This window comes from Arthrobacter rhamnosi (assembly GCF_054510975.1).
In genome coordinates this window covers 55,851-101,628 of sequence record NZ_JBTNDN010000008.1, presented here as the reverse complement: position 1 = coordinate 101,628, position 45,778 = coordinate 55,851, and the positions used below count along the sequence as shown (strand labels likewise).

The window sequence follows — 45,778 nt, the reverse complement described above, 5'->3', positions numbered from 1 at the left end:
CACTTCATGTGTTTTTTGGGGGGGGAGGGAAAGGAAAAAGGGGGGGGGGGGTGGTATGTTACAAAGGGGGGGGGTTGCCTCCGAGCGGGGGCACCCCCCACCCCTCTGCGTCTCAGTGTCATTCTGCGTTTCAGTTGTTTGTTGCATCATTGGTGTTCTTGGTTGCTGTAATCAAATCACTGGAAGCTCCGTCGGAGGCGCTTCCACTGCGTCGCGATTTACGCTTGGCTACTCCACCGGCCTCGAGGCCGAGCTTCTTCAGTTCGTCTTCGCTCCATCCGTCCTTGGTTGCTAGGACGTAGGCCCTTTTGTCCACACGTTCTGCCTCGGCGAGATGCTCGCGCAGTTCGTCTACGCGCTTGCGTGTAATCACCAGATCGGTGACAGTTTCGATGCGTGGGTCGAGCAGCTTACGAGCCTGGTTCTTGGTGGTTTCGAGGGCGATGGTAGCGACGCTCATCAGCCTAACGTCGTGCACGAACGGTCACCACGGGGCACGGCGTTCATCGGCTGGCAGGGTAATCGTGGAGGTACCCGTTAGCAGGGTCTTTGAACCAGTCTTCGATGTCGCCGGAGTCGTACCGGACTGTGTTTCGTCCGAGCATGGAGTAGGGCGGTCCGAGGTTGGCTCGGTGCCACTGAGCAGGCTCTTGGCTTGTCACGCCGTACAACTCAGCTACGTCCTTCGGTGCCATTATCGTGCCCACCGTGAGTCCCTCTTTCATCTTTGCCCCCCCCCCGTTCCTTTGGCAACGCCGTTTTCACTTACACGCAATGTCAACTGGCAAGGTGGAGAGGTCGGACCGTGGAATACCGCAAGCGGAGCGAGGACATGCCGCGAAAGCCGGGCTTGGAGCCTTGCCAAGAGAAGGGCGGACAGTGCTGTCACCAGCCGAAACGGAACGGCGTAGCCGGTCGGTCAATCCGACGCGAAGCGTCGTACCGCTTGCTTGAACACCCTGCTCGGCAGACACCGCCGTGCGACAGCTAGGCGGAACTCCGATGGAGGAAGGCCGACGGAATAAGCTATATGTTTCGAAATCAAATTCTCTGCGGTCTCCAGAAGTTCACTCGGAGCGGGCTCCTGGTAGAAGTAGTGCTGAGCTCGAAATATAGATAGATTGCGAGCGCCTGCCATGAAAGGGACCCGCAGGCGTTCCGCGCCGGGATACTTCCGCCAGTAGGCAGGCTCTTTGCCCCGGGAGTGGTGCTCATGCCCAATCGCGTACCCACTGTAAGAAGTCCGACCACTTCGGCCCCCAAATCTCGTTACTCTCTAGGTTGTCCCGGTCGAAGAACTGCTCAAGGAGCGGAATCAGTTCTGGGCTTACCTCCACAGCTGTCGTGGAAGCACCTCCTTCGTCCCATGGCCAGTCCGGCATGTGATGCTCAACGCTGAGCTCACGCACGGTCTCCAAGTTCCATCCCTGGATGCCGTCCATACAACGCCGCCATCCGGCGTCGCTGAGATTTTCGTTGCCTCGCACGACATCGTAGATGGGGAAATCGAGCTTGTATCCCGCAGCTTCGGTGTCTGTGATCATAAAAGTTCTGGACCCATGGAACTCCTCCGTCCAGCGCTGGTCGATGTGAGTCTCCCCTGCATCAATCTTCAGCGAAGCTTCAAGGAGATGCTCAATGCCAATCTGTACACAGTCTTCGCCCGACCCCTGTGAAGCTTCCTCTTGCCAGAGCTTCCCTCGGCTAGCCCAGCTCGAGAGACCGTTCTTCAGGACAAGACGGATCGGCTCGACACCATGTGCAGACCGGACCTCGGCTTCCGCGTTGAGAGCGCTGTACTTTCCCAGCTCCGTGAAGGTCCAGCGCTCTTCAGCCATTAAGAGTGGAAGGAGCGGCAGCAGGACAGGGAAGTCTGCGCTTATCGCAAGAACCTTCGCGATGGACTCCTCTTCTTGCAACAGGTCGGGTTCCGAGAAGTCAGGGATTTTCGAAACGCGGGTCCGGGCATCAGCGTACTCACGCCATAGGGATGCGCTGAATTGAGCACGCGCATCAGCCTGTCCCCGGAGCCGAGGTGGGATTCTCCCGTTGAAGTACCAACTGCCTTCGCGCTTCCGAGTCCAACAAGCGGTGTCCGTCACATAGTCGAGGTTCCATTCCGGATCATCCGGGCTGCGCCGGGCCCACAGGCTCGGAAAGACCGCACAGAAATCCATCATCTGCGGATCGCTCTCGTCGGATGGATGGCGAGAGATTTGCTGCTCGTCCCACCAATCAATGGCAGCAGTACAAAGCTCGGCTGCAACGGAGTCGCCCGCTCCTCTCGAGTTGGTGAGTCGCCAGCGCCCTCGCAGGTTGGCCCAATCGCTGGGATGGACATTGAACTGGTGAGCGTCGGTTCCTAGGGCGTCAGCAATGGGAACCCACTGTTGATTTCGGCGGTACTCGGCCTGGGGGCTCCATCCATGATGGGTGAAGTTGTCGGGGACGTCCCGCACGAGGTGCTGAATCACGCCTTGGGAAGTATGAGAGGCAGCAAAGAAAAGTGCCCCCTGTCGCGGACGATAACGTCCCTCGATGAAGCCGACAGGATCCCCTTCAGTACGTTGGTGCACTAAACCGTGCATTGATGGGTTTCCGATGCCGTCGTCCGTCATATTTCTCTCAATCGCTCGCTCTGTTGCGGGCTGACGAGCAAGGTCTCTCGAGCCATCCCTAGAAGCCCATTCCACGACATAGGGCCTCATTGCTCACACCCTAATCGCTCTGCACCTATCCTGAGATGAGCTGTGTGAGGACCTGCAGCCGAATCACTGCCTGGGGGAGTTAATAGCTTGTCAGTAGACACGTCGGTAGAAGTGCTCAACGTCGCGCCCGGTTCGGTAGTCCATGTCCGGGATGAAGAGTGGCTGGTCACCAGCCTCGAGAAATCCGTGGACGGAACACTCGTCAGGGTCCAAGGCCTCAGCGAGCTCGTCAGGGACACCACCGCGGCCTTCTACTCCGCCCTGGACGACATCGAAGTGGTGAACCCCGCTAAGTCCAGGGTCGTCGCGGACGACACCCCGAACTATCGCAAGGCACGTCTCTTCCTGGAGACCACGCTCCGCAAGACGCCCACGCCGCAGTCGGCGGAACACCTCACAGTGTCCACCCGGATGCTCTCGAGAAACCTGAAGTACCAGCAGATTGCCGTCGCCAAAGCTCTCGACACCAAGAACATCCGGCCCCGGATCCTCATCGCTGACGCTGTTGGCCTCGGTAAGACGCTCGAGATCGGCATGATCCTAAGCGAACTCGTCAAGCGCGGCCGCGGGGAGCGCATTCTCGTCGTCACACCCCGCCACGTATTGGAGCAGATGCAGCACGAACTCTGGTGCCGCTTCGCTCTTCCGTTCGTCCGTCTCGACTCTGCGGGCATCCAGAAGGTCCGCCAGAAGCTGCCGGCAACGCGCAACCCCTTCACGTACTACAAGCGCGCCATCATCTCGATCGACACCTTGAAGAGCGCCCGTTACCGCGCGCAGCTCGGCAAGCTGCACTGGGACGCTGTCGTCATCGACGAATCCCACAACCTCACCAACACCGGTACCCTTAACAACGAGCTCGCCCGCATCCTCGCCCCCAACACAGAGGCCCTGATTCTCGCGTCGGCCACCCCGCACAACGGCCGCAACGAGTCCTTCGCCGAGCTCCTCCGGCTCCTCGACCCCACGGTCGTCCGCCCCGATGGGACTTTTGATCTCAAACAGGTGGACAACCTGATCATCCGTCGGCACCGCCACAGTCCTGAAGTCGCCCAGGAGGTCGGTGCGGACTGGGCCGAGCGGGAGGAACCGGACAATCGACTCGTCGCCGCATCTGCCGCGGAGAACGCCATCGCTGAAGAACTGTCCGACACCTGGCTCTACCCCGACGGCAGGCCGTCCCCGTACTCGGGCCAGAACGGGTCCCTGTTCTCCTGGACGCTCGCGAAAGCCTTCCTCTCCAGCCCGGCCGCACTGCTGGAGACCGTCGCCGAGCGCCTGAAGAAGCTCGACGCGGACGCCCCGACCGAAGCCAGGGAGACGGAGGCACTGGCTCGCCTCCAGCAGCTCGCGCACAATGCGAACACGGGTGAGTCAGCCAAGTACAACGAGCTCGTCAACTACCTCAAGAAGATCGGCGTCGGCAAGGGATCGCCGATGCGAGCGGTGGTCTTCGCCGAGCGCGTCGCCACGCTGAAATGGCTTCAGCAGACGTTGCCAAAAGCATTAGGTCTCAAGCCGGAGAACGTGGGTATCCTTCATGGCGGCCTCAGCGACGTCGAACAGCAGAGCATCGTGGATCAGTTCAAGCGCGGCAACAGTCCGCTGCGGGTCCTCGTCACCGGTGACGTGGCCTCCGAGGGCGTCAACTTGCACGCGGAATGCCACCACCTCATCCACTTCGACATCCCATGGAGCCTCATCCGGATCGAGCAACGCAACGGCCGCATCGACCGCTTCGGCCAGCGCCACAAACCGCAAATCACTACCCTCCTGCTGAACCCGAACAACACCCGCTTCTCCGGTGACATCAAGGTGCTCACCCGTTTGATGGAGCGCGAGCACGAGGCGCATGCCGTGCTGAACGATGTCGCCTCCCTCATGGGCAAGTACAGCGCCAAGCAGGAGGAGGCCGCCATCCTGGAAGTCCTCCTCGGTAGAGCGAAGTTCGACGACACCGTGAGAGAAGCAGACCCTGATCCGGAGTCAGGCGACGTCTGGGACTTCCTCGACTTTGAAGCGCTCAACCAGGACGGGCCAAGCGAGGACGTACCCGTGGAGAAGCCATTGGGTCTCTACTCCACGGACCTGGACTTCCTCGATGAGGCGCTGAACGAGGCTTTCGGCGAACCCCAGAAAAAGCTCGGCTGGACCATCCACCCCGGTCACGGTATGGCCGAGCTGAACCCGCCGGCAGACCTCCAACACCGACTGGGCTATCTTCCTCAGGACTACCTGTCCGAACGCAAGGTCACCGAGCGCCTCAAGTTCGCCACCACCGTGGAAGCCGGAACCCGTGAACTGGACCGGGCTCGCGAATCGGATGACATGAGTTGGCCGGAAGCGCACTATCTCGGTCCTCTCCATCCCGTGCTGGACTGGGCCAGCGACCGCGCCTTGGGGTCGATGTCCCGTAGCGAGGTGCTCGCCGTCCGCGGCGACGTCGATGCTCCACAGGTTCTGCTCATGGGTACTCTCATGAACCGCCGTGGGCAGGTCGTGTCCAAGGCATTCATCGCGGTCGACTTCCCCGACCCGAGTAACCCTGACTTCTGTATCGATCAGCCGCTGGAGGATCTGGGGGAGCACCTGGCAGCCATCGGCATCCACGCCAGGACAACCAACCCCGGCCCCGTGAGTCTGGACGGGCTGCAGGCACTCCTTCCGAAAGCAGTTGAGAATGCCACGCAGACCATGCAACTGACCTTCGAGTTCGCGGTGAAAGCAGCCGAGGAGCGGCTGCAGGCGTGGAGGGACCGAGCAGCGCGCTGGACCCAGCTTTCCTTCGACTTCGCCCAGCGGGCCGAGGTCAAGAAGCAACGGGAGCGGGTTACCGAGGAACAGCTCATCGCAGATTCGCTCGCGCCGGCTCAGCGCCTGGTCCGCCCGCTTCTGATCGTCGTGCCGCGCAATACCCCTACCGCCGTACCGGAAGGTGCTGACCAGTAATGCCATCCTTTGATTCGATCGTCGTCGGTGAAGGCTGGATCAGCGAACACTTCTTCACCACGGATTCCACCAAGGAATCCTTCCAAGCGGAAGTCATCAAACTCCGGAAATCCTGGGACGAACAGGGCAAGGAAGGCCACCCCACCACCCTGTCCCGCTTCTCCGAGGTTCGCGGCAGGTTGCAAATTCTGCTCGCCGGACTGGCCGAAGACCCTGCGGGCGCCCCCGAGGCCTATGCGCTCTTGCGCGATGCGCTCGGATTCCGAGGTACGACGGCGGCAGTCACCTTCGAGCGCAGCGGCACCGAGACATCGGTCCCCGGCGTATGGACGACGGACAACGGTGACGTCCTGTTTCTCGAAGCCGGCGCAGCCGACGCCGCTGAAGACGTTCTCTCATCGGTAAAGCCCCTCGGTCGTGTCCTCGTCGATGGCAAGGAGATGCCGTCCCAGACCGCAGCTAAGGTCGTCTCCGAGATCTTCCTCGCTGAACGCTCGCCGAGATACATCGTCATCATGGCCGGGCGTTGGCTCGTGCTGACAGAACAGGAACGCTGGGCGGAGGGCCGCTATCTCGCGGCCGACGCGCTGCTGGTCGTCGACCGGAACGACATCAGGAAACATTCCGAGATCGACCGCTTCCTTTCTGTCTTCGGCCGTGACTCGCTCATGCCTACTCCCGACGAATCCATCTGGTGGGACGCCGTCCTGGGGGCATCCGTCAAGCACACCGTAGGTGTCTCAAAGGACCTACGTGAGGGCATCCGACGATCCATCGAAATCATCGCCAATGACGTGCTCACGAGGCGTGCCTCGCAGGGATTGCCGGTGGACGACGTCGACGGTCAGGATCTGGCTCGACAGTCGCTGCGGTTCCTCTATCGCATCCTCTTCCTGTTGTACGCGGAGGCCTCCCCGGAGATGGGGGTGCTTCCCGTCGGGGCAGGCGAGTACACCGAGGGCTACGGCCTGGACCGGCTCCGGGAACTGACGCTCGTCAACATCCAGTCACAGGAATCACAGCGCGGCACTCATATCTACGAATCGTTGGAACGGCTGTTCCGGCTTGTCGACGGCGGCCACAGGCCGAAGCGCGGATCGTCGACCGATGCCGTCCCCTCCGGGGATAACGAAGGACTCGTCTTTCAACCTCTGAAGGCCGACCTGTTCCAACAATCAGCTACTTCCCTCATCGCTGATGCGAAGTTGAGCAATTCCGAGCTCCAGAGGGTCCTGCAGCACCTCCTGCTGAGCAAAGAGGCCCGTGGCAAGGACCGCGGGTTCATCTCCTACGCCGAGCTGGGCATCAACCAGCTCGGCGCAGTTTACGAGGGCCTGATGTCCTATACCGGCTTCATCGCCGCCGAGCCCCTTTACGAGGTTGCAAAGGACGGCAACCCGGAAAAGGGTTCCTGGGTGGTTCCCGTGGACCGATCCGAGTCCATCGACGCCAAGCACTTCGTCAGGTACGAGGACGAGCGGACGGGGGAAAAGAAGCTTGTGCTTCATGAAGCCGGAACCTTTGTGTTCCGTCTGGCGGGCCGCGAACGCCAACAGTCTGCCTCGTATTACACGCCCGAGGTGATGACCAAGTTTGTCGTCTCGCAGGCGTTGGAAGAACTGCTGGATCAAGATGGGATGACAACCCTGGCGGACGACATCCTCAAACTCACCGTATGCGAGCCCGCGCTGGGTTCAGGGGCATTCGCCATCGAAGCGGTTCGTCAGCTCGCCGATGAGTATCTAAGACGCAAGCAGAAGGAACTCGATCTGCAGATCCCGGCAGATGATTACCCCCAAGAATTGCAAAAGGTGAAAGCACAGATCGCCCTTCACCAGGTCCATGGCGTTGACTTGAACCCCACGGCGGTCGAGCTTGCCGAAGTGTCGCTCTGGCTCGACACCATGGTCAAAGATCTTCAAGCTCCGTGGTTCGGGTTGCGTCTGCGCCGAGGAAACTCACTCATCGGTTCACGGCGTGCTACGTATTCACTTCAATCGGTCAATGACAAGACGTGGCTGACGACCGAGCCAGTCGAAGCACGGCTCACGGGTCTAGTTGCGGCGATGGCGGAGGACACGGACGACCCGAACGTCGTTAGCCGTATTCATCACTTCTTGTTGCCGTCCGATGGGTGGGGTGCGGCCGCCGATGCGAAGGAAGTCAAAGACTTGGCGGGTGGAGCTCAAAAGGAGCTGAAGGCCTGGCGGACCAAAGTCAAGGTGAAGCCGAGCAAGAAGCAGGTCGACCGCCTTCTCGCCTTGAGTAGTCGTGTGGAATCGCTGTGGAAATTGACGCTCCGCCGCCTGCAGGTAGCTGAGACCGAGGCGCGCAGAGAGATCGATTACTTCGGCAAATTCACTTTACCCGTCAGGGACTCCGACATTGCGGGCGAATCTGTTGGTACCCCCGCCGTCACTCGCGAGCAGATCGAGCAGTCGCTAAACGATGAAGACGGTTCCTATCAGCGCCTGCGCAGAATTATGGATGCGTGGAATGCTTTGTGGTTCTGGCCATTGACGGAGCGCGCGACAAAAGGAGTTCGGCCTCCGACGCTCGAGGAGTGGATCTCCGCGCTCGAGGGAATCCTCGGGATTGAACCCTCCGCTGGTAAGGCCTTACGAAAATACGGAATCATCGAGGGCCAAACGTCAGTGCTATCTATGGCATCCTGGGGCGAGCTAGAAGCTATAGAGTCCTTCAACCTAAGCACGTCGCAGGTCAGAGCAATCTCCAGCGTTAAGGATCAGCACCCCTGGCTAAATGTCTGTGAGGAAACGGCGGCCGACCAGGGCTTTTTCCACTGGGAACTCGACTTCGCGTCCGTCTTCGCTCGGGGTGGCTTCGACCTTCAGGTAGGTAACCCGCCGTGGGTGAGGCCGCGATCTGATGAAGCTGCTTTATTGGCCGAAGGTGATCCTTGGTGGCAACTTGCGGAGAAGCCTTCGCAGGCGCAGATTCAGGCGAAGCGCCAAGAGACACTGGCGCGTGAAGGTTTGAGCGATTACTTCATAGAGAACGCGGTTCCCACAGCTATCCTTTCGGAGTTCCTCAGTTCAACTGGCGACTTCGCCCTTCTAGCGGGGCTTCAGCCAGACCTCTACCGGGCGTTTATGATCCGCACTTGGCGATCGTCCGCCCCGAACGGTATCGTCACGCTCATCCACCCAGAATCGCATTTCAGCGAGAAGAAGGCGGCCAACCTCCGCGCCGAGGCATACTGCCGCTTGCGAAGACACTGGCAATTCATTAATGAGTTGAGATTGTTTGAAATTCACAACCTTGTAACATACGGCGTACACGTTTATGGTGCTCGAGAACAGTCTCCGCGGTTCCGCATGGCCGCATCGTTGTACCACCCGGACACAGTTGTTCGATCAGAGATGCATGACGGATCGGGCGAAGTTCCGGGCCTTAAAGACGACGAGGGTAACTGGGATACTCGACCGCATTCCGGGCGCATCATAAACGTGAACGAATTCACGTTGGCTGTTTGGGCGGACATCCTCGACGCCCCTGGGACACCCGCCGTTCAAGCCCGGATGGTGTATCCCGTTAACCGCGCAAGCAGTCAAGTTTTGGAGAAGCTCAGTGGCGCACCACGCATGCGCGATTTAGGACTGCAGTACTCTCGCGGTTGGGACGAATCTATTGACCGGAAAAAGGGCTATTTTGAAGTAGGCTCCGGCATCCCCGCGGTATGGGATAAGGTTATCCTCCAAGGTCCTCACTTCAACGTTGCCAATCCGTTCGCAAAGCAGCCGAATCCAACAATGAAGAGTAATAAGGACTGGACTGAGATCGACCTCGAGGCTTTACCTACAAACTTCATCCCGCGGACAAGTTACCAACCCGCAGGCAACCTTGACAAGTACGACGCTGATTACTCGAGTTGGTATCTGGATGGTCATAAAATCTCCGCCCGGAAACAACATCGCGTCGCTTGGAGACTCATGGCGGCCACGACTGGTGTAAGGACCTTCTATCCAACGGTCATTTTACCCGGCGCTGCCCACGTAAACGGCGTGATCTCCGCTTATGGTGATTCGATCGCTGATGGTGCAACGGTCTTGGAGTTGGCCGGCATTTTGGGCTCTATCCCCGTGGATTTCTTGACCAAGTCAGGATCGCTCGGACACTTTTATGGATCAGTGGTTGATACCTTACCGGCACCTGTCGGTCACGGCCTGAGTAAAGAAGTGCGGATTCGGGCTGCGAAATTGATCTGCCTTACAAAAGACTTTTCGGATCTATGGATTTCGGCTACAGAATCAGAATGGGAAAATACTAGCCCGACCCGGATCGCTTTGGCGCGAAGATGCCTTCAGCTTGAACTGGACGCTATCGCAGCAATCGTGCTTGGAGTTGAGGTGGAAGAACTTTGCACTATTTATCGCACTCAGTTCCCGGTCCTCCGAGGTTATGAACAGAACGACCTCTATGACGCCAATGGTCGCAAGGTTCCGGGCGACATGAACCGGCTGTACAAGAAGTTTGGCCAAAACATGTCGCTCGAGGATCGAACTTGGACACATCCGCAGAGTGGCGTCGACTACGTTTTCGAGTTCCCGTTCCAGAGCTTCGACCGCGAAGAGGACATGCGTAAGGCATATGCGCATTTCTCGAGCATGTTGGGGGAGAGCTCCTGATGTCGGAACTGCTGCCTACCAGCCAAGCCGGTGATCTTCGTCGTGGTCTCTCGGACTACTTGGCCACCACGTTCGCTCTTACGGATGGCAACGCCCAGTCCGCTATCAAGGAGTTCCTCGCCGACCCGGAGAACGGGTTGTTCAAGGGCTCTTACGTCCGGCTTCGACTTCCCTTTGAAACGGCCGAGCGCGGCTGGCGGGACTGTCTGGACTGGTATGAGGGGTATGAGCCCTACGGTCACCAGGCGCGGGCCTTTCAGCGACTGAGCAGCAAAGCCATCGGTAGCAACGGTCCTAGCACCAGCTGGCGTCCTGAGCCCACACTGGTCACCACAGGTACCGGTTCCGGCAAAACGGAGGCGTTCCTGTACCCGATTCTGGACCATGTCCTTCGGGCCAAGAGGGACGGCGTTACGGGCATGAAGGCGCTCATTCTCTACCCGATGAACGCCCTAGCCAACGACCAGGCCAAGCGGCTGGCCGAGATGCTGACTACCTATCCCGAACTCTCCGGAATCAGCGCCGGCATCTATACGGGACAGCAGGACACCAGCCGAACCAAGGTGTCCCGCGACGGGCTCATCAACGACCGGCAGGTCTTCCGCGACAACCCGCCGGACATCCTGCTGACCAACTACAAGATGCTGGACATGCTCCTGCTCCGCCAGGAGGACGCGCCTCTCTGGAAGAAGTCCGCGACGAGCCTGCAGTACGTGGTCCTGGACGAATTTCATACCTACGACGGCGCGCAGGGCACCGACGTCGCCATGCTGCTGCGCCGACTCGGGTTGTCGCTCAAGAGCTACTGGCCGGACGACCTCACAGACCGTCCGCACGGCCTGACCGAAGAGGACCGCGCTCGACCGCTCGGCCGCGTCACCCCCATAGCTACCTCCGCAACGCTGGGCAGCAAAGGCGATCCCGAGGCGATGCTCCGCTTCGCTGAAACTGTCTTCGGCGAAGTGTTTCCGATTGAAGCAGTCGTCACCGAGTCCAGGCTGCGTCCGGAGGACTGGGCAGCCCTCGGAACCGGCGACGGGCAGGCCGAGGATCTGCACGCGATCGCGCAAAGGATCTCCGAGACGAACGCTGCCGTGGCGGCGCTGCGGGATGCGGGCGCCGAGCCGGAAGCCGTCGTCGGGCCCGTTCTCGATGCACTTTTCGAGAAGCGGCCTACAGATCTCTTGGACGGAATGCGTACCGATCCGCTGACGGCTGCCCTGCTCGAGAACGCAACAGCCGCCGTCGAGCTCTCCAAGCTGTCACAGACGATCTTCCCGACGCATTCCCTACCGGAGGGCGTAGGCGCCGCCGACGCGGAGGAATTCCTGTCCCACGTCATCGCCTTGCTCAGTCACATCCGTGCCCGGTACGGCCGCGAAGCTCTGACCGTCGAGACGCACCTGTGGATTCGCGAGATGTCACGCGTGGACGCCGCCGTCGACACCGTTCCCAGGTTCCGTTGGTCGGACGATGGTGTGGACCAGTCGAATGACATGTTCCTGCCCGCGGTCTATTGCCGGCACTGCGGCCGGTCCGGTTGGGGTGCCGTCCTGGCGCCGACGGGGATGGATCTGGAGCTGGACGACTCCAAGATCCGCGAGGCACGCCTAGCAAACAATCCCCGGTTCAGGACTCTCATCTCGGCCGCCGCGGAGGCAGACATCATCGAGTTTCGTCAGGACGGGGCGGAACAGGTCCAGGGACTGCACTGGTTGCACACCGTCAACCGGGGCCTCTCCAAGACTCCTCCCGCTGCGAACAGCGCCGATCTGGCAGAAGGCCGCGTCATACCGGTGCTGATGCTGAGCGGCCAGGATGCAGACGACCAGTCCAAACGAGACGTCTGCCCCTCCTGCCTCACCAAGGAAGGCATCGCCTTCATGGGCAGTGCCATCGCCACCATGCTCTCCGTGAGTATCTCCAACCTCTTCGGCGCGGAGGGTCTGGACGAAGGTGAGAAGAAGGCCTTGGTCTTCACCGACAGCGTTCAGGACGCCGCGCACAGGGCTGGCTACGTCCAGTCCCGCTCTCACACGATGACGCTACGTACCGCCCTGCGGCGCGCACTGGGCGTGACAACCGCTACGCTCTCGGAGGTCGTCGATGCCGCCATAGCCGGAGCGAATTCCCCCATGGAGCGCTATCAACTGGTGACGCCCGAGTATGTGGACCGCCCGAGCTTCCGGCAGTTCTGGGACCCGAAAGCCACCCCGGCGGAACAAGCTCGGGGACGCCGATACGCCAGACGTCGGCTGCAGTTCGACGCCCTCCTGGAGCTCGGCCTGCAATCCCGTACCGGCCGGACCCTGGAGCTCACCGGTTCCCTCGCTGTCGAGACGGACGCGGGCAACGCCACGCACATGCTCGCCGTCGCCCGCAGGGCGTACGAGAGCGTTCAGCACCAGACCATGGTGGGGGACAAAGTTCCTACCGATCAGCAACTCCTGCAGTGGAGCCGCGGCACGGTGGAAAGGGTGCGCCTCCAGGGCGGGATTTATCACGAATGGCTCAAGGGCTATATCGCCACTGACGGCAAACGCTGGCAGATCTGGGGCGGCAGACCCAAGGGCGAAGGCATGCCGGCCTTCCCATCCGGGCGACCTGCACCGGCATTTCCCCGGATCGGGCGCGCGGACCCAGCCACCGAGAACTTCGACGCCGTCACCCCGTTGACGTCCTGGTACTCGCGGTGGACCGCGCGCTGCCTCGACGTCGCGCCGTCGGATAGCGGCTACCTCTCCAAAGCACTGATCACCGCGCTGGCCGAGGACGGTGTGCTGGGCACGAGCAGCACCAACTCCGGAGCCGACGTTTACTGGCTGGATGCGGCGAAGGTCCTGCTCTCCGTGCCCGCCGTCGAGGACCTCGAGTCCCGACGCCACGTCCTGGCCTGCAGGGTGTGCAAAGCCGTGACGCCCGGGAGCTTGACCGTCATCGACCAGCTCGACGGCGCCCCGTGCACCCTCGTCCGTTGCAGTGGCACTCTGACACGACAGGCAGCGGACTCCCGGAACTTCTACCGGGATCTGTACTCCTCGAGAGAGAGCAAGCGCGTCGTCGCCCGGGAGCACACCTCCCTCCTGGACGACAAGACACGTATCCGCTACGAGACGCAGTTCAAGTCGGGCTCGGACAATCCGCAGGCTCCTAACGTCCTGGTCGCCACGCCCACCCTGGAGATGGGCATTGACATCGGAGACCTCTCCTGCGTGATGCTGGCGTCTCTCCCCACGTCGGTCGCGTCCTACCTGCAGCGGATCGGCCGTGCAGGCCGTCTGACCGGAAACTCGCTGGTGCTCGCGTTCGTGCGCGGCCGCGGCGAGCATCTGCCCAAGTTGCACGATCCGCTGTCCGTCATCAACGGTGAGGTCCGGCCCCCCGCAACCTATCTGGACGCCGAGGAGATCCTCGGACGCCAGTATGTAGCGCATGTGGCAGACCGATTCGCGCGGACCGCTGGCCGCCCGCACCCCAGGGATGCCGTCCAGGCGCTGGGAAGCGTCGCGCCAGGCTCGTTCATCGGGGAACTCATCCAGGACGCCACGGCGAATGCCAAGACGCACTTGGCCGAGTTCCTCAACCAGTTCAGCGGCAAGATCTCCGATGGAAGCCGTGAACGGCTGATCGGATGGGCATCCGAGCACGACGACGGCGAGCCCAGCGGTCTCGCTCGGCACCTCATCCGGGCGGCAGCGGAGTGGAAAGGCGACATCGACGAGCTCGAGGCACGTCGTAAGGAGATCGACAAGGCTCTGCCGGAGTTGGAGACTGCGGCTGCGGAAGCGGAGCGTCTGGAGGACAAGTCCTCCGATGCAGTCCAGGCACTCCGTACCGCCAAGGCGACCCTCCGGATGATCGGCAGTCAACTCAAGCAACTCCGTGGTGACTACTGGATCTCAGTACTGGAGGCCTACGGCGTCCTGCCCAACTACACGCTGTTGGACGACTCCGTCAGCCTCGACGTCGGTCTCTCCTGGAAGGACGCGGACACACAGGAGTTCGTCACGGACACCGTGACGTACAACCGTGGCGCCTCCGTAGCGCTCAGCGAATTCGCGCCGGGGGCCACCTTCTATGCGCAAGGCATGGAGATCCTCATCGACGCCGTGGACCTGGGCCCGCAGCAAAGCCACGTTCAGAAGTGGCAGGTGTGCCCAGAATGTGGCTGGATCAAGACGGACGTCAGTACGAGCGCTCCCGTGACGAGCTGCGTCCGGTGCAAGACGGCAGCGATCGCCGACATGGGCCAGATCCTCGACGTCGTGGTCATGAAGAAAGTCTCAGCCGAAGTCCGCCGCGACGAGGCGGGCATCAACGACCGGCGTGATAACCGGGTACGTGAACGGTTCACGATCGTTGCAGCTGCGGATATCGACCAGCAGCACCTGCAGAAGCGCTGGTTCGTGGACGGCTACGACTTCGGCGCGGAGTACTTCAACCGAGTGGACATCCGTTGGATCAACACCGGCCGAACGGCCTCGAACGGCGGCGTGCGGATCATCGCCGGGGATGACGTCCGGACTCCCATGTTCCGACTGTGCTCCTACTGCGGCCAGCTGGACCAGTCCGCCAAGGAGAACCAGCCGAACGAGCACCGGTTCTGGTGCAAGCTCCGGAAGGAGAAGCAGGAGAGCGTCAAGGAAGTAGTGCTCGCTCGCGAGCTCAACACGCAGGGCGTCGTGCTCCACCTTCCGCTCGACGTGACCTACGGCGACGACTTTTCGGTCCCGAGTCTTCAGGCAGCGTTGCTCCTGGGCCTGCAGAAGGTCCTCGGCGGCGCACCGGACCACCTCGGGGTGCTGAGGATTAACGACCCCGCACATGGCGGAGGCCGAGTGGCACTCATGCTCCATGACAAGGTGCCCGGAGGGACGGGCTATCTCGCCGAATTCTCGGACGCGAAGCGGGTCTGGGAATTGCTGTACGCAGCATGGGAGACCGTGCGCGACTGCAGTTGCCGTTTCGAGGAACGGCTCGCCTGCCATCACTGCCTCCTTCCGCACGCCGAGCCATGGCAGGTCGACAAGGTAGCCCGGGCGAGCGCGGAACGGCTGCTGGGACTCTTACTCCGCTCCGGGCAGACTGCTCCCGACTCCGAAGAACCGCCGTCGTACTCGGACTGGACCATCACGGAAGAGGCGCCGAGCGAACAGACATCGATTGAATCCCTGCTCGAGAAGCGGTTCCGCAAGGCCTGGATGGACCGCCTCAAAGCCGTAGGCGCACATACGAAGGTCACGCCGGGGGCGCTGGCTGACACCATCACCTTCCGCATCCCGGGGCAGAACTTCCAGTGGCAACTCCTACCCCAGGTGGATGTCGCAGGCACACGGCCGGACTTCCTGCTGCAAGGGCCGCCGGATCCCAACTTCCCGGTACTGGCGATCTACACCGACGGGTTCTCCTTCCATGCGACCCAGGAGCACAACCGGATCGCGAACGACGCCGAGAAACGCGACAAGCTCCGGCACACATCCGAGTTGTCCTCCGCTGTGCTTCCGTGGGCTGTGACCTGGCAGGACGTGGATGTTTTCGAGGCGACTCAGCCGATGCCAGCAGTGCTGCCGTCCTGGGTGAACGCCAAACTGAATGCCCAATTGATGGCGAAGTACCCGGTGGACGCGTCCATCATGAATTTGCTCGGCCGGGATGCGATGAGCATGCTCTGGCACTGGGTCAACAACCCCGATCCTGAGGCGTGGACGAAGTTCTCGGAACTGGTACCGCTGATGCTGATGCACCAGAAACCACAGCCGGCGGACGCGGAGACCGTATACAATCACTCGGCGGCACTGGCTCGGGGAGAACGGCTCGCCCTGCCCAGCGGCAGTGTGCCTGCGTGGACCTACAGGTCCGGCAGTGTCGGCTTCGTCGCTGCGGGTTCGCCGAACAGTCTGTCCGCCATCGCCGTCGGTCTTTGCCTCGACGACCGGCCGGAGACACTCGGCTCATCCTCACATGAGGCGTCCTGGCGCCTATGGCTCCAGCTCTCCAACCTGCTGGCATTCAAACCGATCGGGCTGACCATCGGTTCCGTAGCGTCAGCCGTCAGCGTCGGAAGCTCGGCAACTGCGGCAGCAACCCTGCAGGAATCGGCTACAGACTTGAGCCCGGCGTGGACGACGCTCCTCGAACAGGCGACCGACCTGGAGAAGGCCCTGCTCATCGAGCTTGCCGCTTCAGGACTCGACATCCTGCCGGAGCTCGGGTTCGAAGTGGAGGGATACCCGATCGACATCGCCTGGCCGGAGTTCCGGGTCGGAATAGTGTTCGATGGTAGCGGGCACTCGGAGTTGCAGGCTGCAGGTTGGACCGCAGTCGGTACGGACATCGACGACATTCGAAAACTACTGAAGACGAAGGAGGCTTGAGATGGCACTCGTGACGTTGGTGAGGCAGAGAGACAGGATCGACGGCTCGATGCGGTCCAAGGTCTACTCCTTCTTCGAGAAGCTTCAGAAGGATGACACCGCTCCGGGTCTGCATATTGAACCGATGCATTCCCCAGCCGACCCACGAGTCCGTACCGGACGCATCGACCTCAATTACAGGGCAGTGCTGTTCAAGGTCACTTTCGAGAACATCCCGCATTACTTCTACTACGGTGCGTGGCCGCACGATGAGGCCATCGAGATTGCGCGCTCCAGTGTGCTGCAGGTCAACTCGGTCAACGGCGTGCTCGAGGTGCTGCGAACTTCCACACCTGATCCTGAAGATCAGACGCCGGAGACGGAGGACGACGAGTCCGAGCAACCCCCTGATGAGATCGAGAGGGAGGCTCCCGAAGAGCCCGAGGAGGACATTGTTCCCGTACCACTCTGGACGAACCCACTCACAGAGTGCGGGATGGATCAGGCCGGATTGGTTGCAGAACTCGGCCTTGCTGCAGACCTCGTAGACCGAGCGTTCGCAGTCTCCTCAGAAGAAGACCTTTTGGACGTCCTGAGCGATGCTCCGGATTGGCAGGCGACGGCATTGTTGGAGCTCGCGGCGGGCACGTCCGTTTCCGAGGTCCAAGACAAGCTCGCTCTGGGGCGCTACGTCGATGACCCGGAGGAATCCGACGAGGACAAGATCAGGCGAGCGCTCGAGCATCCGGCGACCAAGATGCAGTTCACCTTTGTGGGGACTGATTCCGAGGAGCTGAAGAAGGTCATCGACGCCGGGGATTTCGATTCCTGGCGTACCTTCCTCCACCCGGAACAGCGTGTCTACGCAGAACGGCGCTACAACGGGTCATTCCGGCTTTCAGGTGGGGCAGGTACAGGGAAGACGGTCGTACTGTTGCATCGGGCACGCGCGCTGTCCAGAGCGGAGCCTTCCGCGCGGATCGTCCTGACGACGTACACGACGACGCTCGCGGAGTCCCTGGAGACCGGGTTGACCAAGCTCGACGCCAACCTTCCTCGTGCAGCGAGGCCTGGGGACTCGGGTATCCATATCGCCGGGGTGGATTCACTCGTCAGTAAGATCTTCCGTGCCGCTACCGAGTCCGAACAGCGGTACTCGATGAAAAGCCTTTTCGGCCTCGAGACGGCAGCCCCCGGGAAAGTCGTGGGGTCGGACCACGAGAGCCAGCAGTGGGAATCGGTTCTTCGCGACGTCGAGCATGGGCTGGAGCCCGAGCTCGCCAACCCGTCGTTCCTACAGCAGGAGTACGAGACGGTCGTACTGCCGAATGTCATCACCACCAAGGACGAGTACCTGAAGGTCCCTCGGGCCGGCCGCGGCACCGCTTTGAATCGGCCGAAACGGCTGGCGGTGTGGAAGCTCATCGAGGGCTACAGGTACCACAACAGGATCGAGATGCATGCCTCCTACGTGGAGATGGCGCACCTGGCGGCACTGGTCCTGCGGAACCGAGCCGGCAATGGCACGAAGCGTTCCGCCGATCACGTCCTGATCGATGAAGCGCAGGATCTGCACGCGGGCCATTGGCTCTTTCTCCGGGAGCTGGTACAGCAGGGTCCGGACGACATCTTCATCGCCGAGGACTCCCACCAACGCATTTATGGACAAAAGGTTCCGCTGTCCCGTTTCAGTATCGGAATCGTCGGCAGATCGCGTCGGCTGACGCTCAACTACCGCACCACCCGACAGAATCTGGCATATGCCGTCGGCCTGTTAAACGGTGTGCCGATCACGGATATCGAGGGCGCTGACGAGTCCGTCAACGGATACACGTCCTCTCGGACCGGACCCGTGCCGCAGGAACACGCGGCAGCGTCCTACGTGGAGGAGCTGGACAACCTCGCCGAGACGCTACGGGCATGGCAGGAAGAAGGCGTACTGCTCGAGACCGTCGGCGTCCTCGTGCGGGCCAACTATCAGATCGGCAAAGTCATCAGCGGGTTGGACGAGCGGGGCATCACTGCACGTACCGCTGGATCCGCTGTCGCCTCTGGCGTGCCGGCCGTGATGACTATGCACCGCTCCAAGGGCATGGAATTCACTCGCGTCGTCCTTTTCGGCGTGTCCGATCAGTACCTGCCAGCCGCGCATCAATCGAAGAACCTGGCACCGGCCGAGCAGGCGGATGCGCTCCTGCGCGAACGCTCGCTCCTCTACGTGGCCGCGACGAGGGCACGGGACGGTCTGGTCGTGTCGTGGAGCGGAAAACCGTCGGAGCTGCTCGGCACAAAGTAGCGTCAGTAGTCATCGACGAGGTTTGGGGGAGAGATGGCGGCAGTGACACCGGTCAAGAAGTCGCGCTGGTGGGACGGGGATACCACTCAGCGGTATTGGATGGAATTGGTCAACGTCGACACCTGGGGGAGCGAGCTGATCGCACCCGATACGCCTCGGTACGACTTGATGAAAGACGTCAGCGTCGGTGATGTCGTGCTGCATTGGGTGGGCAAGAACAACCCGATGCGCTTCAGATCGGGGATGTATGGCGCGTCGATCGTGGCCGGTCAACTCCAGCCGCGCGCGGGTGACTGGTACGGGAAGCCGGCGAACACGATTCCCCTTACTGATTACACCCCTCTGCCGAAGCCTTATCTACTGACCGATCTCCGGTCGAACCACCAGGAGGACATCCTGGGCGTCAGGGGTGTCCTCGAGCGTACCTATACGGATACCGCCGGACAGACCATCTACTTCCCGTTCCAGAGGCATCCGACCAGTGGACTCAAGCCGAATCAGGGGTATCTGTTCAAGCTGCCGGCGGAGCTGATCGAGACTATCGACGGCCTACTTCCTGAGAGCGACTGGGGCGGCTCCGACACTTTCCCTGTTGCGCCGCCCGTGGGCGGGCAGAACGGCGTTCGACAGCGCTATGCGGGTTTCTGCGCCGACCCGATCCTGAAAAAGGCGATCGAGATGCAGGCGGTCCGCCAGGCGATCACTCATTACGAGGCCTCCGGCTACAGGGTCGAGGACGTCGGCGCGTATCGGTCCTACGATCTGCTCGCCACGCGAGGGGCTGAAGAGCGGCATGTCGAGGTCAAGGGATCTCAGGGACATGTCGAGAAGGTCATCCTGACGCGTAATGAGGTCACTCACGCGAATGATTATGAGCTGACCGACCTGGTCGTCGTCGCGGAGATCAAGTGGGAACGTCACCTCGACGGTTCAGTCACCACTGACGACGGCACGATGAGCGCCTACCCTGACTGGCGGCCCTCGCCGGAGAACCTGAAGCCGCTCAGCTACGAGTATTTTCTGGACTAGGCCTTCAGGGGTAAGGGGGGTCGGAGGTCCGACCCCCCCCTTACGGGACCTAGTAGGTTTTGTCCGCCAGCTTGTCAGCCAGGTCACCTGGAGCGAAATCAGCAGTGTGGTAGATCGTCCAGCCTTCCTCGGCCAGCCAGTCGTCGCGCGTCTCGTCCCTGTCCTCAAGCACTGCGACTCGTGCGCCCGGCCAGGAGAGATCGATCTGCCATTGATTGTCCGGACCGATGTCGGAGCCCCAATCGCCCGGCTCCACCTCGGCTTCCACAAGTTCCGAGACGAGCTCACGCAGCGACGGGCCGGACTCGGAGAAGATGGTGAGCCACGGGCTTTGGCGGACGCTTTCGGGAACCCCCTCGTCGACCTCACCGGTCGCAGGCGCGCCGGCGTGGGCAGATGACTGAAGTGGATTCAACTCCGCCCAATCCCTGAAGCCGAGCCCGATCTGTCCGTGCACCCCGAACAGCGTTCCCCGGTCGAGGTTGGAATTGAACAGCTCACAACTGGTCTCGGGGACCAACACACAACAGTGGCACGCGGCGAGGTTTCGTGCGTCGGTCCCAGAACCCCGGGACTCGATGCACACGGGATCTGCGGAACACCACGACGTCCGGAAGAGGCCCTCGTCGAGAGCAGCACCGAGACGGCCCGGGCCTGCCTGCGCGGCGATACCGCCCAAGCTGCCGGCAGAGTCTGAGGAAGCCGTATACAGCAGCACGCCCACCTGATCCCGGCCGACGTACAGGCGTTCACGGATGGAGGAGGCCGGGTAGCCCGCATCGAGTGAGAGCTGATCGATGATGATGTGAGACAGCGTGTGGATCAATGTCTCCGCGATGTTCACCGGCACTGGTTCGAGGCCGCGTTGCTCGGCAGCTCGCTTCACATTGAGTCTGAGGGTTCTCTCTCTCCCTGCTGCAAAATCCGTCTTCGCCCACTCCTCGACCTGATGTCGGTCGAGTGCGATGAAGAGACCCTCGCCCAGGGTCTCGATGGCAGGCAACCAGTTCTGTTTGTTGTCGTCCGGGAAGAGCGGAGACGACGTCGCGTCCGGATTGTCCTCGCTGCGTGGGTGCAACCGGCTGAAGCCGTAGAGTGCACGAACCTCTCGGAGACGTGTGACTTTTCGAGTGGCTTTGATCCAATGCGAATGAGACTCGGGGACAGCGACTTTCTCGGCGACGAAGTCCGTATCAGGGCTGTCGCGGCGGCCGTTCATCAACGCCATGAACTCCTGCTCGCGGAGCTGTTCCTCGGACAGCTCCGTCTCGTTACCGCCATGGAACTGGCGCTTCACCTCTGCACGCAGCTCGTCGACGGAGAAGCGTCCATCGAAGCTCTCCACGATGCCTTCCAGCACCCAGGTGGAGGCAGGCTCGAGAGCCTGCGGCTTGCTGAGCTGCGATGCGTTGGCCGTGACGACCTTGGCGAGGAACTCGGAGTAGGGCGGAATGGAGATCGCAGAGCGGACGATTGGGAACCAGACGTTGGAAGCACCACGCTGGACGGTCTTCGGTGGCTTCCCGCACTCGCGTTCCCGGTAATCCCATCCGAGCCAGGGGCGATTACCCTGGCATTTCATCTCCTTGAGCGCGATCGAGTTGAATGCGTCAGCCATGGTCCGGGATTTCCCGCATGAGCAGCGGACGACCATATCGGCGAGCGAGGATGTGCGGCCCTCTGACAGGAGGCTCAGCTTGTGCTCGGCGTCGTCATTCGGCGAATAGCCGTGGACCCAGTAGCCGTAGGGGAAATCATCGATGTGGCCGTCCTCGCAGGCGATGACGAAACGGGACGGCGTCAATGGCGCCAGCGACTTGCACAGGCCGCACTTCGGATCCTCGTACGAGGCTTGTAACTGCTTGACCGTACCGATCCGATTACAGCTCGGACAGACGAGCATCTGCGGGAAACGAACCACCGGGATCTTGCCCCGTGTGCCTGCCGGCGGCAAGAGCAGCTGGGATACACCGAGACTGCGAGCCAGACGAGGTTCGCTGACGGGCTTGAGATGCTTCTTGTCCCACTGATCGATGCTCGTGATCATGAAGCTGTTGTTCTCGGCCGGGAAAAGACTTCCGACTCCGAACGTCGAGATCAGCTGGCTGCGACGTGCAGCGTAAGTCTTCCTAGCCAAGAGAGGCGTCCTTCCTTAGAGGTGCGGGCCGGAGGGTGGTCTCAGCGTCTACATCCCGCATGCTGCGCGGAGTCGGCCACGGCGTGGTACTGGTGCTGTAGACGAAGTCCGGGTCTTCGAGCGCCTTGCTCGAATCGATGAGCAGGGAACGAGGACTGCTCCGCTTCTCCTGGTACGGCAGGTCGACGTCGTCCAGGGCGGCCTTCCGCCAGATGTTCACCAGCCGTTCGAGTTCTTCCCGTGTCGCCGCGGCTTCCTCGGAATCGATGGCTTCCACCCGGTCTCCGATGAGGGCCATGACCTGATCGACCAGATGAGACTCCACCCGGACCTGCCCGGCCTCCCCGCGGAGTTCCGGAACGAGCATTCGGAGAGCCGATACGAGAGTGGCGTGAAGGCCACGGTCTCGAGACCGGGCGGCGAAAGGTGTGGCGCTGGTGGCTTCGACCGCTCGGTATAAGGCGCCGTGGAAGTCGTTGAAGGACTCGTAGTGCGAGCGGTCGCGAGTCCGTGCCGCGTTGAAGATCGTCACGACGAGACCCGGATGCTGCCGCCCGACCCGGCTGGTGGCCTGGATGTACTCGGCGCTGGACTGAGGCTGACCCATGACAGCCATGAGGCCCAGCCGGTCGACGTCGAGGCCCACTGAGATCATGTTGGTAGCGAGTACGACATCTTCAGGTTTGGTTTCGCCCATCAAGCTTTTCTCGAGCGACTTCAACGCCTCGGGGATCTTGTGGTTCTCGACGCGACTCGTCAGCTCGCTGAGCTGAATGCTGCGTGACGTATCGCGTCCCTCGCGTCGTGCCAGCAGGGACAGACGGGCGCGGACGTCGTCGTATACCTGGAGGTAGGCCGAGCCCAGAACGCGGAGGCTGTTGAAGTACCCGACGAGCGTCCAGTAGGGATCACGGTCCGATTGTTCAGCGGCATCGACGACGGTAGCCGAGTGGAGCAGCGATGCGTAGGTCCGGACCATCAACGTCGCATGACTGGTGCCGGAGGCGAGCACGCCGACGTACTGACGAGTCCCGTATCGGTCCGACGGCGCCCTCTCGGCGAAGAACGAGTCATCGGGGTCCAGTCCGGGCGGCGGGAACAGCTTCGATCGTCGATTGAACACGGATCGGATCTGCCGCTCGGCTCGCCGGATGGTTGCCGTCGAGGCGATGATCTTCGGTTTGCGCCCGTCCGAACCGCCTGGGCGATTAATACCGCCTGCCGCGAGATCGACTGCCGTCTCGAAGAGGCCGACAGTGGAACCCAGTGGACCGGAGATCAGGTGCAGCTCATCCTGGATGATCAGATCGGGACCGGAATCAGCCGCTGAATGCCGCCCGAAGAGCGTGGAGACCTCACCCCGCCAGGCCATACTCGCGAATTTGTCGACGGTTCCGATGACGAGTTCAGGCCGCTCCCGGTAGACATCGGTGTCGATGATGTGGACCGGCAGGCCGTCGCTGAACTGGCAGTGATCGTCCGCGCAGCTCACGATCATGCGCTCGAACGGGACCTTGACGATCCGGTAGTCGTCGACGGTGAGCCGGGTCCCACACCAGGGGCACGCTTCGATCTGGCGCGGATTCCCCTCGACGACGTCTTCGTTCCGCCTGAGCTTGGCGAGGTTGGTCTTGGCCGTGCCGATATCGTTGGGCGTCGCGCCCCCTCCTACCCAGAGCCCGATGCCGAAGGATTCCCTACCGAGACGTCGCTCGTCCTGCTGGCGGACGGACTCGAGAGAGCAGATGAGCATAGCGGCGCGCTCGAACTGCTGGATCGTCAGGAGCCGCAGGGTGTACCGCATGATCACCGCGACGCCTCGGACGCTGCTGTCACGCAAGCGTCGAAGTAGGAGGAGATACGCGATCAACCCGAGATACGCCTCTGTCTTACCACCGCCTGTGGGGAACCACAGCAGGTCGGCGATATCGCGCTCAGAGTGCTGATCATCCGTGACAGACGGAAGGTTGATGAGAATGAACGCGATCTGGAATGGACGCCAGGACTGCTCTCCGAGTGCGAACTCGCCCTGTGCACCCTTCCGGACCCAGTCCTGACGGGCACGCTGCATGTGCATCGCCCTGTTGGCGAGTTGGAAGGCCTCGAAAGCGACGTCGTCGTGAGCCAGAAGGCTGATGCCCGCGCTGATTCGGCCGTGCGCTTCAGCGGCATGCTCCATGTGCTTATCAGCCACGCCCCGAAGGTGCTGCGGGACATGGGACGGGCCATTCGCGGACATCGAGTTCGTGGTGGCCTTTATCCAGGACGAGTAATCCGTCGCCAACCGGGTCAGTTGAGCGAGGACTTCATCACGCGTCCCGGCGCTCAGGAGTGAAAGTGACAGATCGGTCTTGCTCCCGCCCGCCATCGAGCGGTGGACCGCCTGTCGCGGGACGAAGGTCGTCGCTACTCGGCGGCAACGCCGACCCTCGACGTCGTCGTCTTCTACTTCGACCGCACAGCCATGACCGGCGCCGAAGACCATGTGGTTCCGGTAGAGCAGTTCTGCGGAGGCGAGGTCTTCATCCGCGGGCAGATCGACGCGGAGTTTGGACCGATCAACCAGAGCGGCCTCCTCCGTGCAGACGGTGAGACCGACTTGGAACCAGCAGGCGACGTCCTTGTCCTCGGAGGCGCCGGGCTTCGGTTGGGTATTCCGAAGGACGACCGTGACCGTCACGATGCCGTTCTCCGTCGGGCGGACCAGGGCATAGAGCTCGAGGGCACCGCCTTCGAGCAGATGATGCTGTGGGCCCGGCGCGTCCAGCTCGATGTCGATGGCACCCAAATCGGCTGGCTGTCGCTGCCAGTCGTAGACGTCACGCCTCTTACTCCCGCTCTGGCGATCGGTCCGCACCGGCGCGTAACGGGCTGCGACCGGTGAGACCTGGAGTGATGACGCCAGTCGCGTATCTACCGAGACCGTCATACCCACGCTGCTCGGGTAGGTCAGCCGTGCATTCGCCACAGGGCTGTCGACTGCAGCTTCGCCGGACACGGCGGATACGGATTCGGGCTCGTCCGGGGCCTCGACGTAGGTGTCATCCTGGGCAGGCCACAGCACGCCCGTGACGTAACGCTCCAGTGGGCGTTCAGTGATGAGCTCATCCTGCGAACCCGGACCATACAGGTCTGTCTCGAGGCGGTCCACCATCTCTCGCCGGAAGGCGTACTTGGTATCCAGTGTCGACACTTATTGCTCCTGATTCGTGGTCCGCTTGATCAATCCGGTCAGTCGAGGGACCAACCACATGCCTGAGGAGCCCAACCCCGTCAGTTTCGTCTCCTCCGGGTGGCCGGTAGCGCACTCGATGGACGTGACGCGTGCACCGGTGAATCCTGCGGGCCACTGATAGCTGCGGCTGTTTCTGAAGCCGAAGCTGTTCTTGAGCGCGTAGGCAAAGGACGTACTCGTTCGCCCGATCACTCCGCCGTCGCCGGTGGTGAGCACATATCGCGGTACTTCACCCGGCTCCGGCTCGGATTCCAACGAACCGGAGACGACCTGACCTAGGAGGTCCTCCAGAACGAGGTTGTCCTGGACAGCCCGGGCATCACCGTCGGCGGGGTAGTAAGGCGAGACGTCATCGATGTCCGAGTTGATGAATTCCATTCGAGCTGTGTACTGGCGATTCTGCTTTCCATAGCCTTTCTCGAGCCAGCGTCCCGTAGACCCATCGGCGTGCTTGCGGAGGTTCTTCGGAAGTTTGGTAGAGATGATCTCCTCCCGCGCACGGCTCAATGCCACGTACTTCTGCTTCAGTGTGGCCTCATTCTCCTCAGCTGCCGGCGACCCGAACTCGGGCTGCACGTACAGGACGTTGGTGAATTCGAGGCCCTTCGCCCTATGGACGGTAGAGACCATGAGGTCGGCGGCGTCTGCCACTGTCAATGTCAGTGGTACAGACCTGCTGTGAAGCCGTCGACTCAACTGAGGGACATTGAGGGAGTCGTAGGCCGCGAAGTTCCCTTCAGCCGTCTTGAGGGCGAGCCATAGGTCAACTGCGGAATCACCGAAGAGGCCGGTCAGCCGGGACTTGATGTCATCCGCATCGTATGTCCGATCTTCAAGGTCCTTGAATACTCCATGCACCCACGGCGCCACACTCATGTCCTGGGCTTTACGCCGGACGAGATGCCGGTAGCCGTTCTGCCAAAGGAGTTCGCTCGCGATAAGGACCTCGTAGTTGGTCGAGCAGAGAAGGGCCGTCGTCTCGCCAACATTGGGGCTCAAAGCTCCGGATTCGTTCAACACTGAAGTGCTGGACACCTGCCTCCGGAAGCCATCGAGAAGCTCATGGGCCATTTGAACCGCAGCGCCGTTCAGCTCGCCGAGGCTCCGGATCTCCTCACCGACAACGATGAGCTCCTTCGTGCGGTCGGTGACAGCCCTGTAGTGCTTGGACAGCGCCTGATGTTCTGCGCCGAAGTCCGTTACCAACTTCTCGATGAGCTCCCCAGACGTCATCCTCGAAGTGGACTCCTTCAGTTGGAAGTCGTAGATGCCTTGCAGGGGATCACCGAGCACGGTGAAGCCTAGATCATCACCGAGCGCAGCGAGTAGGGCCAGGACCAGCTCCGCCCGGTCACCGACGAGGTCCTGAGCCTCGTCGATCAGGATGTGCTTCAGCTGAGTGATCCGCTCAGGAGTGTCCTCGCCGGACACATGCTTCGTGGCTTTCCTGATCCGTGCTTCGAAGCTGTCACCCAGCGTCTCCTCGTCCATGTCGATCAGGATCTGAGCCGCGAAGGAGTCGAAAGTACGGATCTGGAGTCCGTCGAGGTCATGAACCCGAGCCCGCTTCCTGACAGCCTCCACAGCTGCTCGCGAGAAACTCAGCACCAGGATCTCGTCCGCGGGGTTGAGGCCGTCTTCCACCAGTGTCTTCACCCGAGCGAGGAGCACCTCGGTCTTTCCTTGCCCCGCTGCGGCAGTGACGAACAGCCTCGCGTCCGGTTCTGCCTCCGTTACCGCTTGCTGACTCTCATCGAGGTCGATCTCAAGGAGCACCGATTGCCTCGTTCCGCCACAGGTAGTCCAACTGCGTGAAGGCGAGTTTGTGCCCGTACTGCTGCAGATTGTCCTTCACGTTGACGATGAGCACCTCTTCGCTCCCACCGTTGAGAGGCCCGCGCAAACCACGACCGATCATCTGAATGTACTTGTTGGGAGAAAAAGTAGGCCGGCAGACATACACAGCATCAACTTGGGGCGCATCGAATCCCTGTGTGAGCACATCGAAGTTCGTGAGGACTCGGATCCTGCGCTTACGGAAGTCCTCGATGATCGAGCGTCGGTGCCCTAGGTCCGTCTTGCCGGAGATCGCGGCTGCAGGGATACCCTCGACGGATAGTACTGCGGCCAGGGCCTCCGCGTGTTCGACCGAAGCGGCGAACACGAGTGTCGGCCCCGTCGTCTTCGAGGACTTGATGTGGTCCAGGATTGCCTCATTACGTCGCGTGCTATCTGCTACCTGCTGGAGGTCGATTCGAGCTTCGAGCATGGCACTCTGGGAGTCTTCATCGGTGGCTGAGCGCATGTCCTTGAGCTTGAGCTCGATGCCCTCCAACTCCTGGTGATTCACCCGCGCCAATACTTTGAGTCCCTGAAGGTATTCGTGAGCGTCCTCTGCAGTGAACTCATCAGGCTCGATGAGGTTCTTACCGAAACGCGCTACGAGCCTCTCCGTCTCCGTCTCGTTGGACCCTCTGTATGGAGTCGCCGAGAGTCCGAGCAAAGACCTCGACTTCTCGGTGAACGAACGGCCGAACCACGAGAGGACTGGAGTGTAAGAAGACGCAGTGGCTCCGTGCGCCTCATCAATGATGACCAGATCCGGGTTGGACATCCACTCGTACATCTGACGCCGAGACTGGTGAATGCTGGAAAGCGTCTGGATCGTCGCGACGACGAGGTGCAGCTTGGTCTCCTCACGTATGGCCTTATTGCCACCCCAGAGCCTGCTCACCGCCATACGCTGCCCGGGTGAACCCACGGCCTGCCAGACGTACGTCCATGTCTCGATTGCTTGCTCACAGAGTTCTTCCGACTGCGCGATCCAGATGACGAGCCGGTGCTCCTCTTTAGGTGCGGCCTTGATATCTCGGATGACCGATTCGACGGCTACACGAGTCTTACCCGCGCCGGTGGGCAATTGCACGAGACCGCGGCTGTACTTCGTCCGCCCGGCCAAGAGGTCGACGATCTTTTGGCTGGTGGTTTCCTGGTATTGATGGAGCGGGTTCAAGCCCACCGGCCCGACGAACTCCTCGCGCTCCGGCTTCTTCTTGATCGACTCACCCGCCATTGCCGGCGAAAAGCCGAGCTCTTTGACGAATTCTTGAGCCGAACGGCCTCCGCGGAACTGGTCGGGGGCCTCGATGCCCGCCTCGGAGAGTGCTGGCTTGAGCACCTTGAGAAGGCTGCTGCCATGGAGGTTGCTGACGATGTCAAAGAGTCGCTCGTCTGTGAGCTCCAGGTCGCGCGCTCGCAACATCTTCATCACGGAGTCCGGGATGAGCTTCAGTAGAGTGTCACGTCCCACGAGCTCAGCGACTTTACCCGCGTCTGTCTTCTGTTCATTGACCCTATCGATACGCGCCTGAGCGTCGGCGTCCTTTTTGAGCTGCCGCATAGCTTGCATGACCTGAGCCGCGGTCCGCTTGCTGCCAAAGGCTCCGAGGATGGTTGTTAGAAGGGACAGTTCGCTCTGGGGCGCCCGGTAGTAGAGCATTCCTTCCTGCAGGTAGAAGGTTTTGGACGTGACGTCCTCACGGGAGTCGAAGCTGTTCGTCCGGACTTCATCAACCGAGCTACAAGGGGCGCACAGTGTCTGGACAGCGACTTCACCCGCGGCCCTCTTCAAATAGGGGAACCGCGATTTGATGGTTTCCGGCTCGCCTCCCTCTAGGGGAATTGCACGAGCTGACGTGTGGAATTCGACAGATACAGGTTTTATGCCCCATTTCTGTGTGAGAGCGTCGTCGAGGTACGCGCGACCGGTGTAAAGGACAGCAACGCCCGCCGTCTCGAGGTAATCCCGGGACTCGGCGTTTGGAGCTAGAACAGTGTCTACAACCAGGTACCGAGAGCTCCGCCCCCCGCTGAGTGGCGTCAACAGCTCCTTTGGCGGACGCACGTCGAGGGCAGCGAGTGCTCCGTACAGCTCGTGAAGCTGAAGCATCGAGAGACGCTGCTCGGCCAGAGGGAGGATGAACGCCCATTGAATCTGGCGAGGGTCGGTAGGAAGGGCCAAAGCCTTCGCTTCTTCCTCACCTGGAAAGGGCAGGTACTCCGTAGGTATCCCTTGGACCTCGCCCACGCACCGTCTGATGTCGATGACGCCCAGTGGCGTCTCCAGGGCGCCGTGGTTCTTGACCCACCAGAGGTCTGGCCCGTCAATCGTCTCTGCAGCGCGGAAGCCACTACTGAATTCGACCTTTGCCGGGTATTGCACACGACTCAAGATCGTCCGCGTCACCTTCGCGCGGGTGGCGGCCGACGCGTGAGTGAGAAGATGAAGGCCGCTCGTCGTCAGAGCCTGGCCGAACCGAATCCCCGCCTCAGACACCCGGTCGGGCCCGCTCTTCGACTGCTCGGACAGGCGGCTTGCCTCACATGCTCTCCACAGGTCGTAGGAGCCTCCGGCGCGGACCATCTTCGCTTCTTTGAGCGATACTCGTGCGCCCAAGTTCCGCAAGAGGGCGATGTCATGAGCGTGGAATTGCTCATCCACCAAGAGGTGTTCGTCCCCGACATTGGACTGAGGCATCAGACCACCGGCCAGCCAGACGTCACCCAGCTGACGCCATTGGCGGTCCCGGCATCGTACGAGGACCTTCTTGCCATCTACTCGCTCATTGATGATCGCAAGGCTTTCTGGAACTGCGAGCGAGCGAGTGAGTCTCCACAGCGACTGAGCCAACTCGGGGTTGGTGTAGTCCTGGCCGACGTCGCTTGCCACTCGGCTGACGATGCCCCGGCCGTCTTGTGCTTGAAGGTCCAGAGCACGTAGGTAGGTGTTCGCGTTACCGTGATGCATCAAGTCATACGAGACGATATTGTCTGCTTCGTCGTCGGCTTTCATTGGAAGGAAGACCCTGGACGTGATCGGCGCCTGAACACCGCCATCGGACATCAGGACGATTCGACTACGCCGCATCGCCGGCTGGTAGTCGCTGTAGGACTTATCGATCATGGCAGCGAGCTGGAGCGCATTCTCGTAGTCCTGAAGCTCCCCACCTGCGACAACTTCCTCAAGCCACTCTTCGACGGAAGCACGCTTGAGGTTTGCCTCCCTCAGGATGCGCATCACCTGCGGCTCTCGCCCCCGAAGAGCGCTGGCGTGGAGCCAGGGGCGGTCTGTCGGCACCCAGGAGTCCCAGAGGGACGTCAGCTTGGTAGCTTCCTCGAGTACGGGTTGCACCTTGACCTCGCTAGGCACCCTCAACGCGCCTGATCGGTCCGGCAGGCTCGGTACGAACGGCAGGATCGCGTAGATCGGCTTGTTGATTGCTGCGTCCGCCCAGGAATACGATTCCTTCTCACGAGACGGAAGGATGTCGAAAAACAGCGCCGGGTCGTCTGGCGTGCTGAGATCCTTGAGCGCGCCAGCGACCATCCTCGGAAGCGTCCGAGTGAGAATCTCCTGGTTGTATCGAGTGTCCAGGATGCTGTGTCGGTCTTCGTTCATCTTGAATGCAGCATTGACGAGGCCTCGGAGGGAGGTCTCGTGCTGAGTGGGGAAGTAGTTCCAGAAGCGGCCCAACTTGCGGCGTTGATTGCCGGTGATAGGCACGGCCCAGGTCACGTCGATCTGTTTTCGCGCGACGATGCTTCCCGCCTCTACAGCCGCTTGCGTACTGACCTCGTGCTGCTGCTTAAAGATCAACCAGTCGCTGTTCGATGTGCTGTCGGTGAGAGTTACCCGATTACCTTGACGATCAGCTGTCCACAGCACCGTGGAACCCTCGAAGCGGTCGTCGAACTCCAAGGATCTGATCTTGTCGGAGAACAGCAGAAATTCTGCAGGAAAGTTCTTCATCTCTGTGGACAACCACGAGACATTGCCCCGTAGGGGAAGCTTCACGACGGTAGAAGCCCATGGCAGAAGCTCGGCGAGGACGTCATCCTCTGCTGCTGCGTCATAAGGGTCCACCGGCGTCGCCAGACGGAGTATCGGGTAGGACTCCAGGCCGGGATACAGCTCCTGGAGCAGATCGCGACTCCGGTCCTGGCTCCAAGACACCGACCCACTACGACTGAAGATCTTCGGCTCGGTGGTCACCTGAATGACCGACTTGAATCCGAGACCGAAACGGCCGATCTCGTCGTCGCGTTTCTCGGACGAGTGGGACAACATGAGGGTCCTGAAGCCGGCTTCGGTGAAAGGCTCACCTTCGTTCGCGCAATACAGAGCGTCATCGGTCAGGACGACCTTGATTCGTCCACCAGGCTCTTTGATTGCGTCAGCCGCGTTCTGGATGAGCTCGTTGAGCTGCTTACGCCCATAGCCGCCCTGCGAGATCGCTGCTTCGATGTTGGCGTGTTCCCGGATCAGGTCGGGGCGTGCCTTATAAGCGTTGAGAGCGCTTTGTGTCTCGGCACTGACGAACTGATTGACGGGCGAACTCAGCCCTGCCCATGCTTCTTGAACCCTCATCGGTTCTCCCCATACAAAAGTGCACCTCCGACGGTCCTCCAGCGGGCCGTCGCATAAGTATGACGATAATCATATGCTTCACATCGACAACTACTGCATGGGAGGGGGATTCACTCGCCCGTGTCTTAGAGGTGTTGAGCGATTTGAAGCGCGATCGCCTTCCCTAGCGCGACAGGTACCGCATTGCCGATCTGTTTCGCGATGGCGGTCTTCGACCCTACCCAGCGATGGTCGTCCGGGAATCCCTGCAACCGCGCCGCCTCGAGGTGAGTGATCGCGCGGTTCGCTTCCGGGTGTAGATATCGTCCCTTCTCCGGCTTGAAGAACTCTGTCCGAATCGTCACCGACGGACGATCCCAGTGCAATCGGCCCATGACGTCACCCGATCCGGTCGTATGCCCGACCCAACAGGTCGCCTGGAGGTGTTCAGGGAGGTCGGTACGATTACCGCCGAGAGGTATGTGACCGAACCGCTCCAATGAGATCGATCGATAGTCACGACCTAGATGGAGCTCTGTCGTCTCGTAGGGGCCCGGCATCACGCGAGTAGATGTCGTCACGAATGCCTTACGTAGTTCGGTGCCTGCCACTTCGAAGGGGATCCCTGCAAGAGCTTTCCGCACTGACACGTGCCGACCGATATGGGTAGGAACGGGGAACGAAGGCTTCGGCATGTCGATACGGTGTCCGATGAGAATCGCTCGTTTTCGAGCTTGTGGGGCACCGAAGTCGGCCGCGTTGAGGACGTGCCAGGAGAACCTGAACTCTTCCAGTTCTCCTCCTTCCCGTGCAGCCTGGGAGAAGGCCTCGAGCTGCGCGGATTTCCCGAAAGCTGCCACGTTCTCCACGACGAAGTATCTAGGCCGCGCACGGCGAAGAGTCTCGGCATACTCCTCCCACAAGGCATTGCGAAGGTCGCTGCTGTCCCGCTTGCCGAGTAGGGAGAAGCCTTGGCAAGGAGGACCGCCTACGACTACATCGACCCGAGGGGTGACTTCGTCCTGCAACCACTGCTGAATCGGACCAGCATAGACTTTGTCACCGAAGGTCTGGCTGTAGGAGGCGGCGGCAGCGGGTTCGAACTCTACTGCCCGCGTTGTCACGAACCTCGGTGAAGCTGCATAGAAGCCATGAGTGAGCCCGCCGGCACCCGCGAACAGGTCCAGCATGGTGATCGAGTCGGGTTGAGGCGCGCGTTCGAAGGGTGCTTGTCCAGGTGCAGTCATGGCCATGCAACACTACCTCCCAGTGGGGCCGTGTGGAGCGATGCGGGGTCTTCACGTGCAGGTGTCGATGAGTGGCCGTGGATGCGACTTCCACCTTGAATGCCCGGCAATCTTTCCAGCAGGTGCACTCGGCTAAGGGGACAGGCCGTCGGCTCACCTCTTACTTCCAGGAGGTGCCAAGGAGGAGGATACACTCCTAGCCGTGAGACCTATTTTCCTTGCTCCTGCTGCCGGCACCGCAAAGTGGGGCGTATATGTTCCACGGGAACCGGCTGCCTTGATAATGGAAAGCCAGCGTTCCTCGCTGATTTCCGACGCAAGCGAGATCGTGATTGCAGACTGGCAGAGTTTCCTCGACGACGAGGAGCAGCGAATTTATGATCTGCTCATCGGCTTGCTGATCGATTCTGGAATCTCAGGTGAGTTGCAGAAGGAGTACCTCTACCTCGGTCGTCATCTCATCGGCGAACTGCATTGCTTGGACGATGAGGTCTACGACCTCGAACTATCTGAGACATCGTTTCAGCTGTACTCCAACAGGTCGTCAAGTGCCTCTCCTAGTAAGCATGCGGGCGTTGAGACGGATGGGGAGCCGCTGGAGGCACAACAGATATGGGACGTTCTCTGCCAGATGCGGCGAGATCAAATTCTGGCTGAGGCATGGAACGAGGTTACGCAACTTCGAAGCAATCGGGACACCCAGTTCAGTGCTGTGGAGGTCCATCTGCACATGCAGGATGCTCCGGTCGGGCTGGAGGTCAGTAGCCCTCTGGGATCGTGGCGGGTAGAAGTGCAACTCGACCGCACGGATCACCGGTATTCGTATTCCATCACCGAGACCGAACGCGGTCACCGTGTTGGTCGAAGGGTGGCCGACGCTCTGCTCGAAGAGTTCGCAGAAGCCGGCGGTTGTGAGGCGGACGCCTCCGTGGTGGTGAGAGCGATGATCGAGGTTTCCGGCTTCTTGAACAACAGTATTGCCCGCCCTCGCGTCCGAGGCGGAGGTACCTGCTATCAGTGAGCATCTCGTTCCTACCGCTAGCACTCCATCGGTATCTCGCCTGCTGGTCGTAAGTAGTGAAATGGAGTGGGGCACGTACGCCACATAGTTTTGGCTGTCCGGCGGAACCGGTGTCATCCAGACAGGGAGAGCTGCCGCCAAGGGCCAGCGTATGGTCGGAGCATGGAGCGCGGCGAGTCTTGGGCGAGTTCTCCCGGCGTCGCTCGCTCCATGCGAGCGAATCGCGGTCGGGATACATCCCTTGAGCTTGTAGTGCGTCGCGCGCTACATCGTCGAGGATTTAGATACCGGGTAGATTACGCACCACTCAAAGGACTCCGTTCACGTGCTGACATCGTCTTCACGCGTGTTCAAATAGCTGTCTACCTCGACGGCTGCTTCTGGCACGGGTGCCCATCCCATGGGACCACTCCAACCACGAACGCAGATTACTGGATACCGAAGCTCGAGCAGAATCGTCGACGTGATGGCAAGGTCACGAAATTGCTGGGTGAAAGCGGATGGACTGTACTGCGATTTTGGGAGCACGATGATCCATCAATGATCGTCGACAAAATCGCCGAGTGCGTCCGGGGTGCTCAGGCTTCCTCTTCCGATTGAGTAAGAGCAGAGCCGGACCGCGCGTCCTCATTCTTAGACGTAGCCTGCTCAATCCTTCCTGTCCGCACTCCGAAGGAAGCCGCATGACGAGGGGGTTTCAAACGTTTGACCCACATCAGTCACCTCCTCAATAGCGCGTACAAGGGGAGGCTGTACTTGGTATTGCCCCTGCTTGGAGCGACAAGGAGGCTAATTGAGGCGGGTGCCTGGGCCCCATCGGCTCGGCGATAGGCCGTCATCGGACGGACGGTCAGCTATCGTGACGGAGGGCGAATGCGCGTCCTTGATTCGAGGGGGAGATCATGTTGCACCAAATTCTGCAGGACATCGAAAAATCCACAGCACACGTCCGGGAATACTACGTGCAGGACTTCCGTCACGGAGCACCGAGGTCTGGCGCCAGTTTCGACCAGTGGGCTGGCGGCGGCGATCGGCCCGACGTGGTGAATGAGCTGACCGGCGACGACTGCGTCGCCGTTTCTTTTCTTAGCGTCGAGGTCCCGCCTATGGCTGCGATCGGCCTCATGCGAGGTGAGAAGGAGAACGTCGACCGCCTCCTATCCCTGATTCCAGCTGATGTGCGGATGTGTGATCTTGACGCCGTGGGCTACGAGAAACACCTCGGGATGAAGAGCCCGGCGCAGGAGTTGTGGGATGTCATCACTCGGCGGGGTGGCCAGAAGTGGAAAATCGGGCCGACGACGGCGAGCAAGATCATGGCACGGAAGCGCCCTCACCTGATTCCCATAGTGGACACGATCATCACTGATCTCGTCGGTCGAGGGCATTACTGGAGCGGCTGGCACCAAGCATTGACGGATAGCACCGGTCTCCCAGAGCGACTGAGTAAGATCCGCCGGGACTCGGGAGTCCTCGATCTCGGCTACGAGCCCTCCCTTTTGCGCGTCATGGACATCATCCTGTGGCAGGAAGGGCGGCAATCGAAGAACCACCGCCTCGAGGTTGATGCCGCGGTGGCTGCAACACAGATTCCTTGATTGCCGCATGCGCCATGGAACGACACTTGAGCTGTGGAATAGAAGAGTGCGGTAATCAGCGCTTCTTCAGGGAAGCGCGGCAAATTGCGATCGGAGCCCCGAGAACCACCGATGTGAAGCCAGCTGCATTCAACAAGCAATTTGCCTCATTGCTGATTTGCAGCAGTACGAGACGCTGATGAGACCCATTGAGTTCTAGCGGGGCCCGCTATCCTGAAAGCCCGTGCGCAGCGTCGCGCCGGGTTGCAGGAGACAGGTGCCGTACATGCCGCAGCTTCCCACGCCGAACCAGAGCCAGAATCGCCCGAGTGAGACCCCACTCTCGGAGCTCGACCGCATCACGGAACTCGCCGGCGACCTCGCCGGTCAGTTCGAACTGGTACCGCTCCTCGAGCGCGTGCTCGGCCACGCCGTCGCACTCCTCGACTGCGAGAGCGGCTCCATCTCGATAGTCCACGAGGCCGAGGGGTACTACCGCAAGGAAGTGGACCAGGGCGTCGGCTGCCACCAGGGTCAGACCTTCCCACTGACGGAGGGTCTGACCGGCCAGATCGTTGCCACCCGGGGAACGGTCATCCTCGACCGCTATGCGTCCGTGCCCAGCGGCCACATTGACCCCACCGACCCGCGGTGGGGGAGCGCCGTCATCGGAGTGCCCGTAGCGTGGGACGGCGCCATCATCGGCACGTTCGCCATCTTTAGCAACGGGCCTGGCCGCGTCTTCACCGCAGCAGACGCATCCCTCGTGGAGCTCTTCGCCAACCATGCCGCCATCGCCATCATGAACTCGCGGCTCCATCAGGCCGCCGCGGCAAAGGCGCGCGAGGCCGCTGTCGCCGGTGAACGCGAACGGGCCGTACAGGACGTCCATGAGACCATCGCCCGATCCCTCGGATCGCTCCTGCTGCACCTCGACCGCGCGGACAGGGTGACGCCGGGTGGGTCACCCTCCATCCAGCACATCGACTCCGCCCGAGTGCTCGCCCACGAAGCGCTTTTCGAGACCCGACGCACCGTGCTTGGCCTCGCGCCGTCGAGCCTTGCCGGCAGCACCCTTGAGGAAGCCGTGCGCCAGGAACTCGACCGTGTCGGCAGCAGTTATCCCATCGACCTGACGCTCCTCGTGACCGGGCATCCTCACGAACTGGCGCCCGTCGTCGCCCATCAGCTCTTCATGATCATCCAGGAGGCCGTGGCCAACGCGGTAGCGCATGCCTGCGCCACCGCGTGCCGGGTGGGCATCTTCTACGACACCAGCGGCATCACGGCTGTCGTTGAGGACAACGGCTGTGGGTTCGAGGGCCGGGAGAGCACGGACCTGAAGGGCAGTCGGCTCGGCCTGCACGGCATGGCAGCCCGGGCCCACTACCTGCGGGGCGAACTGCACGTGGAGTCGACGCTGGGCTGGGGGACGAGCGTCCGAGCGCAGGTGCCCTACTCCTCGAACGGCGACTCCTCCCGTGAACGGTGGAAGGTCCTCGTCGCCTGCACCCAGCCCCTCCTCCGGGCCGGACTCGTCCGACTGCTCGAGACGTCCGAGCCGTCGGTGCAGGTACTCGGCGAGTTCGGGACGCTCGAGGACCTCACGGAGTCGGTGTCCCTCTTGCAGCCGGACATGATCGTCCTCGACGAGCACCTGCTGTCCCTTTATGCCGAATCTCGCGTGGCAGACGCGGACACCGTCGAGCGGCCGGTGGTCGCCGTCGTCGACCATTTCGCGGACGAACTGCTGGCGGCAGCGGCGTCGTCGGGTGTGCGGGGCTTCCTCTCGTTGTCCTCAACGCCTGCGGAGGTGGCACGCGTCGTCGTCGCCGCCGCCCGCGGCGACGCCCTGCTGGATGGGGCAGTGTTCACGCGGCTCACGGAGAGTCGCGCGGCGGACACAGGCGAGGCGATATCACTGACGGCCCGCGAACTCGAGGTAAGGGACCTCCTGGCTGAGGGGCTGGCGGACAAGCAGATCGCCACGCGGCTCGCCATCTCGGTGAAGACGGTCGAGAAGCACGTGAGCGCCATGCTGCGGAAGACCGGAGCCCGTAACCGCACCATGCTGGTGGGCCTGCAGCACCAGGGTCAGGCAATTGCGAACCCCAGATAGGCGGCGACGCCGGCAGAGGCCTGCGTACCGAGACACCACCTGCACTCTCGCCAGGTATGCGGCTCCGAGGATCGTTATCAAGACCCAGCGGCGGTGGCGTCGAGGATGAACCGGGCTGTCTCCTGCGGCTGGTCCCAGTGCGGGAAGTGCCCGCAGTCCTCGAAGACGTGCAGGGTGGCGTCCGGATAGAGGGACATGGCGACGGCGGCCTCACTGAGCGGGGTGACCCTGTCCGACCGGCCCCAGCCGAACGCCAGCGTGCCCTTGATCGTCCCCTGTGGCGCGCCTGCCTGGCGCGGTCCGTGCGCGAGCGACTTACGCGCTTCGTCGAGACTGGGCGAGGTGGCGAACCCGCGGAGCTCCGTCAGGACGAGGTCCGGGTCGAGCTTCCAGGGGGCCACGGAGAACTGGGCGAGCAGCGCCGTCCGGCCCGCAGCCTGCTGGACAAGTGACGGCAGGACGGGCTGGAGGCGCCGTACCAGGGCGATGGACGCCGTGATGCTGCCGTTGAAGATGCGCACCTGGGTGTCGTTCCAGAATCCACCGGGATCGAGGGCGACGACGTTGCCGGCGTGACCCCGCCGCGCCAGTTCCACCACGATCCGCGCACCCATCGAGCTTCCGACGATATCCGCGTCGCGCAGGTTCTCCTGCTCGAGGAACTGCTCGACGGCGTCCGTGAGCGTCGCGATGGTCACCTCACCCGCGAGCGGCTCGCTGCTGCCGAACCCGGGGAGGTCGACGGCGATGACCTCGCGCTGTTCCTGCAGCAAGGGGAGGACGGGATCCCAGGTGCGGACGCTCGAGCCGAGGCCATGCACGAGGACGAGTGGCTTTCCGGTGCCGGTTCGTTCGGTACTCAACATGTGGGGGCCTTCCGTAGCCAGCGCGAGGACCCAGTCTATGCGGGTACGAATAGCTCCAGCCGATCCCCGCAGGACGAGGGGAATCTTCTGTGAGAATGGGCGCATGAGCCAGACAGAGATCCGCCACCACCAGGAGTCCGTCACCATCCAGGCATGGGCGGACAGCATCTACGACCTGGTCTCCGACATCACCCGCACCGGTGAGTGGAGTCCGGTGTGTACGCGGTGCTGGTGGGAGGACGACGCCGACGCAGGCGAGGTCGGTGCCTGGTTCACAGGGCGCAATGAGCTTCCGCACCGTACCTGGGAGACGCGGTCACAGGTCGTCGCCGCAGAACGCGGCCGTGAGTTCGCCTGGGTGGTCGGCGGCGATCGAGTCCGCTGGGGCTACACGCTGACGCCGGCTGGCACCGGGACCACCCTGACCGAATCCTGGGATTTCCTGCCGGGCGGCATCGCCATGTTCGAGGAGAAGTTCGGGGATGATGCGCCCGCGCAGATCATCGATCGGACCCGGCAGGCGCTCGAGGGCATCCCGAAGACGCTCGCCGCCATCAAGCGGATCTCCGAGTCCGGCACGTCGCGTGAGGATGACCGGTCCTAGCGCGCTGACCCTGCAGCACCAGACTTAGCAGCTGGACGCGCCTCAGTAGGCGGCCGCGCCCGCCGTCGCAACTTCCTGGTCCTGCTCGATGGTTCCGGTGGAGACGCCGATGGCCCCCATGATGCTGCCGTCGCGCACCAGCGGGATGCCGCCGGGGAACACTGCCAGCCGGCCGCCGTGGGCGTCACTCAGCCCGTAGATGGGGCCGTCCTGCCGGGTGACACCCTGCAGGTCGCCGGTCTCGCATTGGAACGCGATGGACGTGTAGGCCTTGTTGATCGCGATGGTGATGCTGCCGATGTTCGCACCGTCCATCCGCACGTGCGCCTTCAGGTTGCCGCCGGCGTCCACGACGGCGATGTCCATCGGCTGACCGATCTCCGTGGCCTTCGCCGCGGCGGCGTCAATGACACGGCGGGCTTCCTCGGCGGTGATGGTCTCGAGCACTGATCCCTGGGGCATGGGGTGTCCTTCGTCGTTGAAGTGGAGAAGAAGCGGCGGCCGAAGCGGCCGCGCTCCACTCAACCACCGAAGCCCGCGCCTGACGAGGTGGGGATTACCCCCAGAGAGAGGGAGGGATACCACCCATTCCGGTGTGCCCGATGCCCGCCTAGCGTGGGCAGGAGCCTATCCAGGAGGAATTGTTGTGGGAGTTGTACCCCTGAAGGACATCGTTGATCCGGCATTCCAGGCCCGCTACGGGGTGCCCGCGATCAACATCTTCAATGACCTGACCATGGAGGCCGTGCTCGCCGGCGCCGTCGAGGCGAACTCGCCGGTGATCCTGCAGACCTCGGTCAAGACCGTGCGCAGCATCGGCTCCCGCGTGCTGTTCGACATGTGGCAGTCCATGACACGCGGCATCGAGGTGCCCGTCACCCTGCACCTCGACCACTGCCCGGACCGCGACGTCGTCACCGAATGCCTCAAGGCCGGCTGGAACTCGGTGCTCTTCGACGCCTCCAACCTCCCGGTCGAGGAGAACCAGCGCCAGACCGTCGACGTCGTCAAAGAGGCCCGCAGCTACGGCGCCCAGGTGGAGGGCGAGATCGAGGCCATCACCGGCGTCGAGGACGACCACGGGTCCGACGAGGTCTCCAAGCAGCAGAGCCTCGAGGTGGCGCTCGCGTTCATCGACGCCACCGGGATCGACGTCTTCGCCCCCTCGATCGGCAACGCCCACGGCAGCTACAAGGCGGCACCCGTGCTCGACGTCGAACGCGTCACGCAGATCGTCGAAGCGCGCAACGTGCCCATCGCCCTCCACGGAGGGAGCGGCCTCAGCGCCGAGCAGTTCGCCGACCTCATCGCCCGCGGCTGCGCGAAGGTCAACATCTCCACGGCGCTCAAGGAGACGTACATGCAGTCCAGCCTGGCGTTCCTCAAGCAGGCCGAACAGAACAGCAAGTGGGATCCGCCATCGCTGTTCAAGCACACGCGGGCCGACGTCGTCGCGATGGTCACAGACCTCTGCGCCCAGTTCGGCAGCGCGGGCAAGGGCGGCCTCTGACCATGCCGGCCCTGATCTTCGACTGCGACGGCGTGCTCGCCGACACCGAACAGTACGGCCACCTCCCCGCCTTCAACCAGACCTTCACAGACTTCGGTGTTCCAGTGCAGTGGAGCGTCGAGGAGTACGCCGAGAAGGTGAAGATCGGCGGCGGCAAGGAGCGCATGCGCAGCATCCTCACACCGGCGCTAGCGCTAAAGCTGGGTCTGAATGACGGCGCCGTCATCGATGCGGCGATCCTCTCCTGGCACAAGCGGAAGACCGAGGTCTACAAGGGACTCGTCGAGAGCGGCGTCATGCCGGCGCGGCCGGGCATCGCGCGCATTGTGCAGGAAGCGCACGACGCCGGGTGGACGCTCGCCGTTGCCTCCACCTCTGCGGAGCCCGCGGTCCGCGCCGTCCTGACGCACGCCGTCGGGGATGATCTGGCCGCGCACTTCTCCGTCTTCGCCGGTGACGTGGTGCCCGCCAAGAAGCCGGCGCCGGACATCTACCTGCTGGCACTGTCCGAGCTTGGGGTGTCGGCGGATGACGCGATCGTCGTCGAGGACAGCGGCAACGGGCTCCGGGCCGCGGTCGGGGCCGGACTGCGCACTGTGGTGACCGTCAGTGGCTTCACCCGCGAGGAGGACTTCAAGGGGGCGTCCCTCGTAGTCAGCTCCCTCGGGGATCCCGACGGAGAGCAGGCGGAGGTCCTCGCCGACCCGTACGGCGCTGGCCCGTCCGGCATCGTCACCCTCGCAACCCTGCAGAAACTGCTGTCCACACCCGCCCCCAATTCCGCGACCACCGAAACGGAGAACCCATGAGCGCCACCGACCTCGCCGACGTCGAGTACGTCGTCCACTCCCTGGCGCAGACCGCCGTCGATAAGGAGAAGGAGTTCGGTGACCTCGACGCCGTCGTGGGCGACGGCGACCTCGGCTACTCCCTCGCCCGTGGCTTCGAGAAGGTCCTGGCGGACTGGGACTCGTTCAAGCGGGACGACGTCGCCACCTTCCTGCAGCAGATCGCGCTCGCCATCTCCAGCAGGATCGGCGGGACGTCCGGGCCGCTGTGGGGGACGGCGTTCCTGCGGGCCTCTGCGGCAGCGAAGACGACGGACACGATCGACGGCACTGCCGTCGTCGCCATGCTGCGTGGAGCCACCGACGGCATCAAAGCCCGCGGCAATGCGGACCTCGGTGACAAGACCCTTCTCGATGCCCTGATCCCGGCGACCGACGAGCTCGAACGGCAGCTGGCGGCGGGCGCATCGCCCGAGGAGTGCCGTGCGGCCTTCGCGGCGAAGGTCCGCGAGTGCGCGGATGCGACGTCGATCCTCGAGGCTCGACGCGGCCGCGCCAGCTACAGCGGGGAACGCAGCATCGGTTCCCCGGACGCCGGGGCGGTGGCGGTCGCGATCATCGCGGAGCGCATCGTCGCCGACTGGCCCTGAACGTACTGCTAGCCCAACTCATCCCTACTCACAACGACGTGGAGCCCTCATGAAGAAGTTCGTCAATGATCCGCAGCAGTTCGTCCCGGAGATGCTCGAAGGCCTGGCGCTCGCGAACCCGGACACGCTGAAGTACGTGCCGGAGTACAACCTGATCATGCGCGCCGACGGTCCGGACCAGAACAAGGTGTCGATCGTGCAGGGCTCCGGGTCGGGGCACGAGCCGGCGCACGTCATGATCGTGGGGAAGGGCATGCTCGACGCCGCGTGCCCGGGTGACGTCTTCGCTGCGCCTCCGTTCGACTACGTGTACGAGACGACCAAGCTCATGGCCTCGCCCAAGGGCGTGCTGTTGCTGGTCAACAACTACACGGGCGACAAGATGGTGTTCGAGATGGCGCAGGAGATGTCCTCGGCCGAGGGCATCGAGGTGAAGACGCTGTTCATCAATGACGACGTCTCCGTGGAGGACTCGACCTACACGATCGGCCGCCGTGGCGTGGCCGGCAACTTCTTCGTCATCAAGGCCGTGGCTGCGGCTGCCGACCGTGGGGCCGACCTCGACGAGGTCATCCGTATCGGCGAGAAGGTGAATTCCGTGACCCGCACCATGGGGGTTGCGCTGACCGCGTGTACCCCGCCGGCGAAGGGCAGCCCGCTGTTCGAGCTCGGCGAGGACGAGATCGAGATGGGCGTCGGCATCCACGGCGAGCCCGGGCGTCGTCGGGCGAAGATGATGCCGGCCAACGAGATCGTCGAGGAGCTCCTCGGTCCGGTGGTGAAGGACCTGCCGTTCGGCGACGGCGACCGGGTCGCCCTCATGGTCAACGGCCTCGGTGGTACCCCGATCAGCGAGCTGTACCTGCTGTACGGACAGGCGCACAAACGTCTCGCCGGGCAGGGCATCAGCGTGGGCCGCAGCTACGTGGGGGAGTACTGCACCTCCCTGGACATGGCCGGCGCGTCCATCACGCTGGTCAAGCTCGACGACGAAATCGAGTCGCTGCTGACGGCTCCGGCGGAGATCCCGATCCGCGTGTTCTAGTTCTACGACGTACGACGGCGGGTCGCTCATCTCTCGGTGGGCGGCTCGCCGTTTTTCAGCAGGCATCCACGGTGTCGTTGACCATCACGACCGATGAAAAGAGGTAGCCTGACGGCGAGCTCTCAGGGTCTGACGGTTGGAGCGGACATCGAATCATCTCTATGGGAGCACTCCTTGGATCCACTCGGCGGCATGAGCCTCGACGCCCTCCACGCCTTCACCTGGATGGCACCTGCCGTCGTCGCGCTGGCGGCGGGTGTCCTGCTTCGGCGCAGCTTCCACTGGATCGCGGTCGGTGCCGTTCTGCTCTTCGCCGCACTCAGCGCGGCTGCTGGGATCTACGTGCTGAACCACTTCAGTGAGCCGAGGTGGTCGCCGGAAGGAAATGCACCCCTGAGTGCTCCGTCGCTCTCCGAGACACCGATGGTGGGGGAGTTCCTGGTGCCACTGGACTCCGCACTGGAAGGAGTAGTCGGCGGGGTGAACGACTTCCGGGCGTTCCAGCAGGCCCTCCCCATAGCGCTGGACTTCCTTGCTGCGTCCGGCTGGGCCCTGCTGGTGTCATTCCCCCTGGTCATCCTCGCCGCGTGTGTCAGCTTCGCCAAGGCTCGACGCCGGAAGGCTGAATTCACGAGGTATCGTGCCACTGTCGATTCGCTCAAGGACGAGCTCGAGCAGGTCAAGCGTCAGATCGCGGCCGGGTACCCCACCCATTCAGCACATTCCGTGGACGCAGAGGCTTACCGCCTGACGAGCCCGGAGGCCTGAGCCTGATTATGTGTTCAGGCCGGCCCGGTTGCCTGTGGCTTCGGCCTGCTACTGCCCCTCCCGCGGATCAGGACAATCACCGTCGGGACCACTCCGTGGGTGGGCCGCGGCGTCGAGCAGCTTGACCACTTCGTCGTCGTCGGTTGCTGAGAAGTCGTTGTAGTAGCTGCCCACTGCCTCGAACCTCCGCGGTGAAACCAGGCTCACGATTTCGTCCGCCTCCGTGAACGAGGCCACAGCCGATGCCGGCGCGACTGGTACCGCCAGACTCACCCGTGCCGCGCCGAGTTGCCTGGCCACCTGGCACGCCACCCGCCCGGTGGAGCCGGTGGCCATGCCGTCGTCCACGACGACAACGATGCGCCCGCGGACATCTGTCCGGATTCTTCCCTGCCGGTACCGGGTCCGGCGCTCCTCGAGGAGCTGGCGTTCTTTCGTCTCGAGCGTTTGCAGGTCCTCCTCCGTGACATCAGCCTGCGAGAGGACGTGCGCATCGAGGACCCGGGTGCCGCCCTCCCCGATGGCGCCCATTGCAACCTCTGGCCGGAACGGAACCCCCAGCTTCCGCACCACGATCACATCCAGTGGCGCACCGAGGGCTTTCGCCACCTCGAAGGCAACCGGAACACCGCCACGGGGCAGACCCAGCACCACCACGTCCTGACCCCGTAGCCTTGCCAGCCTCTGCCCCAACTGTCGTCCGGCATCGGTCCTGTCCGCGAAGGTTCTGGATTTTTTGCTCGGCACGCTGAACCCCTCGGGTGGTGGGTGCTTTTATCCGGCGTCTTCACCCTTCACAGTGGTCACAGCGTGTCGGGAATGACACGTCCCGGGAAGAGCGTGGCGTACTGCTTCCGATAGAGCTTGCGCCCTACGAGGCGGTAGGCGAGACGGACCGGCGGCGGGATCTCCTTGAAGAACTCCTCGCGCTCACCGGGCGGATTGGTGGCCAGCACCATCCCGAGGTACCCGACCAGGAACTTCTTGTCGAACGTCTCCACGCCGTGCTTCCCGATCTCCTTCCCCTCCTTCTCGGTCATCACCCTGTCCACGGCGGGCATCACCTCGGTGACTTCACGGCGCAGGTGCACCTGGAGGACCGTCGACAGCTCCTCGTACCGATCAGCGAGGTCCGCTCGCACGCCTGCGTCGGCTGTCTCCATCCAGCGCAGGCGAACCGGCTCGATGTTCTCGAGCCGCTGGGTGACCTGCCTGTGCTGCTCGAGCATCAGCTCGATGTGCAGCGCGCACCCCGGTGCTCTCTCCGCCAGCCGCGGGTACATGAGGAGGTCCTCGCCTTCATGATGCACATGCAGCACCTTGTCGAAGTTCCCCAGTACCTCGCCGACGTAGGCGGCGCGGGCGGTGTCGCCAGGCTCGACTGACCGTACGAGACCGGGAGCCTCGTCGTACGCCCACAGGAAGAAGCGGTGGATACGCCGCATGCTCGCCGATCCTGTACAGAGAATGGGCCCTGGCGGCACTGGCGCTGCGGACTCGCCGGGTCTCATGGTGAAGAAGTCGGTCATGGGATTGCCCCTCATGGAATCGGTCGAGACCAAGCTCCTCCCCGGGAGGATCATAGGCTTCGGCTCCGCTCTCGACAATGGTTGGGCGGCACTCTGCGACACCGGTTCGAACGCATCAAGCAAAGGAGCGGCCGGCTGCAGCAATTCCGGAACCGTTCCGGAATTGCTGCAGTGATAAGAGTGGCGGACCGTGTCAGCTCATCAAAGTCCGCGCTCGTCAGGGTCGTGCTCACCAGCGCTCCAGAAATTGCACGCCCTTATAGGGGAGGATCAGGTCATGGAACCTGATGCC

The 45,778-nt window shown here is 62.3% G+C and carries 27 protein-coding genes (1 of these 27 running past the window's edge); 16 read left to right on the top strand and 11 right to left on the bottom strand.

Going from position 1 to position 45,778, the window contains the following annotated elements; genetic code table 11:
- Positions 1-130: 130 nt before the first annotated feature.
- Together ACX80J_RS16090 and ACX80J_RS16085 are read right to left on the bottom strand one after the other, a co-directional pair.
- The gene (locus ACX80J_RS16090; RefSeq protein ID WP_459348481.1) at positions 131-460 is read right to left on the bottom strand and encodes a hypothetical protein; all 330 of its coding nucleotides are present in this window, start codon (positions 458-460) and stop codon (positions 131-133) included.
- Positions 461-1,211: 751 nt separating this feature from the next.
- A complete protein-coding gene (locus ACX80J_RS16085) occupies positions 1,212-2,618 on the bottom strand; it encodes a hypothetical protein (RefSeq protein WP_459348480.1) in 1,407 nt (468 codons plus the stop codon).
- 177 nt (positions 2,619-2,795) lie between these two features.
- Between ACX80J_RS16085 and ACX80J_RS16080 the strand changes: the two genes are divergently transcribed.
- The 5 genes from ACX80J_RS16080 to ACX80J_RS16060 are packed head-to-tail and all read left to right on the top strand — an operon-like array spanning position 2,796 to position 19,984.
- Positions 2,796-5,657, top strand: coding sequence for a helicase-related protein (locus tag ACX80J_RS16080; protein ID WP_459348479.1), 2,862 nt, complete (start codon positions 2,796-2,798; stop codon positions 5,655-5,657).
- On the top strand, positions 5,657-10,306 hold the full coding sequence (locus tag ACX80J_RS16075) for an Eco57I restriction-modification methylase domain-containing protein (RefSeq protein ID WP_459348478.1): 4,650 nt from the start codon (positions 5,657-5,659) through the stop codon (positions 10,304-10,306). Before ACX80J_RS16080 ends, ACX80J_RS16075 begins: the two co-directional genes overlap by 1 nt.
- Complete coding sequence (locus ACX80J_RS16070) at positions 10,306-16,680, top strand: DEAD/DEAH box helicase (RefSeq protein ID WP_459348477.1); 6,375 nt, start codon at positions 10,306-10,308, stop codon at positions 16,678-16,680. The genes ACX80J_RS16075 and ACX80J_RS16070 overlap by 1 nt, the downstream gene beginning before the upstream one ends.
- A gap of 1 nt (position 16,681) precedes the next feature.
- Positions 16,682-18,955 carry a 3'-5' exonuclease gene (locus ACX80J_RS16065; RefSeq protein WP_459348476.1) on the top strand — a complete coding sequence of 758 codons (2,274 nt, stop codon included), beginning with the start codon at positions 16,682-16,684 and terminating at the stop codon, positions 18,953-18,955.
- A gap of 33 nt (positions 18,956-18,988) precedes the next feature.
- Positions 18,989-19,984 (top strand): protein NO VEIN domain-containing protein, encoded by a 996-nt coding sequence (locus ACX80J_RS16060; RefSeq protein ID WP_459348475.1) that lies wholly within the window; start codon positions 18,989-18,991, stop codon positions 19,982-19,984.
- A gap of 49 nt (positions 19,985-20,033) precedes the next feature.
- Here ACX80J_RS16060 and drmB read toward each other — a convergent pair whose 3' ends face one another.
- From drmB to ACX80J_RS16035, 5 genes are all read right to left on the bottom strand, one after another.
- Complete coding sequence (drmB, locus tag ACX80J_RS16055) at positions 20,034-22,121, bottom strand: DrmB family protein (protein ID WP_459348474.1); 2,088 nt, start codon at positions 22,119-22,121, stop codon at positions 20,034-20,036.
- Positions 22,114-25,314, bottom strand: a complete 3,201-nt coding sequence (locus ACX80J_RS16050; protein ID WP_459348473.1) for a helicase-related protein — start codon at positions 25,312-25,314, stop codon at positions 22,114-22,116. The genes drmB and ACX80J_RS16050 overlap by 8 nt, the downstream gene beginning before the upstream one ends.
- Positions 25,315-27,132, bottom strand: a complete 1,818-nt coding sequence (locus ACX80J_RS16045) for a UvrD-helicase domain-containing protein (protein WP_459348472.1) — start codon at positions 27,130-27,132, stop codon at positions 25,315-25,317.
- Positions 27,122-31,783, bottom strand: a complete 4,662-nt coding sequence (locus ACX80J_RS16040; protein WP_459348471.1) for a DEAD/DEAH box helicase — start codon at positions 31,781-31,783, stop codon at positions 27,122-27,124. The genes ACX80J_RS16045 and ACX80J_RS16040 overlap by 11 nt, the downstream gene beginning before the upstream one ends.
- 125 nt (positions 31,784-31,908) lie before the next feature.
- Complete coding sequence (locus tag ACX80J_RS16035; protein WP_459348470.1) at positions 31,909-33,015, bottom strand: DNA cytosine methyltransferase; 1,107 nt, start codon at positions 33,013-33,015, stop codon at positions 31,909-31,911.
- Positions 33,016-33,211: 196 nt separating this feature from the next.
- Between ACX80J_RS16035 and ACX80J_RS16030 the strand changes: the two genes are divergently transcribed.
- From ACX80J_RS16030 to ACX80J_RS16015, 4 genes are all read left to right on the top strand, one after another.
- Complete coding sequence (locus tag ACX80J_RS16030) at positions 33,212-34,030, top strand: hypothetical protein (RefSeq protein ID WP_459348469.1); 819 nt, start codon at positions 33,212-33,214, stop codon at positions 34,028-34,030.
- 162 nt (positions 34,031-34,192) lie between these two features.
- Entirely contained in the window at positions 34,193-34,630 is a 438-nt protein-coding gene (locus ACX80J_RS16025) for a very short patch repair endonuclease (protein WP_459348468.1), read from the top strand.
- 302 nt (positions 34,631-34,932) lie between these two features.
- Positions 34,933-35,628: a DUF6308 family protein gene (locus tag ACX80J_RS16020; RefSeq protein ID WP_459348467.1), complete on the top strand. Its 696-nt coding sequence runs from the start codon at positions 34,933-34,935 to the stop codon at positions 35,626-35,628.
- A gap of 265 nt (positions 35,629-35,893) precedes the next feature.
- Positions 35,894-37,726, top strand: coding sequence for a hybrid sensor histidine kinase/response regulator transcription factor (locus tag ACX80J_RS16015; protein WP_459348466.1), 1,833 nt, complete (start codon positions 35,894-35,896; stop codon positions 37,724-37,726).
- A 77-nt stretch (positions 37,727-37,803) separates the two neighbouring features.
- On the opposite strand, the gene ACX80J_RS16010 is transcribed toward ACX80J_RS16015, so the two are convergent.
- Positions 37,804-38,592 carry an alpha/beta fold hydrolase gene (locus ACX80J_RS16010; RefSeq protein WP_459348465.1) on the bottom strand — a complete coding sequence of 263 codons (789 nt, stop codon included), beginning with the start codon at positions 38,590-38,592 and terminating at the stop codon, positions 37,804-37,806.
- Positions 38,593-38,695: 103 nt separating this feature from the next.
- On the opposite strand from ACX80J_RS16010, the gene ACX80J_RS16005 reads away from it, so the two are divergent.
- Positions 38,696-39,196, top strand: a complete 501-nt coding sequence (locus ACX80J_RS16005) for an SRPBCC family protein (protein ID WP_459348464.1) — start codon at positions 38,696-38,698, stop codon at positions 39,194-39,196.
- A 42-nt stretch (positions 39,197-39,238) separates the two neighbouring features.
- On the opposite strand, the gene ACX80J_RS16000 is transcribed toward ACX80J_RS16005, so the two are convergent.
- Complete coding sequence (locus ACX80J_RS16000; RefSeq protein ID WP_459348463.1) at positions 39,239-39,658, bottom strand: GlcG/HbpS family heme-binding protein; 420 nt, start codon at positions 39,656-39,658, stop codon at positions 39,239-39,241.
- A gap of 184 nt (positions 39,659-39,842) precedes the next feature.
- Here ACX80J_RS16000 and ACX80J_RS15995 point away from each other — a divergent pair, with 184 nt between their 5' ends.
- From ACX80J_RS15995 to ACX80J_RS15975, 5 genes are all read left to right on the top strand, one after another.
- Positions 39,843-40,706 (top strand): class II fructose-bisphosphate aldolase, encoded by an 864-nt coding sequence (locus ACX80J_RS15995; protein WP_459348462.1) that lies wholly within the window; start codon positions 39,843-39,845, stop codon positions 40,704-40,706.
- A gap of 2 nt (positions 40,707-40,708) precedes the next feature.
- A complete protein-coding gene (locus tag ACX80J_RS15990; protein ID WP_459348461.1) occupies positions 40,709-41,515 on the top strand; it encodes an HAD-IA family hydrolase in 807 nt (268 codons plus the stop codon).
- Positions 41,512-42,144: a dihydroxyacetone kinase subunit DhaL gene (gene dhaL / locus ACX80J_RS15985; protein ID WP_459348460.1), complete on the top strand. Its 633-nt coding sequence runs from the start codon at positions 41,512-41,514 to the stop codon at positions 42,142-42,144. The genes ACX80J_RS15990 and dhaL overlap by 4 nt, the downstream gene beginning before the upstream one ends.
- A 49-nt stretch (positions 42,145-42,193) precedes the next feature.
- Entirely contained in the window at positions 42,194-43,189 is a 996-nt protein-coding gene (dhaK, locus tag ACX80J_RS15980; RefSeq protein ID WP_459348459.1) for a dihydroxyacetone kinase subunit DhaK, read from the top strand.
- A gap of 174 nt (positions 43,190-43,363) precedes the next feature.
- A complete protein-coding gene (locus ACX80J_RS15975; RefSeq protein ID WP_459348458.1) occupies positions 43,364-43,957 on the top strand; it encodes a hypothetical protein in 594 nt (197 codons plus the stop codon).
- Positions 43,958-44,005: 48 nt separating this feature from the next.
- On the opposite strand, the gene ACX80J_RS15970 is transcribed toward ACX80J_RS15975, so the two are convergent.
- Positions 44,006-44,704 carry a phosphoribosyltransferase gene (locus tag ACX80J_RS15970; RefSeq protein WP_459348457.1) on the bottom strand — a complete coding sequence of 233 codons (699 nt, stop codon included), beginning with the start codon at positions 44,702-44,704 and terminating at the stop codon, positions 44,006-44,008.
- A gap of 56 nt (positions 44,705-44,760) precedes the next feature.
- Complete coding sequence (locus ACX80J_RS15965; protein WP_459348456.1) at positions 44,761-45,402, bottom strand: hemerythrin domain-containing protein; 642 nt, start codon at positions 45,400-45,402, stop codon at positions 44,761-44,763.
- Positions 45,403-45,763: 361 nt separating this feature from the next.
- Between ACX80J_RS15965 and ACX80J_RS15960 the strand changes: the two genes are divergently transcribed.
- Positions 45,764-45,778, top strand: the 5' end (the start) of a protein-coding gene (locus ACX80J_RS15960) for a hypothetical protein (protein ID WP_459348455.1). It continues 723 nt past the right edge of the window; the window shows 15 of its 738 coding nt (coding positions 1-15); its start codon is at positions 45,764-45,766; its stop codon lies off the right edge, out of view.

Excerpts from the sequence above, each read along its gene's own strand:
- ACX80J_RS16090 (WP_459348481.1), bottom strand. The coding sequence starts at position 460 with ATGAGCGTCGCTACCATCGCCCTCGAAACCACCAAGAACCAGGCTCGT.
- ACX80J_RS16085 (WP_459348480.1), bottom strand. The coding sequence starts at position 2,618 with ATGACGGACGACGGCATCGGAAACCCATCAATGCACGGTTTAGTGCAC.
- ACX80J_RS16075 (WP_459348478.1), top strand. The coding sequence starts at position 5,657 with ATGCCATCCTTTGATTCGATCGTCGTCGGTGAAGGCTGGATCAGCGAA.
- ACX80J_RS16070 (WP_459348477.1), top strand. The coding sequence starts at position 10,306 with ATGTCGGAACTGCTGCCTACCAGCCAAGCCGGTGATCTTCGTCGTGGT.
- ACX80J_RS16065 (WP_459348476.1), top strand. The coding sequence starts at position 16,682 with ATGGCACTCGTGACGTTGGTGAGGCAGAGAGACAGGATCGACGGCTCG.
- ACX80J_RS16060 (WP_459348475.1), top strand. The coding sequence starts at position 18,989 with ATGGCGGCAGTGACACCGGTCAAGAAGTCGCGCTGGTGGGACGGGGAT.
- ACX80J_RS16040 (WP_459348471.1), bottom strand. The coding sequence starts at position 31,783 with ATGAGGGTTCAAGAAGCATGGGCAGGGCTGAGTTCGCCCGTCAATCAG.
- ACX80J_RS16035 (WP_459348470.1), bottom strand. The coding sequence starts at position 33,015 with ATGGCCATGACTGCACCTGGACAAGCACCCTTCGAACGCGCGCCTCAA.
- ACX80J_RS16025 (WP_459348468.1), top strand. The coding sequence starts at position 34,193 with ATGGAGCGCGGCGAGTCTTGGGCGAGTTCTCCCGGCGTCGCTCGCTCC.
- ACX80J_RS16020 (WP_459348467.1), top strand. The coding sequence starts at position 34,933 with ATGTTGCACCAAATTCTGCAGGACATCGAAAAATCCACAGCACACGTC.
- ACX80J_RS16015 (WP_459348466.1), top strand. The coding sequence starts at position 35,894 with ATGCCGCAGCTTCCCACGCCGAACCAGAGCCAGAATCGCCCGAGTGAG.
- ACX80J_RS16010 (WP_459348465.1), bottom strand. The coding sequence starts at position 38,592 with ATGTTGAGTACCGAACGAACCGGCACCGGAAAGCCACTCGTCCTCGTG.
- ACX80J_RS16005 (WP_459348464.1), top strand. The coding sequence starts at position 38,696 with ATGAGCCAGACAGAGATCCGCCACCACCAGGAGTCCGTCACCATCCAG.
- ACX80J_RS16000 (WP_459348463.1), bottom strand. The coding sequence starts at position 39,658 with ATGCCCCAGGGATCAGTGCTCGAGACCATCACCGCCGAGGAAGCCCGC.
- ACX80J_RS15990 (WP_459348461.1), top strand. The coding sequence starts at position 40,709 with ATGCCGGCCCTGATCTTCGACTGCGACGGCGTGCTCGCCGACACCGAA.
- dhaL (WP_459348460.1), top strand. The coding sequence starts at position 41,512 with ATGAGCGCCACCGACCTCGCCGACGTCGAGTACGTCGTCCACTCCCTG.
- dhaK (WP_459348459.1), top strand. The coding sequence starts at position 42,194 with ATGAAGAAGTTCGTCAATGATCCGCAGCAGTTCGTCCCGGAGATGCTC.
- ACX80J_RS15965 (WP_459348456.1), bottom strand. The coding sequence starts at position 45,402 with ATGCGGCGTATCCACCGCTTCTTCCTGTGGGCGTACGACGAGGCTCCC.